General features: G+C 60.3%; 55 protein-coding genes and 1 tRNA gene (1 of these 56 only partly in view). 41 read left to right on the top strand and 15 right to left on the bottom strand.

Annotated features, from left to right (window positions below; all coding sequences use genetic code 11):
- Positions 1-603, top strand: the end of a protein-coding gene (locus G452_RS0107315; RefSeq protein ID WP_022661613.1) for a DEAD/DEAH box helicase. It extends 966 nt beyond the left edge of the window; the window shows 603 of its 1569 coding nt (coding positions 967-1569); the start codon falls outside the window, past its left edge; it ends in the stop codon at positions 601-603.
- Between the two features lie 86 nt (positions 604-689).
- Here G452_RS0107315 and G452_RS0107310 read toward each other — a convergent pair whose 3' ends face one another.
- The 6 genes from G452_RS0107310 to G452_RS0107285 all read right to left on the bottom strand — a co-directional run bounded on the left by G452_RS0107310 (position 690) and on the right by G452_RS0107285 (position 6357).
- Positions 690-1643 carry an isoaspartyl peptidase/L-asparaginase family protein gene (locus tag G452_RS0107310; RefSeq protein WP_022661612.1) on the bottom strand — a complete coding sequence of 318 codons (954 nt, stop codon included), beginning with the start codon at positions 1641-1643 and terminating at the stop codon, positions 690-692.
- Between the two features lie 83 nt (positions 1644-1726).
- On the bottom strand, positions 1727-3553 hold the full coding sequence (locus G452_RS0107305) for an amino acid ABC transporter permease (RefSeq protein WP_022661611.1): 1827 nt from the start codon (positions 3551-3553) through the stop codon (positions 1727-1729).
- A gap of 74 nt (positions 3554-3627) precedes the next feature.
- On the bottom strand, positions 3628-4455 hold the full coding sequence (locus G452_RS0107300) for an ABC transporter substrate-binding protein (RefSeq protein ID WP_022661610.1): 828 nt from the start codon (positions 4453-4455) through the stop codon (positions 3628-3630).
- Between the two features lie 87 nt (positions 4456-4542).
- On the bottom strand, positions 4543-5271 hold the full coding sequence (locus G452_RS0107295; protein WP_022661609.1) for an amino acid ABC transporter ATP-binding protein: 729 nt from the start codon (positions 5269-5271) through the stop codon (positions 4543-4545).
- A gap of 388 nt (positions 5272-5659) precedes the next feature.
- A complete protein-coding gene (locus G452_RS0107290) occupies positions 5660-6127 on the bottom strand; it encodes a hypothetical protein (RefSeq protein ID WP_022661608.1) in 468 nt (155 codons plus the stop codon).
- Positions 6124-6357, bottom strand: a complete 234-nt coding sequence (locus G452_RS0107285) for a hypothetical protein (RefSeq protein WP_022661607.1) — start codon at positions 6355-6357, stop codon at positions 6124-6126. Before G452_RS0107285 ends, G452_RS0107290 begins: the two co-directional genes overlap by 4 nt.
- Positions 6358-6531: 174 nt before the next feature.
- On the opposite strand from G452_RS0107285, the gene G452_RS18550 reads away from it, so the two are divergent.
- From G452_RS18550 to G452_RS0107270, 3 genes are read left to right on the top strand one after another with little or no spacing between them, the layout of a single operon-like run.
- Positions 6532-7209: a hypothetical protein gene (locus G452_RS18550; protein WP_162141290.1), complete on the top strand. Its 678-nt coding sequence runs from the start codon at positions 6532-6534 to the stop codon at positions 7207-7209.
- Positions 7199-9064: a UbiD family decarboxylase gene (locus tag G452_RS0107275; RefSeq protein ID WP_022661605.1), complete on the top strand. Its 1866-nt coding sequence runs from the start codon at positions 7199-7201 to the stop codon at positions 9062-9064. The genes G452_RS18550 and G452_RS0107275 overlap by 11 nt, the downstream gene beginning before the upstream one ends.
- A gap of 35 nt (positions 9065-9099) precedes the next feature.
- Positions 9100-9606 (top strand): hypothetical protein, encoded by a 507-nt coding sequence (locus G452_RS0107270; protein WP_022661604.1) that lies wholly within the window; start codon positions 9100-9102, stop codon positions 9604-9606.
- Positions 9607-9694: 88 nt separating this feature from the next.
- Here the strand turns inward: G452_RS0107270 and G452_RS18545 are convergent, their stop codons facing one another.
- Together G452_RS18545 and G452_RS0107260 are read right to left on the bottom strand one after the other, a co-directional pair.
- Complete coding sequence (locus G452_RS18545; protein WP_040368457.1) at positions 9695-10081, bottom strand: Hpt domain-containing protein; 387 nt, start codon at positions 10079-10081, stop codon at positions 9695-9697.
- A gap of 5 nt (positions 10082-10086) precedes the next feature.
- Complete coding sequence (locus G452_RS0107260; protein ID WP_022661602.1) at positions 10087-11016, bottom strand: chemotaxis protein; 930 nt, start codon at positions 11014-11016, stop codon at positions 10087-10089.
- 209 nt (positions 11017-11225) lie between these two features.
- Here G452_RS0107260 and G452_RS0107255 point away from each other — a divergent pair, with 209 nt between their 5' ends.
- The 7 genes from G452_RS0107255 to G452_RS0107225 all read left to right on the top strand — a co-directional run bounded on the left by G452_RS0107255 (position 11226) and on the right by G452_RS0107225 (position 19678).
- The gene (locus G452_RS0107255) at positions 11226-14171 is read left to right on the top strand and encodes an NAD-glutamate dehydrogenase domain-containing protein (RefSeq protein WP_022661601.1); all 2946 of its coding nucleotides are present in this window, start codon (positions 11226-11228) and stop codon (positions 14169-14171) included.
- Positions 14172-14366: 195 nt separating this feature from the next.
- Entirely contained in the window at positions 14367-15452 is a 1086-nt protein-coding gene (locus G452_RS0107250) for a hypothetical protein (RefSeq protein WP_022661600.1), read from the top strand.
- A gap of 143 nt (positions 15453-15595) precedes the next feature.
- The gene (locus G452_RS0107245; protein ID WP_022661599.1) at positions 15596-16534 is read left to right on the top strand and encodes an ABC transporter substrate-binding protein; all 939 of its coding nucleotides are present in this window, start codon (positions 15596-15598) and stop codon (positions 16532-16534) included.
- 28 nt (positions 16535-16562) lie between these two features.
- The gene (locus G452_RS0107240) at positions 16563-17318 is read left to right on the top strand and encodes an ABC transporter ATP-binding protein (protein WP_235619599.1); all 756 of its coding nucleotides are present in this window, start codon (positions 16563-16565) and stop codon (positions 17316-17318) included.
- On the top strand, positions 17312-18082 hold the full coding sequence (locus G452_RS0107235; RefSeq protein ID WP_022661597.1) for an ABC transporter permease: 771 nt from the start codon (positions 17312-17314) through the stop codon (positions 18080-18082). The genes G452_RS0107240 and G452_RS0107235 overlap by 7 nt, the downstream gene beginning before the upstream one ends.
- A gap of 10 nt (positions 18083-18092) precedes the next feature.
- A complete protein-coding gene (locus G452_RS18540; protein ID WP_051142012.1) occupies positions 18093-19118 on the top strand; it encodes a PhoH family protein in 1026 nt (341 codons plus the stop codon).
- Positions 19115-19678: an rRNA maturation RNAse YbeY gene (locus G452_RS0107225; protein WP_022661595.1), complete on the top strand. Its 564-nt coding sequence runs from the start codon at positions 19115-19117 to the stop codon at positions 19676-19678. Before G452_RS18540 ends, G452_RS0107225 begins: the two co-directional genes overlap by 4 nt.
- On the opposite strand, the gene G452_RS20525 is transcribed toward G452_RS0107225, so the two are convergent.
- Positions 19675-20361, bottom strand: a complete 687-nt coding sequence (locus G452_RS20525; RefSeq protein WP_022661594.1) for a PIG-L deacetylase family protein — start codon at positions 20359-20361, stop codon at positions 19675-19677. The genes G452_RS0107225 and G452_RS20525 overlap by 4 nt on opposite strands.
- Positions 20362-20557: 196 nt before the next feature.
- On the opposite strand from G452_RS20525, the gene argF reads away from it, so the two are divergent.
- Genes argF through G452_RS0107200 form a run of 4 tightly spaced genes read left to right on the top strand, consistent with a single transcriptional unit; the run spans position 20558 to position 24665 of the window.
- Positions 20558-21454, top strand: coding sequence for an ornithine carbamoyltransferase (gene argF / locus G452_RS0107215; RefSeq protein WP_022661593.1), 897 nt, complete (start codon positions 20558-20560; stop codon positions 21452-21454).
- A 37-nt stretch (positions 21455-21491) separates the two neighbouring features.
- Positions 21492-22715, top strand: a complete 1224-nt coding sequence (locus tag G452_RS0107210) for an argininosuccinate synthase (RefSeq protein ID WP_022661592.1) — start codon at positions 21492-21494, stop codon at positions 22713-22715.
- A gap of 13 nt (positions 22716-22728) precedes the next feature.
- The gene (argH, locus tag G452_RS0107205; protein WP_022661591.1) at positions 22729-24123 is read left to right on the top strand and encodes an argininosuccinate lyase; all 1395 of its coding nucleotides are present in this window, start codon (positions 22729-22731) and stop codon (positions 24121-24123) included.
- Positions 24123-24665 carry a hypothetical protein gene (locus tag G452_RS0107200; protein ID WP_022661590.1) on the top strand — a complete coding sequence of 181 codons (543 nt, stop codon included), beginning with the start codon at positions 24123-24125 and terminating at the stop codon, positions 24663-24665. Before argH ends, G452_RS0107200 begins: the two co-directional genes overlap by 1 nt.
- A 17-nt stretch (positions 24666-24682) precedes the next feature.
- On the opposite strand, the gene G452_RS0107195 is transcribed toward G452_RS0107200, so the two are convergent.
- Positions 24683-24776 (bottom strand) — tRNA-Sec (locus tag G452_RS0107195).
- A 167-nt stretch (positions 24777-24943) separates the two neighbouring features.
- Here G452_RS0107195 and ftsH point away from each other — a divergent pair.
- The 10 genes from ftsH (at position 24944) to G452_RS0107145 (ending at position 36783) form a co-directional block, all read left to right on the top strand.
- The gene (gene ftsH, locus G452_RS0107190; protein ID WP_022661589.1) at positions 24944-26968 is read left to right on the top strand and encodes an ATP-dependent zinc metalloprotease FtsH; all 2025 of its coding nucleotides are present in this window, start codon (positions 24944-24946) and stop codon (positions 26966-26968) included.
- 17 nt (positions 26969-26985) lie between these two features.
- A complete protein-coding gene (gene folP / locus G452_RS0107185; protein ID WP_022661588.1) occupies positions 26986-27858 on the top strand; it encodes a dihydropteroate synthase in 873 nt (290 codons plus the stop codon).
- A complete protein-coding gene (gene cdaA, locus G452_RS0107180) occupies positions 27859-28608 on the top strand; it encodes a diadenylate cyclase CdaA (protein ID WP_022661587.1) in 750 nt (249 codons plus the stop codon).
- Position 28609: 1 nt separating this feature from the next.
- On the top strand, positions 28610-29527 hold the full coding sequence (locus G452_RS0107175; protein ID WP_022661586.1) for a CdaR family protein: 918 nt from the start codon (positions 28610-28612) through the stop codon (positions 29525-29527).
- 27 nt (positions 29528-29554) lie between these two features.
- Positions 29555-30907 (top strand): phosphoglucosamine mutase, encoded by a 1353-nt coding sequence (gene glmM / locus G452_RS0107170; RefSeq protein WP_022661585.1) that lies wholly within the window; start codon positions 29555-29557, stop codon positions 30905-30907.
- A 30-nt stretch (positions 30908-30937) separates the two neighbouring features.
- On the top strand, positions 30938-31810 hold the full coding sequence (galU, locus tag G452_RS0107165; RefSeq protein WP_022661584.1) for a UTP--glucose-1-phosphate uridylyltransferase GalU: 873 nt from the start codon (positions 30938-30940) through the stop codon (positions 31808-31810).
- Positions 31811-31851: 41 nt separating this feature from the next.
- Complete coding sequence (gene priA, locus G452_RS0107160) at positions 31852-34203, top strand: replication restart helicase PriA (RefSeq protein WP_022661583.1); 2352 nt, start codon at positions 31852-31854, stop codon at positions 34201-34203.
- Positions 34204-34314: 111 nt separating this feature from the next.
- The gene (locus G452_RS0107155; RefSeq protein WP_022661582.1) at positions 34315-34857 is read left to right on the top strand and encodes an OmpH family outer membrane protein; all 543 of its coding nucleotides are present in this window, start codon (positions 34315-34317) and stop codon (positions 34855-34857) included.
- A 323-nt stretch (positions 34858-35180) separates the two neighbouring features.
- Complete coding sequence (locus tag G452_RS0107150) at positions 35181-36389, top strand: SH3 domain-containing protein (RefSeq protein ID WP_155887597.1); 1209 nt, start codon at positions 35181-35183, stop codon at positions 36387-36389.
- A gap of 106 nt (positions 36390-36495) precedes the next feature.
- Positions 36496-36783 carry a carboxymuconolactone decarboxylase family protein gene (locus G452_RS0107145; protein WP_169428209.1) on the top strand — a complete coding sequence of 96 codons (288 nt, stop codon included), beginning with the start codon at positions 36496-36498 and terminating at the stop codon, positions 36781-36783.
- Positions 36784-36816: 33 nt separating this feature from the next.
- Here the strand turns inward: G452_RS0107145 and G452_RS0107140 are convergent, their stop codons facing one another.
- On the bottom strand, positions 36817-37368 hold the full coding sequence (locus tag G452_RS0107140) for a tetratricopeptide repeat protein (RefSeq protein WP_022661579.1): 552 nt from the start codon (positions 37366-37368) through the stop codon (positions 36817-36819).
- Between the two features lie 190 nt (positions 37369-37558).
- Between G452_RS0107140 and ilvN the strand changes: the two genes are divergently transcribed.
- The 15 genes from ilvN to G452_RS0107065 all read left to right on the top strand — a co-directional run bounded on the left by ilvN (position 37559) and on the right by G452_RS0107065 (position 52080).
- Complete coding sequence (gene ilvN / locus G452_RS0107135; RefSeq protein ID WP_022661578.1) at positions 37559-38038, top strand: acetolactate synthase small subunit; 480 nt, start codon at positions 37559-37561, stop codon at positions 38036-38038.
- A gap of 12 nt (positions 38039-38050) precedes the next feature.
- Positions 38051-38992 (top strand): bifunctional enoyl-CoA hydratase/phosphate acetyltransferase, encoded by a 942-nt coding sequence (locus tag G452_RS0107130; RefSeq protein ID WP_027189095.1) that lies wholly within the window; start codon positions 38051-38053, stop codon positions 38990-38992.
- Positions 38989-40077: a butyrate kinase gene (gene buk, locus G452_RS0107125; RefSeq protein ID WP_022661576.1), complete on the top strand. Its 1089-nt coding sequence runs from the start codon at positions 38989-38991 to the stop codon at positions 40075-40077. Before G452_RS0107130 ends, buk begins: the two co-directional genes overlap by 4 nt.
- 166 nt (positions 40078-40243) lie before the next feature.
- Complete coding sequence (locus G452_RS0107120) at positions 40244-40777, top strand: GAK system XXXCH domain-containing protein (RefSeq protein WP_022661575.1); 534 nt, start codon at positions 40244-40246, stop codon at positions 40775-40777.
- Between the two features lie 61 nt (positions 40778-40838).
- The gene (locus G452_RS0107115) at positions 40839-41951 is read left to right on the top strand and encodes a hypothetical protein (protein ID WP_235619597.1); all 1113 of its coding nucleotides are present in this window, start codon (positions 40839-40841) and stop codon (positions 41949-41951) included.
- 24 nt (positions 41952-41975) lie between these two features.
- Complete coding sequence (locus G452_RS0107110; protein ID WP_022661573.1) at positions 41976-42248, top strand: amphi-Trp domain-containing protein; 273 nt, start codon at positions 41976-41978, stop codon at positions 42246-42248.
- A 3-nt stretch (positions 42249-42251) separates the two neighbouring features.
- Positions 42252-43907, top strand: coding sequence for a PhoU domain-containing protein (locus G452_RS0107105; RefSeq protein WP_022661572.1), 1656 nt, complete (start codon positions 42252-42254; stop codon positions 43905-43907).
- A gap of 20 nt (positions 43908-43927) precedes the next feature.
- On the top strand, positions 43928-44800 hold the full coding sequence (locus G452_RS0107100) for a GAK system ATP-grasp enzyme (protein ID WP_022661570.1): 873 nt from the start codon (positions 43928-43930) through the stop codon (positions 44798-44800).
- Positions 44797-45897, top strand: coding sequence for an HprK-related kinase B (locus tag G452_RS0107095; RefSeq protein ID WP_022661569.1), 1101 nt, complete (start codon positions 44797-44799; stop codon positions 45895-45897). Before G452_RS0107100 ends, G452_RS0107095 begins: the two co-directional genes overlap by 4 nt.
- Positions 45894-47105: a GAK system CofD-like protein gene (locus G452_RS0107090; protein ID WP_022661568.1), complete on the top strand. Its 1212-nt coding sequence runs from the start codon at positions 45894-45896 to the stop codon at positions 47103-47105. The genes G452_RS0107095 and G452_RS0107090 overlap by 4 nt, the downstream gene beginning before the upstream one ends.
- A gap of 39 nt (positions 47106-47144) precedes the next feature.
- Complete coding sequence (locus tag G452_RS20520; RefSeq protein ID WP_022661567.1) at positions 47145-47612, top strand: amphi-Trp domain-containing protein; 468 nt, start codon at positions 47145-47147, stop codon at positions 47610-47612.
- A 383-nt stretch (positions 47613-47995) separates the two neighbouring features.
- Complete coding sequence (locus tag G452_RS0107080) at positions 47996-49687, top strand: B12-binding domain-containing radical SAM protein (protein ID WP_022661566.1); 1692 nt, start codon at positions 47996-47998, stop codon at positions 49685-49687.
- 84 nt (positions 49688-49771) lie between these two features.
- Positions 49772-50803 (top strand): hypothetical protein, encoded by a 1032-nt coding sequence (locus G452_RS0107075; protein ID WP_235619596.1) that lies wholly within the window; start codon positions 49772-49774, stop codon positions 50801-50803.
- A gap of 257 nt (positions 50804-51060) precedes the next feature.
- Positions 51061-51549 (top strand): transcription elongation factor GreA, encoded by a 489-nt coding sequence (gene greA / locus G452_RS0107070; protein ID WP_022661564.1) that lies wholly within the window; start codon positions 51061-51063, stop codon positions 51547-51549.
- 39 nt (positions 51550-51588) lie between these two features.
- Positions 51589-52080: a YajQ family cyclic di-GMP-binding protein gene (locus G452_RS0107065; protein ID WP_022661563.1), complete on the top strand. Its 492-nt coding sequence runs from the start codon at positions 51589-51591 to the stop codon at positions 52078-52080.
- A gap of 73 nt (positions 52081-52153) precedes the next feature.
- Here the strand turns inward: G452_RS0107065 and G452_RS0107060 are convergent, their stop codons facing one another.
- From G452_RS0107060 to G452_RS21085, 4 genes are all read right to left on the bottom strand, one after another.
- Complete coding sequence (locus G452_RS0107060) at positions 52154-53005, bottom strand: hypothetical protein (protein WP_022661562.1); 852 nt, start codon at positions 53003-53005, stop codon at positions 52154-52156.
- 9 nt (positions 53006-53014) lie between these two features.
- Positions 53015-53347, bottom strand: coding sequence for a hypothetical protein (locus tag G452_RS0107055; protein ID WP_022661561.1), 333 nt, complete (start codon positions 53345-53347; stop codon positions 53015-53017).
- 401 nt (positions 53348-53748) lie between these two features.
- Entirely contained in the window at positions 53749-54801 is a 1053-nt protein-coding gene (locus G452_RS0107050) for a potassium channel family protein (RefSeq protein WP_235619595.1), read from the bottom strand.
- Positions 54802-55621: 820 nt separating this feature from the next.
- On the bottom strand, positions 55622-56317 hold the full coding sequence (locus G452_RS21085) for a recombinase family protein (protein WP_235619594.1): 696 nt from the start codon (positions 56315-56317) through the stop codon (positions 55622-55624).
- A 516-nt stretch (positions 56318-56833) separates the two neighbouring features.
- On the opposite strand from G452_RS21085, the gene G452_RS0107035 reads away from it, so the two are divergent.
- The coding region (locus G452_RS0107035) for an IS3 family transposase (RefSeq protein WP_027189137.1) at positions 56834-57099 on the top strand (266 nt) is incomplete at its 3' end.

The following is a 57099-nucleotide window of genomic DNA, read 5'->3' as shown; positions in this document are numbered from 1 at the left end:
GAAACCTACGTGCACCGCACCGGACGCACCGGACGCGCGGGCAAGAAGGGCGTGGCCGTCACGCTGATCGCCCCGAACGAGTTCCGCAAGCTCATCTACATCGGACAGGGCGCCAACGTGAAGTTGGAAAAACGTCCTCTGCCCACGGTGGACGACGTGCTCGCCGCCCGCCGCAAGCATATCCGCGAAGAGCTTGTCGCTCTGGAAGACGCCGCTCCGGCCAAGCCGTACTATGACCTGGCGCGCGAACTGCTCCAGGACAGCGATCCCGAGGATGCCCTCGCCGTATTGCTGGAAAAGACCTACGGCAAACAGCTTGATCGGGCTTCCTACCGCGAAATCCGCGACATGCGTCGTCCCGGGGCCGCCAGCGGCGGCCGGGTGCGCGTCAAGGCGGCCATCGGTCGTGTGCACGGCATGACTCCCCGAAAGTTCGTGGATTACGTCTGTCTGCACGCACGCATTCGTCCCTTCAAGGTCCAGAATGTGCAGATCGGCGGCAAGCAGACCACGTTCACGGTTCCCGTGGGCGACTGCGAAACCGTGCTGCGCTGCCTGAACAGCCGCGGCAACGGACTTCAGCCCATCGCATCCAGGGGCTGATTTTCGGAACGGCATCGTTCAAATGCGCAAAAAAGGCCTGCGGAATTGCTCCGCAGGCCTTTTTCGTTTTCGCATCGCGGATTGGATCAGTCGGTATTCTTGATTCCGGTCTTGAATTCGCCGTCTCCGGTGCAGACGGCATAGGCGATGTTGCGGCAGTTGTGGGCGACGCCGACTTGTCCGGTCGGGGAGAGCACGATCAGCCCGCCCTTGCCGCCGGTGCGTTCGCCCAGCCGGGCAATGGTGGCCTCCGCGGCCTGTTGCGCCGTGAGCGCCTTGCCTTCCTGGTCCATGAAGTCGCAGGCGGCCTTGCAGGCCACGATCTTCATGAAGGCTTCCCCCAGTCCGGTGGAAGAGGCCGCTCCGAGTTGATTGTCCGCATAGCAGCCGCAGCCGACCAGGGGCGAATCGCCCACCCGGCCCGGCAGTTTGTTGAAGGTGCCGCCCGTGGACGTGGCTCCCGCGATATTGCCGTGCAGGTCCAGCGCGACCGCGCCCACCGTGTCGGAAGGCATTTCAATCGGGTTGCCGAACTCATCGTACATGACCTTTTCCCCGGAACGCGCCTTTTCCCAGCGTTCGCGCTCGCGTCCGTGCAGCAGATCCTGCGTTCGGCAGGGCTTGATGCCCATCTTGTCCGCGAAGCGGAATGCGCCGTCCCCGGCGAGCATGCAGTGTCCGCTCTTTTCCATCACCAGCCTAGCCAGGCTGACGGGATTCTTGATGCGCTGCACCGCAGCGACCGAACCGAAATCCAGGGTCGCGCCGTTCATGATGATGGAGTCGAGTTCCACCTCGCCGTCGCAGTTCAGGAAGGAGCCGAACCCGGCATCGAAGGTGGGGTCGTCCTCCATCACGCGAACGGCCGCCTCCACGGCTTCAAGCGCCGTGCCTCCCTTTTCGAGAATGGCGTATCCGGCTTTGGCGGCGGCGCTGCATCCGGCAAGATGCGCGGGCTGGGCAGCCTCGGGAATATCGTACGCGCCGCCGTGCACCAGGATTACCGGAGCCTTTGTGGATGAGATCGGAGAATCGGCCATGACGTTGTCGCCTCTTGTCTTGCTGTTAAGAAAAAGGCCGCGCGAGGCGGCCTTGTGTTGTTTTCCGTAGGCCTTGCGGCTGGTTACATTTCCAGTCGCACTTTTTCAGGGCTCAGGCGCTGTTCAAGCCTGCGTGCCCAGAGGCTCAGGCTGTAGCACATGATGAAGTAGAGCACGGCCACGACCGTATAGATTTCGAAGATCAGGTCCGTGCGTCGGTTGATGATGATCTGGGCCGCGAGAGTCAGTTCCGTGGCGCCGATGATGTAGGCCAGGGAGGTGTCCTTGATCATGGCCACGGACTGGCCCACAATGGCCGGGAGCATTTGCTTCAGCGACTGGGGCAGGACGATCTTGCGCATGGTCTGCCAGTAGGAGAGGCCCGTGGAGAAAGCCGCCTCGAACTGTCCCTTGGGCAGGTTCTGGATACCGGAGCGCACGATTTCCGCGATGTAGGCCGCGTTGAAGATGGTCATGGCGATGGTCGCCGAGGTGATGGCGTCGAGGTAGTTGCCGCCGCGCACCACGCCGATGAAGAAGTAGGACCAGAAGATGACCATGATCAAGGGGTTGCCGCGAATCAGCTCAATGTAGATCAGGCTGGGCAGGCGGTAGAGCTGGTTGTCGGAGGTGCGGCCCAGGCCCACAAGCAGGCCGATGGGAAAGCTGACGGCCAGCACGATAACGGCCATGATCAGGGTCAGTATCAGGCCGCCCAGGCCGAAGTAGATCGCTTCGGAAGCCGGAGCGGGGAAACGGTAGAGCACGAGCACCCGGAGGTTTTCCGCCACGCCCGCCCAATTATAGCCCGCCACCGCGACGACGGTCTTGTAGCCGACGTAGAGCAGGCCGAGCACGAAGACGATCTTGAAGGCCAGGACGATCAGTGCCCAGGCCTTTTCCACATAAACCTGCCAGATGGGGATGAGCCCGACCTCGGCCTGGGCCCGGCGCTTCAGCTTGCGCTTGCGTTCGGCCCTGCGGAAGGTGCGGGTCACGTTCTCATAGCCCATTTCCAGCGGCGCGAGGCAGCAGTCCAGGCAGCGGTCCGCGAGGCTCGTCCGGGCGATTCCCGTGGAGGTCTGAAGCTTGCGGTTGATGGAGTTCATCACGCCGGAAGTGAAGAGGCACGTCAGCAGATAGAGCCCCGACGCGGCGCAGGCGGCCTCGAATCCTTTGAAGGTGAGGGCTTCCACGTCCTGCGAGGTCCAGGCCAGCTCGGCCACGCCGACCACCATGGCCAGGGAGGAGTTCTTGAGGTTGTTCAGGAACTCGCTGCCCAGAGGCGGAATGATGTTGCGGAAGGCGATGGGCAGGATGATTTTCGTGAGCACCTGGAAATAGCTCAGTCCGGAAGAGTAGGCCGCTTCCAGCAGGCCTTTGGGGATGGACTGGAGTCCCGCTCGGATGACTTCGGCCATGTAGGAACCCGTGTAGACGGCGAGGCCGACCGTGGCGCACCAGAATTCGAAGGCCACGTTCATGCCGAACCAGGTCATGTCGATGTCGAAATAGAGCCAGTCGCGCATGGCGTCGGGCAGGATTTGCGGGAACGCGTAGTACCAGAAGAAGAGCTGGATCAGCAGCGGAGTGTTGCGGAAGAATTCGACGTAGACCGTTGCCAGCCCATAGAGCGGCTTGAAGTGCGAAAGCCGGGCAAGGCCGAAGAACACTCCCAGCATCAGGGCGGCGACCGCGCTGATGAGGGAGATGATCACGGTCATCATCAAGCCGCGAAGCAGCTGCACCCCGAAATTTTTGTCGTACGTGGCGTTGTATTCGTACAGGACGTTCCATTGGAACTTGTAGGGAGATTCGAAGGCGTAGATCCAATAAAGGATGAGCGCTCCGAGGATGCCCGCAAGGAGAAGATATTGGACCCAGGTCTTGTCGAGCCAGTATTTGATCATTGCTCAGTCCGGTTTCAGTGACGAAAGGAAAAGGGTCCGGGCCAAAGGCCCGGACCCCCGAATGACGATCGGGCTTACGGCCAGATTTCGATCTTGCTGGTCAGCGGGAAGGCCCACTTGGAGTCAGGACCGTACCACTTGTCGTAGATGGTCTTGTAGGTGCCGTCGAGCCACATGTCCTGCAGCGCGAAGTTGACGGCGTCGCGCCAGGCGGAATCGTCCTGGGGCAGGCCGATGCCGTAAGGCTCGTCGGAGAAGAAGTCGCCGATGAGCTCGAACTGTCCCGGCTCCTCGGCGGCGTAGCCGATCAGCAGGGTGGAGTCCGTGGTCCAGGCGGCGACGCGGCCCATCTTCAGGGCCTGGAAGCACTCGGCTTCGTTCTGGTAGGAGATGACGTTCTTGTCGGCGTCGGGGTCGCCCAGCTTCTTGAGCAGCTCACGGGCGTTCAGCTCGGAAGTGGTGCCCTGCATGGAGGCGATCTTCTTGCCGACGAGATCCTTCCAGGAGGAGGCGGTGCCCTTCTTGACCAGGAACTTCTGGCCGTCGAAGAAGTAGGTGATGGAGAAGTCGATGGACTTGTCGCGCTCGCGCTTGTGGGTCATGTTCGCGAGGGACATGTCGATCTGGCCGGTCTGGACCATGGTGATGCGGGTCTTGTTGTTGACCTGCACCTTTTCGATCTCGACGCCGAGGCGCTTGCAGATCTCGGTGGCGATGTCGACGTCGAAGCCGATCCATTCGCCCTTTTCATTGATGAAACCGGCGGGCTTGGCGTTGGCCATCAGACCGACCTTGGCGACCTTGTCCTTCATGACCTTGTCATAGGTCGGTCCGGCAAAGGCCAGCGAAGTGACCATCATGGCCACGACGGCGGTGAGAGCGGCGATTTTCAGTGCTTTCATCACTCCACACTCCTTTTCGATTGGGGTTGAAAAACCGCGCAACTATAAGGCCCGGCCCGCGACCGTCGCAAGCCGGACCCGACATCCTTAGTGGGACAGGATTTTGCTCAGGAAGTCCTTTGTCCGCTCGTTCTGCGGATTGTGGAAGAACTGTTCCGGAGTGTTTTCCTCGATGAGCACGCCTTCGTCCATGAAGATGACGCGATCGGCGACCTCGCGGGCAAAGCCCATCTCGTGGGTGACGCAGATCATGGTCATGCCCTCGCGGGCCAGTTGTTTCATGACGTCGAGCACCTCGTTGATCATTTCCGGGTCGAGCGCCGAGGTGGGCTCGTCGAAAAGCATGATCTTCGGCTGCATGGCCAGTCCCCGCGCAATGGCGACGCGCTGCTGCTGGCCGCCCGAAAGCTGGCAGGGATACGCGTCCGCCTTGTCCGGGATGTCGACCTTTTCGAGCAGCCGCATGGCGATGTCCTCGGCCTCGGCCCTGGGCATCAACCGGACCATGCGCGGCGCAAGCATGATGTTGTCCAGAACGGTCATGTGCGGATAGAGATTGAATTGCTGAAACACGAATCCCACTTCGGCACGAAGCTGGGTCAGATTGGTGCGCGGGTCGTTGACGTCCATGCCGTCCACGACGATGCGCCCTTTCTGTATCGGTTCCAGACGGTTGATGCAGCGGATCAAGGTGCTTTTCCCTGAACCGGAAGGACCGCAGACAACGACCACTTCACCTTTTTTGATTTCCAGTTCAATATCCTGGAGTACGTGGTGTTCGCCGTACCATTTATGTACGTTTTTGAAAGAAATCACGAAATTCGCCCCTTTATCACAACGTCTTGATTGTTGTCGTAACAAGATCGACTACCAGAATAGGATGATTCGGGCAAGAGGGGGGATGGATTCGCGTTGGTGGATTTTTGTCTGCGTCAATGTCGAATTAAGAAATATCATGGTGCGAAATTGCGAAATTAGTAAAAAGATTGCCAGTACAGAATAAGACGAAAAAAACCGGTACAGCGCGGTACAGAAGGATGTCCGAAGCATTGAACAGGATTTGAGCCTGAGTTCGAATTCGAGCAAAGGAAGGAGGGGAAATTCAGAAAAAAACTCGGCTTGATGATCTCAAAACGAAGGAAGCATGACGGCAACAGCAGATGACCAGAATGATCTTCTGTTTTTGCGCTGTCAAACAGAACGATCAGGAGACGTGTTTCGTCTTGAAGCGATCGTTGATATCCAGTGCGGTCTGTTCGTCAATGAATCCGAGCGTCAAGCAGGTGCTGAGCAGGTCGAGCTTCAGCGTTTGCATGGTCGTGGTGGCCTTTTGGTGTTGTTCCAGCGAGATAAGACCATTGGTGAGAAGATAGGATGCGACATCGTTGCCCTCGGAATTCTTTTTGGGGCTTTTGCGCGAGGAAGCCGGAGGGCTGAAGGAATCCGAAGCATGAATGTTCTTCAGCTTGCTGATTTGTTTGGTCAGGTTGGCCGATTCGGCCATGAGCCCTGCTTTTTCAGCGCTGAGGGATTCATATTGAGCGCATAATTCCGCATGGCGGCGCTTGAGTTCACGGCGCTGGGCCTGGTGATCCCTGGTGATGGCGCTGCGGACATAGAAAAACCCCGCCAGGGACAGACCGAAGATGATCAGGGAAATGATCATGATCAAGAAGATCTCATGGATCCGATTTCAAATTGCTTGCTTTCGAGTTCCCGCTTCATGTCTTTTATGCTGACCTGAAGAGCCTCTATCTTTTTTTTGACCCGGTCGTTCTCCATGTCGAGAAAACTGCGCGTCTGGCGGGTCTGTTCCGACTGGGTCTGGAGGTGAATCAAAAGCAGCACGACTTCCGTGAAGAGGAGCAGCAGGAGCAGTATGAGATAGGTGGAGCTGTTCACAAGGTTGTTCCTTTCAGTGTGACATGCGAGGTAGTTATGTCCGAGCACCGTGTCTCTGTCAAATGGCTACGACTCCCTCGACAAAGGTTCCTGCTTGGATTATCTGCACAAAAGCCGCACGCCGCAGCGTCTTGAGACGTTTTCAGCGTGGCGCATTTTTTTGTTGGAGGGGTCATGCGTCGTAGTTCCAGAGGACTGTGCTTCCTGTTTTCCGCCATGCTCGTTTTGACTGCCGGCTGCGGCATCAAGGACGGCTCCGCGCCCGATGTCCTGCGGAAATACGGTTTGATGGACAGGCCCGAACCGTCCAGGTTTCAGATTTGCAAGCAGTTCGGTTGCCGCGGGACCGTCCAGGTCGAGATGGACCCGCTGGAATGGAACCGTGTGGTCGAGATATTTCTGCCACGCCCGGCCGACGCAGCCGAGGAGCGCGGGCGTATCGCCCGGGCTGTGGCATTGCTGGAGGTCATGGCGGGAGATCTGGCCGGCACCTCGGCGGACGTGACCATGAATTCGCAGGCCGGGCCGGGCCAGCTCGATTGCGTGGCCGAGTCCGTGAACACCAGCGTCTACCTGCTGATGCTTCAGGACAGGGGGCTGCTGACCTACCATTCCGTCGAGGCTCCCCAAAGGCGGGGGACGTTCATCTTTTATCCGCATAATACGGCCGTGGTTCGGGAAAAGGGTACGCCCCGGTTTTTCGCCGTGGATTCCTGGTTCGGCAACAACGGCGATTCCCCCGACATGGTGCCGCTGAACGAATGGATGCGCGGCTGGCATCCGGGAGACGACGCCGGGACGGCCAAGGAAGCAGAGCGGCCCGCAAGCACGGAGAGGGAACATGGGGTATAGAAATCTGGGCGAATGCCTGAACGATCTTGAACGCAACGGCATGCTCCTGCGCGTGGAGCAGGAGATCGATCCCTATCTGGAGGCGGGCGTGATCCAGCGTCGCGTGTTCCAGGCCGGCGGTCCGGCCCTGCTGTTCTCGCGGGTCAAGGGCACGGCGTTTCCCATGGCCTGCAACATCTTCGGCACGCTGGAGCGGACGCGTTGGATTTTCCGGGACACGCTTCGTCAGGTGGAGGCCATGCTCGCCCTGAAAGCCGATCCCATGCGTGGACTGCGCGAACTGCTCAAAAGTCCCTGGCGCGTGCCGGGCATGGTTCGGGCCGGTTTGCACATTCCCCCCAAAATGGTTTCCGGCGGTCCAGTCTTCGCCAATACGACCAGCGTTTCGCGGTTGCCGCATCTGGTCTCCTGGCCCATGGACGGCGGCGCCTACGTGACCCTGCCGCAGGTGTATTCGGAAAGCCTCTCGCGGCGCGGCTTCGGCGGTTCCAACCTGGGCATGTACCGGGTGCAGCTCACGGGCAATGCGTTTGAGCCGGACCGGGAGGTGGGGCTGCACTATCAGATCCATCGCGGCATCGGCCCGCATCACGGCGAGGCAATCGAGCGCGGCGAACCGTTGCGGGTGAATATCTTCGTGGGCGGCCCTCCGGCCATGACCCTCGCCGCGGTGATGCCCCTGCCCGAAGGACTGCCGGAACTGTTCTTCGCGGGAGCCATGGGGGGGCGGCGCATGCGCATGGCCGTCCCGCCGGGGGCGGGGCCTGAGGCGTTGCCCGTCCTGGCTGAGGCCGACTTCTGCATCAGCGGCGAAATCCTTCCGGGCATCCAGAAGCCCGAAGGGCCGTTCGGGGACCATCTGGGATATTACAGCCTGACCCACGATTTCCCGGTCATGCGCGTGGACAAGGTCTGGCACCGCGATGGCGCGATCTGGCCGTTCACGACCGTTGGCCGTCCGCCTCAGGAAGATACTGTTTTCGGCACGTTCATCCACGAATTGACCGAGCCGCTGGTGCCCACGGTTTTCAGCGGCGTGCACGAGGTCCACGCCGTGGACCAGGCCGGAGTGCATCCGCTGCTCCTGGCCGTGGGCAGCGAACGCTACGTGCCGTATGAGGCCGAGCGCCGTCCCCAGGAACTGATCACCAACGGACTGGCGCTGCTGGGCAACACCCAGACCTCCCTTTCCAAGTATGTGCTGCTCGGTGCGCGCGAGGACGATGCCGCGCTCACGGCGCACGACATCCCGGCGTTCTTCCGGCATGTGCTCGAACGGGTTGATCTGGCCCGCGACCTGCACTTCATCACCCGCACCACCATCGACACCCTCGACTATTCCGGCATCAGCCTGAACCAGGGCTCCAAGCTGCTCCTGACCGTGGCGGGGCCGCCGCGCCGCAAGCTGGCGACGAAGCTGCCCGGCGAGCTGCGGCTTCCGGCCGGGTTCGGCAGACCCCAGGTCTTTGCGCCGGGCATTCTCGTCGTCGAGGGGCCGGCGCATGACCGGGGCCGCGACGAGCACGACCCCTTGCTCTCGGCACTGGCCGCCAGCCTCGAGGGGCAACCGGGGCTGGAAGGCTTCCCCTTGCTGGTGGTGGCGGACGACGTACTTTTCGCCGCGGCGAGCTGGGACAATTTCCTTTGGGCCGCGTTCACGCGTTCGGACCCGGCCACCGACCTGTACGGTCCCGGCGCGTTCACGCATTGCAAGCACTGGGGCTGCGTCGAGCCCCTGGTCATGGACGCCCGGTTGAAGACCTATCATGCCCCGCCCCTGGCGGCCGATCCCGATGTGGAGCGTCGCGTGGACGAACTGGCCGCCCCCGGAGGCCCGCTTCACGGCATCATCTGACAACGAGCTTCGAGCTGAAGACCAGGAGACGAGAAATGGACAAGAACGTAGTGCAGACTCTCAAGACCGCCTTTGCCGCCGACATCTACGAAAGCGTGCGCGCCGCGCGCAAGCATCGGGACGAAACCGTGTTTCGCCACACGCTCTACGAGGGCGAAGACGGCATGATGGTCTTTTGCGGTTTCTTCCCCAAGGCGGACATCCAGCTTTTCCCGGGGCTGACGGACGACTTCACGGCCCAGCTCAAGACGTTCAACATGGTGGGCGTCATCACGGACGGCAGCAGCGCCATCGAGCTGTTCCATCTCGGCGGGCAGAATACGCCCTTCACGAGCGTGGAGAAGGCGGAAGACCTGATCAAGGTTTTGGATGAGGATCGGCTGATGGTCTTTCTCCAGGCCTATTTCGAAGTCCGCGGCATGGATCTCGACGTGGAAAACCTGGACTACGATGCCTTCATGGCCAAGATCGAGGCCCAGGTTTTTCAGTTCTCCACGCTGAAGGAAATGCAGATCGTGGACCAGCTCCTCAACGAAAATTGATTTCCGAAGGATACGAAAACAGGCCGGGGCCTCGCATACGGAAACGTTGCGTGGCCCCGGCCTGTTTTGCGGCGGCGCAAGGGCGAACCTAGTCCGGGTCCACCTCTGCGAGGTAGCAGAGCTGCTCGTGCAGGTCGCTGATGTCCCGCTCGTCGCTGACCAGAACATCTTCAAACAGCTCGTTGATGGTGTCCACGGCTTCCAGCAGGAGCGAGGCCACGATTTTGTCCGGAACGAGACGCCCCTCGCGGATCAGGTCGAGCACGTTCTCCAGCCCGTGCGCGAGGCGCTCGATGTTCACGAGGCCGAGCAGGTTGGCTCCGGCCTTGATGGAATGGGCGTCCCGGAAGACGCTGTGGATCAGTTCCTCATCGATTTCCTCGCCGTAGCTTTCCAGGGCGAGAACGCCCGACTCGATGTCCATGAGCCGGTCTTCGGATTCGGACAGATAGGTGGAGAGTACTTCAGGGTCCATGGAGTTCAAGAGTGTCGTCCTTCAATGAGATTGGTTGCGATTTCCGGAATGCGCTCCATCTCCGGCTTGGAAATCTGGGCGTCCGCACCGACGGACTCTCCCTTGTGGCGCAATTCCTTGGTGATGATCGACGAATAGAGAATCACGGGTAACCGCTGGAGGCTTTCATCCGTTTTGATGGTCTTGGTCAAGCTGAATCCGTCCATGAGCGGCATTTCGATGTCGGAAATGACGATGTCCGGGAGCTGGACCCCTTGCTCGGCTTCGTCGAGCATCTTCCGCAGCAGCCGGAGCGCATCCTTGCCGTTGTCGGCGATGATGGGGTGGAACCCCGCCGCCGTGAGGTTGTTCTTGAGCATGAGCCGGATGGTGGCGGAGTCGTCCGCCACGAGCGCGGTGTAGCGCGCATCGCCCACGGGCTTCGCTTCCCGGTTCTGGTCGATGGGGTTGACCTCGGAGAGAATCGTTTCCAGGTCGAGCAGCTGGATGAAGCGGTCGTTCATGTTGACCATGCCGATGATGGATCCTGCGCCCACGGTATTGAGATAATTGCCCGGAGGAATGACCTCCTCCCAGTTGACCCGGTGGATTTCCGTGACGCCGGAGACCAAAAAGCCCGTCACGGTCTGGCTGAATTCGGTGACGATGACGATGTCGGCGGCATCGGGAACGCGCTTGATGTCGAGCCAGACGGCAAGGTCGAGCACGGGCAGGATCAGGTCGCGCAGGGGGATGTTGCCGAGAAAGGAGGGGTGCGGAGCGGAATCCGGCGCTTCGAGATTGGGCGACTCGATGACCTGCATGACCTTGGCCACGTTGATGCCGAAATGGCTTGTCACCGGCTCCCTGTCATCCTCCTTTCTCTCGACGATGAAGAATTCCAGAATCTCCAGCTCATTGGTTCCTGTCTCAAGCAGGATTTCCTTGCGGCTCATGGCTTCCCCTTTCCCGTGACTGCGGATTTCACCTGCTTTGATATCTACATGGGGGAGGTATTGCTGTAAAGAGTCGGAATTTTTTTCTCCGCAAGTGCGAAAAGCGTTTGATTGTTGTCTGGGATTTGTTATTTGCGTAATCAGAGATTCAAAAAATGGCCATTTGGCCGAATTTTGATCGGCTTTTGCCGCAAATTCGTGGAGGAAAAATGCATTCTGGCGGTGACAATCCTATCGACGCAGTCCTCGACCGGCTCAAGGGCGACCTGCAAGGAGCAGCGGATTCGCTGGTGCCCTGGTTTTACGGGAACATGCCCGAGTACTACTTCCTGACCCACACCGAGGAGGAGCAGATCAGGCATCTGCATGCGATCCTGTCGGCGGAGGTCATGACCGAGCAGCAGGCCGTCGTGCTCAAGAGCCCCTGCGGGACGCGCATCACGCACATCATGCCCGGAAGCGACATGGCCTCCCTGGTCCACTCCGTGAGCCTGCTCGCAGGGGAGCGGATTCAGACCGGGCGGCTCTACACCAGCAAGGACAAGGCCCTGCGCCTGGACACCTTCCTGCTCGGCAAGCAGCCTCTCTGCGAAACCAAAGCCAAGCCTTTCCTGCGGGCGCTCGATCTGGCCGGGAAGACCGATCTGCCGTCCGAAGAGATGGGGGCCTTCAGCGAGTTCCTGGCCACGGCGTCCGAGGACTACGTGGACAAATTCGAGCCGAACCGGGCTGTTCGCCATTTCAGGATGTGCCGCTGCGTCGAGGGCACGGAGCGCGTGCACGTCAAGCTCGACTCGGACGAGGAGCTGGGTTTCGACCGGATCATGGTCGCCATGGAGAATCCGCCGCAAAAGGGTGTGCTGCTCCAGGCGCTCAAGGTGTTCGACCGAGAGGGCGTCGAGGTCGTCCGGGCCTACGGCGATGAATTCGAGCGGGGAGAGTCCGGCCGCATGGCCGTCATGTCGTTCTACCTCGACCGCACCAAGGGCGGACTGTCCGAGGACAGCGAGAAATACCGCCGCCTGGAGCGCCAGCTTCGGGCCATCAAGTGGTTCGCCTTCCACAGCCTCGAAACCCTGGCCGAGGAAAACGGCTGGGAGATCGGCAGGGTCATGCTCATGCAGGCCGCCTGCGAATTCGCCCACCAGTTCCTGATCCGCAAGAATATCTACGCCTATACCTCGGCGAAGATCGTGCGCACCGCGCTGAAAAACCGCGACCTGGTCGAGCGCATGGCCGCTTATTTCGAGGCCCGCTTCGATCCGGAAATCAAGGAGCGGCGCGAAGAACTGGTGGCCGAGATGCAGGAGGCCATTCATGCGGCCCTGCGCGACGTCAACGACGACATCTCGCGCAAGATCCTCGGTTATATCTTCCGTTTCTTCCGCCATGTCCTGCGCACCAACTACTACATGCCCAACCGCTTCGGCCTCAGCTTCCGCATGGACCCGAAGGTGCTGCCGCCTCTGCCCGATGAGGAAAGACCCTTCGCCTTCTACTGCTTCCACGGTCCGAGCTGCTTCGGATTCCACGTCCGCTATCGGGACATGGCTCGCGGCGGCGTGCGCGTGGTGCGCACCTGGACCCAGGAGCAGTTCGAGATCGAATCGAACCGGCTTTTCGACGAAGCCAATCAGCTCGCCCGCGCCCAGCAGTACAAGAACAAGGACATTCCCGAAGGCGGCTCCAAGGCCGTGATCCTGCTCGGCCCCACCGGAGAGATCGACCTGGCCGTCAAGAGCATGGTCGATTCCCTTCTGGACATCATCGTCACGGACGAGGAGGGCAGGCTGCCCAGCCAGATCGTGGATTACCTGAACCATGAGGAGATCATCTATCTGGGACCGGACGAGAACATCACCCCGGAGCACATCGCCTGGATCACGGCGCGCGCGGCCAAGCGCGGCTACAAGTGGCCCAACGCGTTCATGAGCTCCAAGGCCAGAACGGGCATCAACCACAAGCGCTACGGCGTGACCAGCGAAGGCGTGATCGTCTTTGCCGAGGAAGCCTTGCGCAGTCTGGGCATCGACCCGTGCAAGGATCCCTTCACGGTCAAGCTCACGGGCGGCCCGGCCGGCGACGTGGCTTCCAACGTGGTCAAGATTCTGCATCGCGAATACGGCGACAAGGCCCGCGTCGTGGCCATGTCCGACGGTCACGGAGCCATCTACGACCCGGACGGACTGGATTATCAGGAGCTTTTCCGGCTCATCGAAGGCAACCTGCGCACCGCGCATTTCGACGCCGCAAAGCTCACGGGGCGAGGCGCGTTCGTGGCGACCACCGAGACGCCGGAGGGCGTTCGCCAGCGCGACGATCTGCACAACCTCGCCGTGGCCGACATCTTCATCCCGGCCGGCGGCAGGCCCGACACCATGAACATGAAGAACTGGCAGCGGTTCATGCTCAAGGACGGCACGCCTTCCGCCAAGGCCGTGGTGGAGGGGGCGAACCTGTTCATCGCTCCGGACGCGCGCTCCCGGCTGGAAAAGCACGGCGTCCTCTGCGTTCCCGGCCCCTCGGCCAACAAGACGGGCGTGATCTGCTCTTCCTACGAGATTCTGGCGGGGCTTATTCTCACGGACGACGAGTTCATGGAGATCAAGGACGAATACGTGGAGCAGCTGCTGCACATCCTGCGCCTGCGCGCGCGGGAAGAGGCGCGTCTGCTGCTTCGCGAATACAAGTACGCGGCCGGACTGAAGACCGTGACGGACCTCTCCTTCGAGGTTTCCCGGGCCATCAACGGTCTGGGCGACACCATCGTGGAGACGCTCTCCAAGGACGTCGCCTCCCTGCCCAAGGACAAGGCGCTTTGCGACCTGCTGCTTTCCTACTGCCCGGCCGTGCTCGCTGAGCGCTACGCCGACAGGATCATCGAGGACATCCCGACCCGGCATCAGTTCGCCCTGCTCGCCGCCTACATCGCCTCGCGCATCCTCTACGCCGAGGGACTCGGCTGGATCAACAAGCTCACCAGGGTGCGCCCGGTGCGCGACGTGGTCTACGCCTACCTCGAGGAGGAAAAGCGCGTGGCCGCCCTGGCGCGCGAGCTGCGCGAAAGCTCCCTGCCGGACAAGGACGATCTGGCGGCGCTCATCGAGGCTTCCGGCCGCCAGCACCTGACAGCGCGGAGGCTGGACCTGGCTTGATGGGAAGATAAGCCACACGTTGGGGGGAGCTTGCGGGTTCCCCCCTTTTTTTCGTCTGAAATCCGGATCGATTTCCACCGGGATTGTTCAAATTCTCAGTATGACGTGGTAGTGCATTCAAAGAGTTTCGGCCAAGGGCCGGGGCGGGAGAAACGAAAACATACATATTCGCAGCGCGCACCGCGAGGAGGACGCATGAATCTACCGTTCCAGAATGATGACAAGGCGCTCCGCGAGGGAGTGGACAGGGTGATGAACGCGCGGAAGAAAGCCGGCCTCGAAGGTTTGGTCGGCGGACTTGAAGCCGTGGAAATCAATGTGCAGCCCGCGAATCTGCGTGTGGCCGCGGAAGAGTTTCTCGGCTGCACCGGCCACCAGTTCCACATGGCCTACGAGCATGAACACGCCCACCTCTGCGTCCTGCGCCAGGAAGGTTCCGCCGATTTCCTGTTCACGAGCCGCAAGGACGCCTGCTCCCCGTTCGCAGCCTTCAACATGGCCCCCAAGTCCAAGAACCTTCCGGAAACCCGGCTGGAAACCTTCATATTCAAGTGTCCGGACGTGGAACGCTTCGCCGCCTTGCAGATGGAGCGGGGCAACTGCTTTCTCACGGCCGAGCCGCTGCGCACGGACAAATATGTCTACATCCAGACGCCGCCTTCGCGGTACACGGGCAATTCCATCGGGTTCATCCAGTGGCTCGGGGCCGAAGGAGACTGGTTCCGCCGGGGCTGCGGGGAGCTGAACTGGAAGCTGGACAAGCCCGACAAGCCGCATCTGGCGAACGTGCATGAACTGGATCACGCGGCCACGCGGGTGCGCGCCGAAGAGCGCGACCGGGCCATTCTCGAATTCATGGAATGGACCAACTACTCCTTTGATTTCGCCGTCTACGTGGAGGCGCTGAACTCCATCACCAACGTGGCCAGGCTCTCGGCGGACGATTTCGCCATGGTCTTCACCTCCGGCATCTCGCCCTTCACCACCCTGGAGGAATCCGGACCCACGGAAAAGTATATCTACAACTACAACACGCGCGTGCATCACCTGGCCTTCAGCACGGTGAACATCGAGGAGACCTATGCCGCCTTCAAGCGGGACGGCATGGAATTCCTCGTGGAACTTGTGGGCGGACCGGACGAGGGGCTGCACCAGACCTTTACCAAGCCTTTTCCCACGACGCTGCTGGTCAACGAATATATTCAGCGTTACGGCGGGTTCGACGGCTTCTTCACCAAGAGCAACGTGACCATGCTCACGGCGGCCACGGACAACCAGTAGCCGCGTCGGACGCGGAGTTCTTCCAGGGGCCGTCCGAGGGCATCGGGCGGTCCCGCGTTGTTTCTTGCCGCCTCGCCGGGGTTGATGCGCGGGCCGTATCATTCTAAAGAGACCGGAGGACATTGTTGAAAAGGGAGAATGGAATGGCTCGTATCATCGCGGGGTTGGGGGTCTGTCTGCTCTGTCTTGCCTTGGCCGGCGCGGAAACCGCCCGGGCTGGGGAGCCGCTGCGTTTCGGCGTGCTCGGCGTGCTCGACACGCTGCCGCTTCAGGTCGCCGCCCACGACGGCCTGTTCGCGGCGCACGGCCTGGATGTGGAACTGGTTCCGTTCGCCAGCGCCATGGAGCGCGACGTGGCCATTCAGGCCGGGCGGCTCGACGGCTATTTCGGCGACCTCATCGCGGCCCTGATGCTTCTGGAACAGGGACGCCCCTTCCCGGTGAGCCTGGTTTCCTACCGCACCCTGCCCGGCCAGCCCATGTTCGGACTGGCCCTCGCTCCCGGACGCAGCGGCGCCGCTCTCGCCGACCTGCGCGGTGCGAGCGTGGGATATTCGCGCTCCACGATCATGGAGTTCCTGCTGGACAAGATTTCCGACGCCAACGGACTTCCAGAGGATTATTTCAACCGGCTCGAAATCAAGAAAATTCCCATTCGCCTGCAAATGCTCCTCTCCGGGCAGATCGATGCGGCTCTGCTGCCCGAACCGCTGCTCTCCCTGGCGCGGCTCAAGGGCGGCGACACGCTGCTCACCGCCGAGAATCTGGACATCCCCCTGACCGTGCTTTGCCTGCACGAACGCTACTATGAAAATGGGGCCGGGGAATTCCGCGCCTTTGTGGCGGCGTACCGGGACGCCCTGCAGCGGCTTCGGGAAAATCCGGAACGGTATCGGTCCCTCATGGCCGAGACCTGCCGCATTCCCGCGCCGCTCGTGCCGAATTTCCCCGTGTACGCCTACCCCGACCCGGCCTTGCCGAGCCCTGCCGAGGTGGACGAGGTGCAGGACTGGATGATCACCAAAAACATGCTTGGCGCTCGTCTCGCCTATACGAAAGTGGTCGCGTCTTCGGCTCCCTAGCTCTGGTCCCGGACAAGGCCGCATAAACATGAACCCGGAACCTGCGATGCTCCAAGCCGAGGCCCTGACCCTGGCCCATGGCCTGGATGGGCCGGTCATGGAGAACGTGAGCCTCCGCCTGGAGCAGGGGCAGACCCTGGCCGTGGTCGGTCCGTCCGGCTGCGGCAAGACCACGCTGCTCTACGCCCTGAGCGGGCTGACGCACCCCAGAGCGGGCAGGGTGCTGCTGCGCGGCCGACCCGTGGAACGCCCCTGCCGGGATATTTCCATCATCCTTCAGGATTTCGGGCTGCTTCCCTGGCGGACCGTGCTCCAGAACGTGGCCCTGGGCCTGAAGATCCAGGGCGTGGGCAAGCAGGAACGGGAAGAACGCGCCCGTGCGCAGCTGGCCGACCTGGGCATCGTGGGCCGGGACGAGGATTTCCCGGCGGCCCTCAGTGGCGGCGAGCAGCAGCGCGTGGCCATTGCCAGGGCCTTCGTGACCTCGCCCTCGGTGCTCTTGCTGGACGAGCCGTTTTCCTCCCTGGACGCGCTGACCCGCGAAAAGCTGCAACAGGCCCTGCTGGTGGCCTGGAGCGGTCGGCGCACGCCGTACCTGCTCGTCACCCACAGTCTGGAGGAGGCGGTCTTTCTTGGCGGCCGCATTCTCGTGCTGGCGGGCCGCCCTGCCAGGGCGGCGGCTTGGTTCGACAATCCCGGTTTCGGAACTCCCGGCCACCGGGACAGCGACGAGTATTTTCGCCTCCTGCGCGAACTTCGCCGCACCGTGGAGCGCTTATGGTGAAGCGTTCCCTGCTGCGGGCGGCCATGTCCTACGGGCTTGTGATCCTGGTTCTGGCACTGGCCTGGAAGCTCGCGGCGGTGGCCCTGGGCAACGCGCTCCTGCCCCATCCGGAGGAGGCCGCCGCCGCCTTTGCCCGCGCCCTGGGCCGGGCGTCCTTCTGGAAGCATTTCGGAGCCTCGTCCTTCCGGGCCGTGGCGGCCATGATCCTGGCCTTTGGACTGGGCTTTCCCCTCGGCGTGCTCATGGGCGGCTCGGACAGGGCGGACCGACTGCTTTCGCCGTTCGTCTTCCTGACCTATCCGATCCCCAAGATCGTCTTGCTGCCCGTGTTCCTGCTCCTGCTCGGCCTGGGCGACACGGCCAAGGTCGCCATGATCGGGCTGATCCTCTGGTATCAGATACTCGTGACCACGCGGGACGGAGTCCGGCTGATCAATCCGAAATATCTCGACAGCGTGCGGCTCTTGGGCGGCTCCAGGAAGGATCTGATCCTGGAGGTGCTTCTGCCCGCGGCCCTGCCGCACGGCTTCACCGCCTTGCGCCTGGGCACGGGCACCAGCGTGGCCGTGCTCTTTTTCGTGGAATCCTTCGCCACGTCCAGCGGCCTCGGCTATCTGATCATGGACGCCTGGGGCCGGATGAATTATCCTGAGATGTTCACGGGCATTTTCGGCATGAGCGCATTGGGCGCGGCATTGTATGAACTGGCGAACCTCCTGGAGCGGCGCGTCTGCCGCTGGAAGTCCGCTCAACGTCGGGAGTAGGGCGGATCGCATGCCCACACGGAAATTGGAATTCGACGACGGCAACCTGGCCTCGCGCCTTTTCGGGCCGCGCAGCGCCCACCTGGATCTCCTGGCCGAGAAGGCGGGCGTGCGCATCGACACGCGCGGCTCCCACGTTTCGGTCCAGGGGGAAAACGAGCATGACGTGGACCTCGCGGCCAACGTCCTGGGGCAGCTTTACGGCATGCTCCGAGCCGGGCGCGGCGTGCACCCGCAGGACGTGGACTGCGCCTGCCGCATCCTTGCCCGCGACCCCGCGGCCAGGGTCCGGGACGTGTTCGAGGACACGGTCTATGCGGTTTCGCCGCGCAAGACCATCGCCCCCAAGACCCTGACCCAGCGGGAATATCTGGACGCCATCCGAAAGAACGACCTGGTCTTCGCCATCGGTCCCGCGGGCACGGGCAAGACGTACATGGCCGTGGCCATGGCCGCCGCAGCCCTGGCCAAGCGCGAGGTCAAGCGCATCGTGCTGACCCGGCCGGCGGTGGAGGCCGGGGAAAAACTCGGATTTCTCCCCGGCGATCTCGTGGAAAAGGTCAATCCCTACCTGCGCCCGCTTTACGACGCCCTGCACGACATGATGGATTTCGAGCGCGTCCAGGAACTGCTCGCCACCGGAGTGATCGAGGTCGCGCCCCTGGCCTTCATGCGCGGCCGCACGCTGAACGATTCCTTCGTGATCCTGGACGAGGCCCAGAACACCACGCCGGAACAAATGAAGATGTTTCTGACCCGGCTCGGCTTCGGCTCCCGCGCGGTGGTCACGGGCGACGTGACCCAGATCGACCTGCCCAGCCGTCAGGTGTCCGGGCTGGTTCAGGCCGTGGACATCCTGGCCGAAGTGCAGGGCATCGGGATCGTGCGTTTCCACGAAGCGGACGTGATCCGGCACCCCCTGGTGGGGCGCATCGTCAACGCCTATGACCGGCACGAGGCCAAGGGCGGCGGCTCCCGCCGCAGCGACGGCAGTCTGGCCGAGGATCCTGAAAGCAACGGCAAGGACAAGGCATGATCCAGCTTCTTGTGGAAACCCGCTTGGACCCGGCGTTCCCGTTGAACCGTACCGAATTGATCCCGCTCATGGAGGATGTCCTCGGCGTGCTCGGACTGGAGCAGGCGTCGCTGACCCTGCGGCTCGTGGACGACGCGGAAATCGCCGACCTGAACAAAGCGTTTTTGGGCTGTTTCGGCCCCACGAACGTGCTCAGCTTCCCGGCCTGCGAGGCAGATGATGAGGAAGACGAGGAAGACGAGCAAGACGAGGAAGACGAGCAAGACGAAGAGGATGGCCGGGAGGATTTCGAAGCTGGGGCGAATTCGCAGCCGGACGAGGACCAGACCCTTGACGGCGAGGACGATGATCCTGAAGCTGCGGACGGGGAGCAGGGCCCATACCTGGGCGAAATCGTGCTTTCCGTGGACACCCTGGCCCGCGAGGTCCGGCTGTACGGACAGGAGCCGCGCGAGCATCAGGTCCGTCTGCTGGCACACGCAGCCCTGCACCTGGCCGGACTGGACCACGGGCCGGAGATGGAAGCCATGACCGAGGCCGTGCTGGACGCGCTGGCCTAATCCTTCCTTTCAGCTCCCGTGGCTTGGGGCGTGGTCCAGAAGCGTTCGACAGGACAGTTCAAGACCGGTTCCAGAAACGCGGCGGGCAGGACCGCTTCGGGCTGCTTCGGCGAAATCCGCTCCAACTGGCTCGCGTAGAGCGCCATGGCTTTGTGCTTCGTGTCCAGGTGATCGGCGATGTCCATCACGAAGTCGGGTTCGGGGAGCTTTCGATCAGGTTCCGGCCAGATCGTGTAGCAAATCCTCCTCGGGCAGATATTCATTCTCGACAGGGTGTTGTTGACGATGTAGTGGGCGGCCTGATGGTCCCGGTGCATGTCGTAGGCGGAGGGATAGACGATCTCTGCGATGTCTTTCCCGTCGAGCAGGGCCTGAAGGGCTTCCGAGGCCTGGGCGGTGGACTGCGCCAGGGCCGTGTCGGGAAAACCCAGGGCAGCGACCTTTTTCTGGTCCACTCCCAGAAGGGCGAGCACGCGGCGGAACTCCTCGGCCCGGATCTTCGCGAGGCGCTCCGGCGTGGGATCGTCCTCGATGCCGAAGCAGGCGGAATGGGATTTCGAGCCGTCCGTCAGGAGCACGACGCTGACGCTCCGGCCCTGGCGGATGCGCTCCATGATCATGCCCGCGCAGGCGATCGTTTCGTCGTCCGGGTGCGGGGCGATGACGAATGTTTCGGATTTCATGGTTCTGCTCCCTGCATGCGGCTGTCCGTTGCCGAACTTGAATCACGTTTGTCTTGCGGACGCAATGCCCGCGCCGAAGAGCGCCTCCCGCCGAGCCGCGATTCGCGCCGCTTCATAGCTTTACATTCATTTCCCGCTGGGGCATTATTCATCCCTTTTCAGTGACCGTTCCATACAGAGGATTTGGAGTCAGCACATGAGACACGTTCTGTCCATTCTGGACTTTTCCCGAAAGGACGCCGAAGCGATCCTGCGGCGCGCCCGGCAGATGAAGGTTGAGAAGCATCGCAGCAAATTGCTCGAGGGCAGGACCGTGGTCCTGATCTTCGAGAAGGCTTCCACGCGCACCCGCATTTCCTTCGAGGTCGGCATTCGCCAGCTCGGCGGGCAGAGCCTGCTGATGACTCCCGCAGAGTCGCAGCTCGGCCGCAACGAACCCCTCAAGGACACGGCCCGCGTGCTTTCGCGGTATGCGGATGCCCTGGTGGTGCGAACGTTCGGTCAGAATGTGCTCGAAACCCTCGTGGAGTACGGTTCCATCCCCGTAATCAACGCGCTCACGGACATGTACCATCCCTGTCAGGTCATGAGCGACATGCTGACCATGTACGAGCGCACGCCCGATTTCGAGCAGCTCAAGGTGGCCTGGATCGGCGACGGGAACAACATGGCCCACTCCTTCATTAATGCGGCCGCCCGGTTCCCCTTTACGCTGGCCCTGGCCTGCCCCAAGGGCTACCAGCCCGACCCCGCCATTCTGGCGAAAGCCGTGGAGCAGGGCGCGAAAATCGAGCTTTCCGACGATCCGAAGAAGGCCGCTTCCGGCGCGCATTACCTGAACACCGACGTCTGGGCCTCCATGGGTCAGGAAGAGGAGCAGAAGCTGCGCGAGGCCGCCTTCGAGGGGTATCAGGTGGACGGCGCGCTCATGGCGCTGGCCGCCCCGGACTGCAAGTTCCTGCACTGCCTGCCCGCCCACCGGGGCGAGGAGGTCAGCGAGGAGGTCTTCGAAGGCCCGGCGTCCGTTGTGTTCGATCAGGCGGAAAACCGTCTGCACATGCAGAAGGCGATCATGGAATGGGTCTTCGCGTAAGCCCCGCAACAATATATATTTGAGGAAACAGCAAGAAATGAGCAGCATCAAGAAGGTCGTTCTGGCCTATTCCGGCGGATTGGACACGTCCGTCATCCTGAAATGGATAAAGAAGCACTACAACTGCGAGGTCGTGACCCTCACGGCCGACCTGGGCCAGGGCGAGGAGCTCGACGGCATCGAGGACAAGGCCCTGCGCACGGGAGCGAGCAAGGCTTTTGTCGAAGACCTGCGCGAAGAGTTCGTGCGCGACTATATCTTTCCTGCCTTCCGGGCCAACGCCATCTACGAGGGACGCTACCTGCTCGGAACCTCCATCGCCCGGCCGCTGATCGCCAAGCGCATGGTCGAGATCGCCAACATGGAGGACGCCCAGGCAGTGGCCCACGGCGCCACGGGCAAGGGCAACGACCAGGTTCGCTTCGAGCTGGCCGCCATGGGACTCGACCCCCGGCTGAAGACCATCGCGCCCTGGCGCGAATGGGATCTCAAGTCCCGGTCCGACCTGATGGCCTTTGCCGAGGAAAACGGCATCCCCATCCCGGTCAGCCGCACCAAACCCTGGTCCATCGACGCCAACCTGCTGCACGTCAGCTTCGAGGGCGGCGAGCTGGAAGATCCCTGGAACGCGCCCGGACCGGACTGCTTCCGTCTCGTGCAGCCCATCGAGAAGACCCCGGACGAGCCGGAAATCATCACCATCGATTTCGAGGCGGGCGATCCCGTGGCCATCAACTCGGTCAAGCATTCTCCGGCCGCGCTGCTCCAGAAGCTCAACGACCTCGGCGGCAAGCACGGCATCGGCCGGGTGGACATGGTCGAAAACCGCTTCGTGGGCATGAAGTCCCGAGGCGTCTACGAGACTCCCGGCGGCACCATCCTGCATCTGGCCCACCGCGACCTGGAAGGGCTGACCCTGGACCGCGAGGTCATGCACCTGCGCGACAGCCTGATTCCGAAATACGCGGAGATGATCTACTACGGCTACTGGTTCTCGCCGGAACGGGAGGCTCTCCAGGCCATGATCGACAAGACCCAGGAACGGGTCACGGGCACGGTGCGGCTCAAGCTCTTCAAGGGCAACATCATTCCCATGGGGCGCAAATCTCCGTATTCCATGTACAACCCCGATCTGGCCACCTTCGAGGAAGACGTGATCTACGATCAGTCCGATGCCGACGGCTTCATCAAGCTCGTGGGCCTGCGGCTCAAGGGCCGCATGCAGCAGAGCAAATGGGGCGGACGGGACAGCGACGACTAACGCGGGCAGGGACATGGCTGATAAGAAACTTTGGGGAGGACGGTTCAAGGAAGGGACCAGCGCTTCCGTGGAAGCGTACACCGAATCCGTCTCCTTTGACTGGCGGCTCTATCGCGAGGACATCGCCGGTTCGCAGGCCCATGCGCGGATGTTGGCGCGGCAGGGGGTTCTGACCTCGGAAGAGGCGGAGTCCCTCTGCCGCGGCCTGGATCAGGTGCGCGACGAGATCGAGTCCGGCGCGTTCCAGTGGAAGGCCGAGCTGGAAGACGTGCATATGAACATCGAGGCCCGGTTGACCGGGATCGTCGGCCCGGTGGGCGGCAAGCTGCACACCGGACGCAGCCGCAACGATCAGGTCGGCGTCGATTTTCGACTGCACGTGGCCCGCAGGCTCGGTGAATGGAGCGAACTTCTGGCCGGGCTTGTGGCCGTGCTCGCGAATCGCGCCGCGGAAAACCAGGAGACGCTCCTGCCCGGCTGCACGCATTTGCAGCCAGCGCAGCCCGTGAGTCTCGCTCAGCACCTGCTGGCCTACGCCTGCATGTTCCGGCGCGACCATCAGCGCGTCGCGGATTGCCTGAAGCGCGTGCGCGTTTCTCCGCTGGGCGCTGCGGCCCTGTCCGGAACGACCTATCCGCTGGACCCGGCTTCGGCCGCCGCGGAACTGGGCTTCGACGCAGCCTTCGAGAACAGCATGGATGCGGTTTCCGACCGCGACTATGTGGTGGAATCCCTCTGCGCGGGCAGCCTGATCATGGCCCACCTGAGCCGATTCTGCGAGGAACTGATCCTCTGGGCCAACCCGCAGTTCGGATACATCCGCCTGCCCGACGCCTACTCCACGGGCTCGTCCATCATGCCGCAGAAGAAGAACCCGGACATCTGCGAGCTGATGCGCGGCAAGACCGGGCGCGTCTACGGCGCCCTCGTGGGCATCCTGACCCTGATCAAGGGGCTGCCCATGACCTACAATCGCGACATGCAGGAAGACAAGGAGCCGTTCTTCGACGCGGACGCCACAGTGCGGGCCTCCCTGGCGATCATGGCCGACATGCTTGCCGAGATCGTCTTCGTGCCGGAGGCCATGGAACGCGCCCTGGAAGCGGGATTCCTCAACGCGACGGAACTGGCCGACTACCTCGTGGGCAGGGGCATGCCCTTCCGGCAGGCGCACCACGCTTCCGGAGCCTGCGTCGCACTGGCCGAATCCCTCGGCTGCGGCCTGGCGGACCTCAGCCTGGAACAGATGTGCAAGGCCGGAGCCGATGTCGAGAACGACGTCTATGCGATTTTGTCCTACCGGGCTGCGGTGGAGCGCCGCGTATCTCCGGGAGGAACAGGTCCGGAATCGGTTCGCCGCCAGCTTGAAGCCCTTCGGCTCTGGATATCCGAACGCAAGGAAGCCTGATGATTCTTACCGAGCAGCATGTTCAGATTCTCAAGCACATCCATGCTTATACCAACGTCAAGCGGTACCACGGCATGCTGCCGGAACGCGAGGCGCTGGCTTACGATGACAAGGTTTTGGAATATTTGAAGGAATGCGGAGTCGTGGAAGAAGGCATAATCATCACTTCCTGCGGCTCCAACCCCAAGGGGTTCCGCCTTGCCGAAGGCGCTCGGCACGAGTTGGAGTCCCTGGGCATCGATTTCACGGACAAGGGCTGGGAAAAGGTTCGCAACGACGATTACGTGGCCCTGGACCAGCTGGACAAGGAACATATCGAGCTTCTGCGCGACATCTACCACCTTTCCAAGGTTTCGCGCTTTTGCGGCGTGGCCCCTTGCGAGATGCTGGAGGATTACGAGCGGACCCTGTTGCGGATGCTCTACGACATGGGCTATGTGTTCCACATCAAGCTCAAGGGCAAGAACGTGCGCCACGGCGACGGCTACGTGCTTTCGGACAAGGCCATGCGCCTGTTGCGCCAGAGCGGAATGGAAGGGTGATCGCGCCGGAAGGGGAATGGCGGAAGCGTACAGGAGTCGAACCTGCCCGTGACATTTCTGCCACGCATTGGTTTTGAAGACCAAGCGCCACACCGGTGACGATACGCTTCCAGACAGGGCAATACGCCTATCAGTTTTAATCGGGCTCGGCAAGACAGCAATCTTCCAACCTCCCTCTTGTCTTTTTCCGCAGGAGGGTTACATTACTCTCCACCGACCGAATCACGAGCGCGGGACCCCACCCGCCTTTGACACAGGACCGATCCGGAGGAACCAGCTTGAATAATTTCGGTAAGAATCTCCTTATTTGGGCGACCATATCAGTAATGATGGTCGTTCTCTTCAATCTCATGAATCAGACCCAGGTCAAGGACACCCGCATTCCCTACAGCGAGTTCCTGACCAAGGTCGAAGCCGGAGGCGTGGATTCCGTCCTGATTCAGGGCCGCGAAATCAGCGGCGTCACCGGGCAGGGAGAGAAATTCTCCACCTTCACCCCTGAAGATCCGAACCTGGTTGAAAAACTGGTCAAAAGCGGCGTGCGGATCATCGCCGAACCGCCCGAGGAAGCCCCCTGGTACATGACCGTGCTGGTTTCCTGGTTCCCCATGCTCCTGCTCATCGGCGTCTGGATTTTCTTCATGCGCCAAATGCAGGGCGGCGGTTCCGGCGGCAGGGGAGCCATGTCCTTCGGGAGGTCCAAGGCCCGGCTGATCAACGAGGAGATGACCAAGGTCACCTTCGAGGATGTGGCCGGCGTGGACGAAGCCAAGGAAGAGCTCTCCGAGGTCGTTGATTTTCTGCGCGAACCGCGCAAGTTCACGCGGCTCGGCGGGCGCATCCCCAAAGGCGTGCTCCTTGTCGGCTCTCCCGGTACGGGCAAGACGCTTCTTGCGCGGGCCGTTGCAGGCGAAGCCGGGGTGCCCTTCTTTTCCATCTCCGGATCGGATTTCGTGGAGATGTTCGTGGGCGTGGGCGCTTCCCGCGTGCGCGACCTCTTCAGCCAGGGCAAGAAGAATGCTCCCTGCCTGATCTTCATCGACGAAATCGACGCCGTGGGCCGTCAGCGCGGCGCCGGGCTCGGCGGCGGCCACGACGAGCGCGAGCAGACCTTGAACCAGCTGCTTGTCGAGATGGACGGCTTCGAGTCCAACGAGGGCGTCATTCTCGTCGCCGCGACCAACCGCCCGGACGTTCTCGACCCGGCGCTGCTCCGTCCGGGGCGCTTCGACCGCCAGGTCGTGGTTCCCACTCCGGACGTGCGCGGACGCGAGCGCATCCTTCGCGTGCACACCCGCCGCGTTCCCCTGGCTCCGGACGTGGACCTCGGCGCCATTGCGCGCGGAACGCCCGGCTTTTCCGGCGCGGACCTGGAAAACCTCGTCAACGAGGCAGCGCTCTACGCCGCCAAGGTCAACCAGGACAGCGTCGAAAACAAGGACTTCGAGGAAGCCAAGGACAAGGTTCTCATGGGCAAGGAGCGGCGCAGCGTCATCCTCAGCGAGAACGAAAAGCGCACCACCGCCTTCCATGAGGCGGGGCATGCCCTCGTGGCCAAGCTGCTGCCCGGAACCGATCCCGTGCACAAGGTTTCCATCATTCCGCGAGGCATGGCCCTGGGCGTGACCCAGCAACTCCCCGTGGATGATCGTCATAATTACTCCAAGGAATTCCTCGAAAATCAGCTGGCCATGCTGTTGGGCGGCCGCGTCGCCGAGGAAATCGCCCTGGCCCAGATGACCACCGGAGCATCCAACGACATCGAGCGGGCCACCAAAATGGCGCACAAGATGGTCTGCCAGTGGGGCATGAGCGAGAAGCTCGGCCCGCTTTCCTTCGGCGACAACCAGGAATCCGTGTTCCTCGGCAAGGAGCTGGTCCATAATCGCAACTACGGCGAGGAAACCGCCAGAACCATCGACGAGGAAGTGCGCCGGATCATCGACGAGGCCCACGAAATCGCCCGCAAGCTGATCAGCGAGAACCGCGAATCGCTGGACAAGATCGCCGAAGCCCTGCTCGAACGCGAGACCATCAGCGGCAAGGACATCGACCTGCTGATGGAGGGCAAGGATTTGCCTCCGCTGCCGCCCATGGACGTGCGCAAGAAGTCTTCGGACGGGAAGGGCGATGCCGGTTCCGGCGACGATGCCGGACCGGGGTATACTCCGGTGGAGGAATCTTCCAAGGACGAGACAAAGCCGAAGGACGAGGATGAGGAAGGGGAGGACGACGAGTTCACCCTGGAAGAGGACGACGGCCGGGGCGACAAGGGCTCCGGCGGCGGACGCAATCTGCAATAGTCAGGACTTCGGCTCAGATGAAATTGCAGCAATGGACTATCGCAAGGGGCAGGGTTCTCGGACCCGCCCCTTTTTTCGTTGCCGGAATCGTCAACGTTACTCCGGACTCGTTCTACGACGGAGGGAAGTGTTTCGATCCGGCGATGGCCGTGGCCCATGGCCGTTCGCTTGCCCTGGAGGGGGCAGACATCCTGGATGTGGGCGGCGAGAGCACACGCCCTTTTTCCGAGCTGGTCAGCCTGGATGAGGAGCTATCCCGCGTGGTCCCGGTCGTGGAGGCTCTCGCGGCGCATGACTGGAGCCAGTTGCCCCGAGTGGGGGGAGAGGCCCCGGTCGTGTCCGTGGATACGAACAAGGCCGAGGTCGCCCGACGCTGTCTGGATGCAGGCGCTTCCATCATCAACGATGTTTCCGCCTGCCGTTTTGACCCGTCCCTCCTGGACGTGCTGGTTGATCGGCAGCCCGGATACGTGCTCATGCACTCCCTGGGACTGCCGCGCGAGATGCAGATCGAGCCTCGATACGACGACGTAGTGTCTGAAATCCTGGCTTTTTTTGAGGAACGACTGCACTTCCTGACCAAGGCCGGGCTTTCGGAAAGCCGCATCGTTCTTGATCCGGGAATCGGCTTCGGCAAAACGCTGGAGCACAACATGAGCATCCTAAGAGATATTGACCGATTCGGGATGTTTGGGCTACCTGTATACATTGGGTTGTCCAATAAATCGCTTTTCGGGGGCCTGCTCGGACTCGAAGTGGGACAACGCGCCGGGGCCACCCAGGCAGCCACGGCTCTTCTCGGTTACCGGGGGGTCGCAGTGCATCGCGTTCACGAAGTCGCCGCCGCCCGCCATGCCCTCACACTCGCTCAAGCCATGACGCAGGCATGAATGATTGAATTTTTCGGACTCCAGATCGCCTGGCGCGACGTGATCGATATCGCGATCATCACGATCGTCTATTACCAGCTGATCCTGCTTGTGCGCGGCACCCGCGCGGTAGCGGTCATCTATGGCCTGATGCTGCTGCTCGTGGTCTATTGGGTTTCGGACGAACTGGGGCTGTTCACGCTCAACTGGCTTTTGACGAACTTCCTGGGGTCGTTCTTCCTGGTCATCATCATTCTCTTCCGCAGCGACATTCGCAAGGCCCTTGCCCAGATCGGCGTGGGGCGGTTTTGGCGGCGAACCCCCGTGGAGGAGCAGAGCCTCAACGAAATGGTGCTGGCCGTGCTAGCCATGGCCCGCAAGCGTTGCGGCGCGCTCATCGTCGTGGAACGCGGCGTGCCCCTGGGCGACATCGTCGAGCGCGGCATCGAGGTGGATGCGAGGATATCCAAGGAACTGCTGATGAGCATCTTCAAGACCGAAACTCCGCTGCATGACGGAGCCGTGGTCATCCGGGCCGGCCGTCTGGCCGCCGCGGCCTGCATTCTGCCGCTTTCCACAAAATTCAAGGGCCAGACCGTGTTCGGGACGCGCCACCGCGCCGCCTTGGGCATCAGCGAGGAGTCCGACGCCGTTTCTGTGGTCGTTTCCGAGGAGACGGGCGACGTCTCCATCGCCATGAACGGTCGGCTGACCACCAGCCTGGACGAGCTGCGCCTGCGGCGCGTGCTCAAGAACGTGATGGAGCGCTAGGATGACGATTCGTTGGCAGACCATGCTGGTGGCCTTCCTCCTGGCCGTTTCCACCTGGTATCTCGTGACGGGCCGTGAAAAGGTCGAGACCTGGATTCCCCTGCCCGTGGAGATGACCAACACTCCGGCCGGGCTGGTCATCCAAAAGGGACTCGTCAAGCACATCGAGGTGCGCGTGCGCGGTCCCAAGGGCATGATCGGCACGCTGGATTTCAAAAAGCTGGCCTATCCGCTCGACGTCAGCTCGCTCAAGGTCGGCGAGAATCTCATCGACCTGGACGCGGACAAGGTTCCGCTCTCCCGTGCCTATGAAATCGTCGAGCTCAAGCCGGATCGCCTGATCTTGACAGTGGACCGCGAGGCGGTCAAAACCGTGCCGGTCGTCGTCGACTGGACCGGGGCGGACAACCTGCATCACGATCTTCAGCTTGTCGAACTTCGGGCCACGCCCGCCTTCGTCGAGCTGCACGGACCCGCCAGCGAGCTGAAGAAGCTGGACGAGGCCCGCGTGCGCATGGACACGCAATTCGAGGAGGATTCGCCCCGCTCCTGGAGCGAGGATCTTCCCGTGCTGCTTCCTGAATCCGTCAAGGCCCAGCCCGGACTGGTGCGGGTGGATCTTGAGATCGGCCCCAAGACGCAGCGGATCACCGTGAAGATCCGCAGCATCGAGGCGGAGCCGCCCACCGGGCGCAAGGTCGAGATCGCCGACAACACGGTCACCCTGGAAATCGAAGGCCCGGTGGCGCTTTTCCGCAACGACAAATTTCGCAGCGAGATCGCCGCGTACCCCAAGATCGACCCGGACATCAAGCCGGGCAAGCACGAACTGGACTACTGGGTCAGCCTCCCTCAGGGATGCAGACTGGTATCCAAAACCCCCGAGAAGCTTTCGGCTGTCGTGCGCGAAGTGAAGTAGCCGCGCCGCCCGGAGCAGGAGCTGTGGATGAATCAACGCCTTTTCGGCACCGACGGCCTGCGCGGCCCGGTGAACATATTCCCCATGACCCCGGAAATCGCCCTTCGTCTCGGACTGGCCGCAGGACAGTATTTCCGCAACGGCAACAAGCGGCATAAGGTTCTCATCGGCAAGGACACGCGCCTTTCCGGCTATGTCTTCGAGACGGCGCTGACCTCCGGCTTTTGCGCCACGGGCATGGACGTGTATCTGGTCGGCCCGCTGCCGACCCCGGCCATATCCTTTCTGACGCGCAACATGCGTGCGGATCTCGGCGTGGTCATTTCGGCCTCGCACAATCCCTTCAGCGACAACGGCATCAAGTTCTTCGACCGTTCCGGGTTCAAGCTGCCGGACTCCGCGGAACAGGCCATCACGGACATGGTCCTTTCCGGCAAGTCCGACTGGGACTTCCCCGCGCCGGAGAGCGTGGGCCGGGCAAAGCGCATCGTCGACGCCAACGGGCGCTACATCGTCTATCTGAAAAACAGCTTTCCGCAGAATCTTACCCTGGACGGGCTCAAGGTTGTCCTGGATTGCGCCAACGGCGCGGCGTACAACGTCGCCCCCACCATCCTGCGCGAGCTTGGAGCCGAGGTCGTGACCCTGGCCTGCGAGCCGGACGGGCTGAACATCAACGAGAATTGCGGTTCGTTGCATCCCGAAGTGCTTGCGGCCGCCGTGGTCGAGGAGGGCGCGGACATCGGTCTGGCCCTGGACGGCGACGCGGACCGCCTCATCGTGGTGGATGAAAAGGGCAACGTGCTCGACGGCGACCAGATCATGGCGCTATGCGCGCAAGACCTGCTCGACCGAGGCGAGCTCAAGAGCAAGACCCTGGTAGCCACGGTCATGAGCAACATGGCCCTTGAAGTCTTCATGGAGGAACGCGACTGCCGTCTGCTGCGCACTCCGGTGGGCGACCGTCACGTGGTCGAGGCCATGCGCCGCGAAGGAGCGGTGCTCGGCGGCGAGCAGTCCGGCCATCTGATCTTCCTCAACCACACCACGACGGGAGACGGCCTGCTCGCGGCGCTCCAGCTCATCCGCATCATGGTCGAGAAGCAGCGCCCGCTTTCCGAACTGTCGCATCTGTTGACGCTGTTTCCGCAGCGGCTCAAGAATGTTCGCGTGGAACGTAAGATTCCTTTTGATACCGTACCTTCCGTGGCCGAGGCGGTATGCCAGGCGGAGAAGGAGCTCGAAGGCAAGGGACGCGTGCTGTTGCGTTATTCCGGAACGGAATCCCTTGCGCGCGTCATGGTGGAAGGAGAGGACGAGGCCAAGGTCGAGAACCTTACGGACAGGCTTTGCGAAGTGCTTCGGGAGTGCTTGCGATAGCCGATCACCCGGCAAAAGGAGAGGAGAGTGATGCAGGTCAGAAAAGTGGTCATTCCCGTGGCTGGTTGGGGCACGCGTTCGCTGCCCGCCACCAAGAGCATCCCCAAGGAGATGCTGCCGGTCTACCGCAAGCCCGTGGTTCAGTATATCGTCGAGGAAGGCATCGAAGCCGGTCTGAAGGACGTCGTCTTCGTCACCAACCAGAACAAGAAGATCATCGAGGATCATTTCGACCGCAGCTTCCTGCTGGAGAATCTTCTCGAACGCAGCGGCAAGACAGAGCTTCTGGCAGAAGTGCGCGCCGTTGCGGACATGGTCAACGTCATCGCCGTGCGCCAGAAGGAGCAGCTCGGACTCGGCCACGCCGTGCTTTGCGCGCGGGAGGTCTGCAAGAACGAGCCGTTCGCCGTCATGCTCGGCGACGACATGGTCTTCGGCAAGGGCGCTGGAATCTGCCAGCTCATCGAAGCGGCCGAGGCGGAAAACGCAGCCGTGGTGGGCGTTATCGAAGTCCCGGATGAAAAGGTCCACAAGTACGGAATCATCCAGGGCGAAGAGTTCGCCCCAGGCATGTACCGGGTGAACCAGCTCGTGGAAAAGCCCAAGCTTGCGGAGGCTCCCTCGCGCATGGCCATCATCGGGCGCTACGTTCTGTTGCCGGAAATCTTCGATATTCTTGAGAATCAGACGCCTGGCGTGGGCGGCGAGATTCAGCTGACGGACGCGCTTCAGGGCCTTGCCGATCGCGGCAAGCTCATCGCGGTCAAGCTCAAGGGGCGTCGTTTCGATGCGGGCGATTGGGTCGAATATCTGACGGCCAACATCTACTTCGCGCTCCAGGACGATGCCCTGCACGAGGACATCTCGGCCCGGCTGCGCGAATTGCTCCCCCCCCTGAAATAGGATTTTCCAGCGGCGGCCCGGATACGGGCCGCCGCGACATCATGCTTGAATATTGGCAGGTTCTGCTCCCCACACCGCCCCATTCCGTGCTCACCTACGAGCGCCCGGAGTGGTTCCCTCCCCTTGCTCCCGGTTGCCGGGTGCTCGTTCCCGTGCGTCGTTCGCTGCGAGTCGGGGTGCTCACCCAAACCTGCGACAAGCCGGAGTTCGCCACAAGGCAGATTCTCTGGCCCTTGGACCGCGAACCGCTTCTGGACGAAGACTACATGGAACTGGTGCGCAACCTCGCCAGTCGCCAGATGACGGATCCCGGCGCCATTCTTCACCTCCTTTTGCCTTCGGGATTGCGCACCTCGGAGCTGACCTTCGCCCTGAGCCAGGGGCCTTTTCCCTCGCGCCTGACGCCCCATGCCCTTGGAAAGCTGAGTCTCGACGAAAAACGCGAACTGGTCGCCCTCTGGCTGGACGGCGGCATGCGCGTCCATCTCAATCCGGCACGCGAGGCTGAAGAAACCGTTGTCAGCCTTGCGGCGGACCCGCCATGGCCAGTGCGGCCCAACGCGGTTTCCCAGCTTGGAGTGCTGGAGTATCTTTTGGAAAACGGCCAGACCACCCGCCGTCGGCTGACCGAGGAAGTCGGCGGCAATGTTGGGTCCGTCCTGCGACGGCTTGCGGATGCGGGCTTGATTCGCGTCGGCCGGGAGGAAGCCGGGCTGGAGGAACTCGCACCCGCATGCGAAATCGCCGAGGATGTGCTGACCAACTCCCAGGAGCAGGACGCGGCACTGCAAAAACTCATGCAGGCCATGGATTCGCCCCAGGGAGAAACCGTGCTGCTGCACGGCATCACCGGAAGCGGCAAGACGCATGTTTATCTGGAGCTGGCGGAGAAATGCCTTGCTTCGGGCCGCTCCGCGCTATTGCTCGCTCCGGAGGTGGCGCTGGCCTGCGGGCTTTACCGCGCGGTGCGTGAGCGCTTCGCAGAGGCTAGGTGCGTGTTTTACCACGGCTATCAGACACCGGGACGCCGCCGCGACGCTTTCGCGGCCCTGGCCGACGGGCACCCCTCGCTGGTGGTGGGAACCCGTTCCGCTCTTTTTCTCCCGATCCGCCGACCCGGTCTGATCATCCTGGACGAGGAGCACGACGAGAGCTTCAAGCAGGAGGAGCGGCTCGCCTATCAGGCCAAGGAAATCGCGTGGTTCCGCACCCGCCAGTCCGGAGGCCTGCTCGTGCTCGGCTCGGCAACGCCGGACGTGAAGTCCTACCATGCCGCTCGCCAGGGACGTCTTCCGTTGGTCAGCCTGACCAAGCGGGTCGGGGAAGGGACGCTTCCCGATATCCGCCTCGTGGACATTTCCGGACAGAAGGATCCGGAAAAGCCGCTGGCCGCGGAAACTCTGGACGCTCTGACGCGCACGGTGGAGCAGGGCGGTCAGGCCATTTTGATGCTCAACCGCCGCGGCTACGCGCCGTTGATGTATTGCCTCGATTGCGGCGACGTGGTCCGCTGCCCGCACTGCCATGTGGCCATGACCTTTCACAAGAGCCGGGAACGTTTGATTTGCCACTATTGCGGCACATCCTATTCCTATCCGCTGCTTTGCGGGAAATGCGGCGGCGGCAATCACCTGCCCATGGGCGAGGGGACGGAACGGCTCGAAGAGACGCTGCGAAAGGCGCTCCCCGAAGGCACGGGCGTGTTGCGCATGGACCGTGACACCACCCGCCGCCAGGAAAGGCTGGAGGAAATCCTGGATGATTTCGCCAAGGGGAGGGCGCAGGTTCTCGTGGGAACGCAGATGCTCTCCAAGGGGCACCATTTCCCCAATGTCACCCTGGTCGTTGTGGCGGACGGAGATCTGGGACTGAACCTGCCGGACTACCGTTCGGCGGAACGGACGTATCAGCTGCTGCTTCAGGTGGCGGGCCGGGCGGGGCGCGGCGCATTGCCCGGCACGGTCCTAGTCCAGACGCGCAACCCTGGCCATCCGTTTTGGGATCATGTGCTGCGAGCCGATTATGAGACTTTTTTCGAACGTGAGATCGCCCAGCGGGAAAAATTTCGTTATCCTCCGTTCGTTCGGCTCGGCCTGATCCGCATGAGCGTTCCTGTCGAGGGGGAAGGCCCTGAAAGCGTCAGCGACGACGTGCGGCTCCTGTCCGATGCGGCGGCCGCCTTGCAGCGCGCGGCCAGGGCTCCGGGCGTGACGGTGCTTGGTCCGGCCCCTGCGCCGTTGGCCGTGCTGCGCGGACGCAAGCGGTACAATTGCCTGATCAAGGCCGAGGACTGGCGTGATGTGCGCGATGTATTCGGTCGTTTTTCCGCTTGGAATCCGGATCCGAATCGCATTCGCCTTCGTCTTGATCTCGATCCCGTGAACATGCTTTGAAATCGGTTGAACAGGTCTCGGCCTGCTCGCCTCGACAGCCGACTGAAATGTGGATACACTCTATGAGTGAATTTTAATGCAATAAAAACAAATGGTAAACAGAGGGTGTCCATGAAGCGCAATCCGTGTTCGCGCTGCGGTTCGTTCCCGTTCGTCCTGGCCGCCTTGTGGCTGACGCTGCTGCTCGTGCTTGCCGGGCCGACCGCGGCGCTTGCCGAGCAGAAAGTGGGGTTCGTGAACCCGCAACGTCTCATCGACGAATCCGAGATCGGTAAAACCGCACAGCAGGATCTTGCCAAGCTCGGCAAGGAAAAGGATCGCCAGATTCGAGAGAGTGCGAAGGATATCAACGAACTGAAGGCGCGTCTTGCCGATACGACCCTTTCCGAATCCGAGCAGCGCACTCTGGAAAGCAAGCTGCAAATCCTTTATGAACAGCACGACAGACTGATCCAGAAAAGCAACGAGGACATCCAGATCGAGGAAGCCCGGCTGATCCAGTTCATCATGAAGCGCGCCGACGGCAGCCTGAAGGACATCGCCCGGCAGAAGGGCTTTTCCCTGGTCATCACGGATCCGGACATCATCGGCTACATTGATGATTCCGCCGATCTGACCGACCTGGTCATCCAGGATCTCAACAAACGGTACTAGTTCATATTATGTTCAAGAGGATCGTATTTTTCATTGTTCTGCTTGTGTCGCTTCTCGGCGCGAGCGCGTCCGCCGCGGATTGGGGCAGATTGATGACCCCGAAGACGCCATTGAACGTTCGACAGCAGAGAACGCTTTCCTCCCCCCGGGTGACCACCATCATGCCCGGCGAAGAGGTGCGAGCCGATTTCCTGGAAGAAGGCTGGTACGCTGTTTTCCGGCCCGGCGATAAAGATCGGAACGTGGCCAAGGCCCTGGGTTTCGTCAATGCCGGATATCTCGTGCCTGTGGGCGAGTGGGGCGAGCTGCGTTCCCCGCGCGGAATGCTCAACGTCCGCAGCAAGCGGGACGCGGGTTCCGAGCACGTCAGAACGCTGGGACCGGACGATGTGGTCAAGGTCGATTTTGAAAAAGACGGCTGGGTGGCTATCTTCGCACCGGACGAAAAGGTCCGCTCCCTGAAGAACGCCATCGGCTTTTCCAACGACAGATATCTCTATCCCGCCACTGCGGAACAGATCGAAGGCGTTCTCGGTCGGCAATCAGCGGAATCCGAGAATGCGGCCCCACCAAAGAGTGTTGCCGTTGCCACGGATTCGCCTGAACCACAGGGCACGGCTCCTGATCCGGCCCCATCGGCTACCGCTCAGAGCGCCTCCGCCGGACAATCCTCTTCGTCGCATTGGGGGCGGCTGGTCAAGGTCTCCAGGCGTGTGAATCTGCGCGCCGAGCGCACTGCGGCATCCAAGCTGGTGAAGACGCTGGAACCCGGACAAGCCGTACGCGTTGATTTCTTGCGCAAGGGCTGGTTTGCGGCGTTCAATGTCGGCGAAACCCGACGGGATGAGAAGCACGCCCTGGGGTATGTCTACGCGGCGCTTATCGAGGACGACCTCGGAGCGCTCCCCGACCTGCCTACGATGCGGCGTCAGCCGCTTCCGCCGGATATGCAGGACCGCGCCGGCGCTCCGGACGCCGAGGGAGAGGACGCCCCGCTGTATCAGGTGCGCGGCAAGGTCAGCGACGAACCCCCCGTGGAATTCCAGGAGGAAATCAGCCCGCGGTCCGCTCAAGCTGAGGGTTCGTCCGAGCAGGGTGGGGCCTCGACCCCGCCTCAGCTGAAGCCCTTGAAAATCGAAAAGAATGGCGACAGTCCGGAACGTGTGGTCGTCGATCCGGCCAAGGCTCCGGAGCCGTTCAAGGGGCCGGTGCCGGTCGCCGATCAGACGCGGCACGGTTTCCGGTATGCGGTCATGGAGCGCCAGGAAGGCAGAGAGGGTCGGTATCCTCTCGATATTTTGAGAATATATCTCGACGTGAACGTTGTCCCGGAATCCGCCGCCTTGAGCGATTTCTGCTCCACGCTTTGGAAGGAAGAGTGGAGACAGGGAACGCTGCTTCGGGTCGACGTATATCTTCCCGGCATGGATACGAAAGATTTGTCTTATGCCGAGGGCTTGTTTGATGGAAAGGGGTTGCGCCAGTTCTGGACGCGGGAAGCCGTGCTCTACGGCACCCGCTTCAAGCGCTGACCCCGATGCCGAAGGCGTATCGCATCGATACATCTTGAAACCTATTCAACGTGAGGGCACAGACATGCAGGAACCTGCGGAAAAAGCGACAGAACTGTTTCGGTTGATGAACAAGAACCGTCGCAATGTTTTCAAGGCGTACCAGGATTTCACTGCCACCATCAAGAAAGGCAGCTCCATCGACAGCAAGAATCAGAGCCTGATCCTGATCGCCTGTTCCATCCTTTCGCAGTGCGACATGTGCATCTCCCTGCATGTTCAGAACGCCGCGAGCAACGGTGCGACCAAGGATGAAATCATCGACGCGGCGCTCCTGGCCGTGGCCATGGGTGGTTCTCCCAAGATGATGCACATGAAATATGTCTACGAAGAGATCGACAAGCTCTACGATTAGCTGAGAAAGCCCCCTTGCGGGGCCTTAACTTTTTTAGAGACGCTCCAGGAGCCAGAAGCTTTTCCCTTCACGGAAATCGGCCTTGTCCTGCTTGAGAAGTCCCTGCTCCACCTCGGCGCAAGCGCTTTTGAGTTCGATTTGCCCGTTTTCAAGACCGATCTTCTGCTCCATGATGATTTTGTTCAGCACGGCCTGCCCGGCCTGCACCCCCTGGAACAGATTCCAGTAGCGCAAGGCGTTTTCCGCATCGCCGAGTTGGCCGAAAGCGAGCCCGGCCCAGGAATACGCCTGAAAAAGAGTCTCCTGGCGCTCAAGGGCCTGCGCCAGCAGTCGCGAGGCGGTTTCCGGGTCGCCGTCGCGGAGGATGGCGATGCCTGCCGCTGCGAGGCGCGGCGGGAACGTGCGCTTCCCCTTGGCGAGATCGGCCTCGAGCATTTCCCGAAATGCCTGGGCCGCCTTGGCGTTGTATTGGCGGGCCATTTTCATGTCGTTGTTCATGCTCGCCCGCCAGGCCCGCTCGAGATTGCGCTTGCCGACCTGAAAGGGCGGAGGCGTGGTGATTTTCTTCAAGAGATTCCCAAACATTGAAAGATCCTTTTTTTTCTGGGATAGCCGTCAACAAGGAACGGGTCAACAGGCCCGAATATCCGCTGCGGAAGCGTTCGTTCGCATTTTTCGCAAGGTTGCGCCGTTGTCGCGTCTCGGTGTCGTCCGCCTTGAGCGAAGCGGCCGCCTCGGATATATTGATGCTGGAACGCAATCCACGGGAGGAATCTTGAAACATACCATTTCCGCACTGGTGCGCAACGAGCCCGGCGTACTCGCAGCCATGGCCCGCCATTTCGGCGAGGCAAAGCTGAACATCAAATCCATTGCCTGCGGCGAGACCGAAAATCCGGATATTTCACGCATGGTCATCCGGCTGGAAGCAGGCGATGCGCAGGTCAGCGACATCACCGAACAAATGGCAGCCCTTGATTTCGTGATCCAGGTGGACGACCTGTCGCGCAAAGAGTTCGTGGACCGCGAACTCGCCTTGATCAAGGTCGGCCTCAAGCCGGAAGACACCGCGCAGATCATGCAGGTCTTCGAAGTTTTCCGGGCCGACGTGGTCGGCATGGGCCAGAGCAGCATCACGGTCGAGCTGACCGGGGACGAAGCCCGCGTGGATGGTTTGATCAAGATGCTCAAGCCTTACGGAATATTGAGCATGTGCCGAACCGGAACCATCGCGCTCAAACGCGGCGACGAGTAGGCGGCAGGAGAGATGCCCCTAACCTCTCTTGCGGAATTAGTGGAGGCGGTACTGCGCAGCGGACGGCGTCCCCGCGTGGCCATAGCTCCCTGCGCCGATGAATTCATACTTCGCGGCGGAATCGAGGCCCACTCGCAGGGACTCGCCGACCCTGTGCTCATAGGAGACATGCAGCGTGCCGCGCAGGTGGCGGACGAACATGGACTGGACATTTCCGGGTTTGAGTCGGTTCACGAGCCGGATGCAGCCGCCGCGGTGAACAGGGCGGTGCGCATGTACCGCGAAGGCGCTGTCTCCATCATCATGAAGGGACTCATCAGCACTGCGGTCGTGCTCAAGGCCGTGCTGAACAAGGAGACCGGCGTGCCGCCCGTCAGCGGCATCCTCAGCCATGTCACGGTGTTCGATGCTCCGACCGGGGGGCGCCTGATGCTGCTCACGGACGCGGGCGTGAACATTCGTCCCAATCTGCAACGCAAAGCCGACATCCTGCGCAACGCGCTGAACGTGGCCCGCCGTCTGGGCATGGACTGTCCGCGTGCCGCCATGCTCGCGGCTACGGAAAAAGTCAATTATCCTGCAATGCCTGCAACGCTCGACGCGGACGTGATCAGCAAGATGGCGGCTCAGGGCCAGTTCGGCCGATGTCTCGTCCACGGTCCCCTGGCGCTGGATCTGGCTATTTCACCTCAGGCCGCGGTCACGAAAGGGGTGAATCATCCTGTTGCCGGTCATGCCGACATCCTCTGCACCCCGGACATCGAAAGCGGCAACATGCTCTACAAGGCGCTGGGCATCCTGCACGGATCGACGCTGGCCAGCGTTGTCGTGGGCAGCCGCGTTCCCGTGGTCGTCCCATCCAGAAGCGATTCCGCCGAATCCAAATTCCATTCCATTGCCCTGGCCGCCTTTCTCGCCGCGGATTCCAGCGCCGATGTCGGAGATAAGCAGTGATCCATCATGTCCTGACGGTCAATCCCGGCTCCACTTCCACCAAGGTGGCCCTTTTTCGCAACGAGGAAAGCGTTCTTGAGGTGGAGGTCCGGCATTCCAAGGAGGACGTCGAGGCGCATCCGACCGTGCTGGGGCAGCTTGCCATGCGCAGAGATACCGTGCGCGCCGCCCTGCGCAAGGGCTTTCCGGACGGCGTGGTGCCGCGGCTTGACGCCGTGGTCGGACGGGGCGGACTGTTGAAGCCGATCCCCGGCGGAGTTTACGCCGTGAACGAGGCCATGCTCGATGATCTGCGTTCGGCCCGGTACGGCGAGCACGCCAGCAACCTCGGCGCCCTGCTTGCCGTCGAATACGCCGCGCGGGACAATGCCTCGGCCTTGGTCGTCGATCCTGTGGTAACTGACGAAATGCGCGATCTGGCGAGACTGACGGGATTGCCGGACGTGCAGCGGCGGAGCGTTTTTCATGCGCTCAGCCAGCGCGGCGCGGCGCGGCGCGTGGCCGGGCAAATGGGCATTTCGTATGAACAGGGAAGATTCCTCGTGGCCCACATGGGCGGTGGCATCTCCATCGGCGCGCACGACCAGGGCAGAGTGGTGGACGTCATCAACGCCCTGGACGGCGAAGGGCCGTTCAGTCCGGAGCGGGTCGGCAGTCTGCCGTTGATAACGGCGCTGGGGCTTGTCCTGCGGGAGAAGCACAGCGTCCAGGAGTTGCAGCGTCTCGCCTTGACGCGGGGAGGGCTTTTCGCCCACCTCGGAACAAACGATCTTCGCCAGGTCCAGAAGATGGCCGACAATGGCGACGAGCGCGCGGCGCTTGTTTTCGACGCCCTGGCTTACAACATTTCCAAGCAGATTTCATCGCTCGCTCCGGCGCTTCTTTATGAACCCGGCGCGCGCGTCGACGCCGTGGTGCTCACGGGTGGACTTTCGCGCAGCGTACGGCTCGTGGAAGCCGTATCCGGCAGGCTTGCCCATTTGGGGCCATGTTTCGCCCTGGAGACGGACGAAATGCGCGTCATGGCCGACGGAGCCTGGCGGGTGCTGCGGGGAGAACTCGTTCCGCTCGCGTATTCTTCCTGATTATTCCGCTTTTCTTCTCTTCCTTCATCGGCTTGTAACGCAGTGGTCACTTCCGTGACACTCTGCCGAGTCCGTTTGTTGCTACTTTCCCTGCCATGAATCCGGACCGGACGGGCGCGAATGCGTTGGTCCCGTCTCACACTTTGTCACGGCAACTGAGGCAGGCATGGGCAACAGCATCAAGATGGAATCGTATCTCTCCGCGGACAAGCTCCCGGACATGTTCCGGCGACTCGCCGATGTGATGGAGAAGGGAGCGGTGGAATCCGGTCTGGAGGCTCTTCAGGGAGTCGAGGATTTCAGCAAGATAGGGATTTCCGTGAAAAAGGAATTCGGCAGGCTGCTCTTCAAGATCAAGATCAAGTGCAAGAGCGAGGAATGCGCCGTCTCCGAGACTGGTGATGCGGAAGAACCTTTGAAATACAAATCCCTTAAAAAGAGAATGAAAAACAGCTTCAAGCTGATTTTCACATCGCTTGGCGAAGGCGTCATGCCTCCGGACGAGGCGGTCCGGTCCTTTGTCCGGGACTCCGAACTGATGATCGGTTTTCCCGGCTTCGGCGACGCCCACTACGAAGAGTATGCGGCGGCGACGCAATCCTTTGCGGACGCGTACGAATCCGGTGATCTCGCCGCGACGCAGACGGCCTGCAACGAACTCGATCGAATCAAGAGCCATTGCCACAATCGTTTCAAATGAATCGGAGTCGATGTTCATGAAGCTCGTGAAACCGGGATCTCGCGATTGTCCGGAATTCGATATGGAAGCCGTTGATCCGGAAATAACGGATGCTGACCGCGTCAGATTCTCCCAGGTGGTCTCCGTGGAAATGGCTCCCTGGCAGGTGGAGCAGGTTCTTGAGCCGGCGCAGCAGCCTCGCCAGGAGGCCGTGCTCGGCGTGCATTGGCACCCCGAATTCGTGCCCCTGGATTTGATCCGCAAACGCATCGACAAGATGTTCCCGAACAAATCCGAGGAGCTCTTGATTCCAACCCAGCACAACGAGCTGATGAGCTTCGGGGGATATGCAGGGGTGGAAGTGGACTGCTACGCCAGCGGATTCAACCAGAAGGTGCAGCTTCTTCTGCATTTCGAGGCGGACCGCGTGCAGGATGCCCCGGTGCTGCGCTCCATGCTTGCGCACACCTACAAATATCGATCCTCTCAGCTGTTCGAGTTCATGGATACGATCATCGGTCCGGACCGGGATCGCATCGGCGCAGCCATGCGCGCCACCGGAGCGGAAACCGATCTCGTGGAGTTCGTTCAGGCCCATGTCCGCAAGATTGCGAAGTTGCTGGACGAGCAATGGCCCGACCTGCCGCGGATTTCCATCAAAAACAAGATGCTCCGCAACTACTTCGACTCGATGCGCCCGGAGCTGGGCGAAGCCCCGGTGAACAGGATCCAGGCCTTTCTCAAAGCGGTGAAGCAACTGGTCAAGCAAGGATTTTCCCTGAAGTTCTTCTATCGCGCCACGGAGATCATCGAGGAGGCGCGCGGTCTGGGCGGGGGAATCGTCATCCCGCACCCCGAGCAGTTCTGGCCCATCCTCCTGGCCGATTACGACGTGGACGGGTACGAGGTCTGGAATCCCCAATCGCAGCGCTATACGGAATTCCTCATCTCCGTGGTCAACGACAAGAACGCCAGGCGGGGCGCATCCCGCAAACCCATTCTCGTGCTCATGGGCGACGATTGCCACATGGGAGAAAAAACGAAGCTGCCGGAGCAGCAGGATGCGGACAAGGCCGGGCGGGAAATCGGCATACAGCCCGCCTGGGACGATCTCGCCATCCGCAAGCAGCTCATCATGACTGGAATCAGCAGGCGATCCGCCATCGCAGACTACAAAGCAAGGCTCGCTGGCTAGGCGAGCGGCAAAGGGGCAATGCACATGGCCAGCGACAAGAAATTCATGTTTGAATCCATTCAGGACAACAATTCCATCCGCAATTTTCTGGACGCCCTGGTGGACGGATTTGAAAAGGGGCGCATCGTCCTTTCCACGGATGCGGACGAAATCGTCATGACCCCCTGCGGACTTTTGAACTTCGAGGTCAAAGCCAAGAAAAAGGGCGGCGAGAGCAAGATCAGCATCAAGGTGGGCTGGAAGGAATACGGCCTGGACAGCGGTCCGTCCGTCAAAGACATCAAGGTCGAATCCTAAGCCATGATCGCCTTTGAAGGACTGGACGAGAATTTCAGGTTCATCGTTCTGGAAGTGGAGAAGCAGGTGCGCGCCACCGCGGACTTTGTATCGGCTCCGGGGAGGCAGCTCTACAATCGCATCGTCTCCCGTGACGACTATGTCGACAATCTCAAGACCATCATCGAAAACAAGTGCTACTCCCGGATTCATTCCGACAAGCAGCTCGACTCGCGCCAGGTGAACAAAATTCGGTCCATGCAGGTCATGTGCGTCAATCTGGAGCGCATCGCGGACTACTGCGTGAACATCGTCCGGCAGGTGGGGTATCTCCAGGACACCCGCCAACTGGATGAGTATCCGAGCGAAGAACTCTATGCCCTGATCAGCGCCAGCCTTGCCGGGATTCTGGACGCCTTCCGCAAGGAGGACATGTCCGCGGCCCTGGCTATCTGCAAAGCCGAGTACGAGCTGGACCGGATGTACAAGGAGAACTTCGACAGGCTGCTGGTGGATCTCGGTTCAGGCCGAAACGTTCAGAGCCTGGTCACGGTGCTCTTCATCTTCCGCTATCTGGAGCGCATCGGCGACAGTCTCCTGAACATCGGGGAAGCCCTGATCTTTTCCATTCTCGGAGAGCGCATCAAGATCGAGCAGTTCGACTCCCTGCAACAGACCCTTTCCAAGTCCGGATTTTCCGAATCCTTCAGCGACATCGACTTCCAGTCCATCTGGGGAACGAGGTCGGGTTGCCGCATCGGACGGGTGGAGCGCAGGGAGCATGGCGGCGACACCGACGGGATGGATGTGCACGGCGGAATCTACAAGGAAGGCGGCTTGGAGAAGATCCGCAAGGAACGCGATAACATAGAGCGCTGGAAGGCGATCTTCCCCGGCCTTGTGGCGGACGTCTACGGATACCATGAGGACGGAAGCCGGGCTTCCTTGCTGGTCGAGTTTCTGCCGGGCTGCACGCTCGACGAGGTCGTGCTGGGGTCGGACGAGGATTTCCTCTCCAACGCGGTATTCGTTTTCGAGCAGACCGTCCGAAATGTCTGGGAAACGACCATGCGCCGCGAACCCGTTAAGGTCGATTTCATCCGGCAGCTCAATTCCCGCCTGGAGGACGTGCTGCAGGTCCATCCGGAATTTCGTCGCGAATCAAGGCGGCTCGGCGATTCGCGCATTTCCGGCTCGAACGAGCTGCTTTCGCGTTGCGCCGAGCTGGAAGCCGAACTGGAAGCGCCGTTCACGGTGTTCATTCACGGAGACTTCAACGTCAACAACGTGGTCTACGACCATGCGGGCCAGCAGATCCATTTCATCGATCTCTACCGCTCGCGCGATTACGACTACGTCCAGGATGTTTCCGTGTTTCTTGTTTCCAATTTCCGGATGCCGATATTCCAGGACGCCATGCGCGCGCGATTGAACGGAATCATCGGCGAATTCCACCGATTCGCAAAGGAATTCAGCCAGTCGCAGGGTGACGAGACGTTTGAGGCCCGCATGGCCTTTGCCTTGGCGCGTTCCTTTTACACATCCACGCGGTTCGAGCTGAACCATCGATTCGCCAGGGAAATGTTCAACCGGGCCTTGTTCCTGCTGGAACGCATCAGCAATTTCGCAGGCAACGACTGGCGGAGTTTCAAGTTTCCGGCACAGGTTCTCTACTACTAGCCATAAACGGAGTTCGCGTCGTGAAAATCGGAGTAGTTGGTACGAAAGGTGGCTGGTCCACGGAGCGTCTTGCCGACACGGTTGGAGAAATCGCTGGCGAGCGTCTGCTTATTGCCATCGATGAAGTGCGCCTGGACCTGCCGTCCGGTCGGGCTCTCTGCAACGGCGTAAATCTCATGGATCTCGACGCATTGATAATCAAGAAAATAGGATCCAGGTATTCGCCGGACCTTCTTGATCGCTTGGAAATCCTCCGCTATGTGGCCGAAAGGGGCGTGCCGGTCTTTTCCTCGCCGTTGAGCATCCTCAGGGTTCTGGACCGCCTTTCCTGCACGATCACGTTGCAGCTTGCGGGAATCCCGATGCCGCCCACGACGATTACAGAAAGCATTGACCACGCTTTGGACGCGGTGCGCGAATATGGCGAGGCCGTATTCAAGCCGCTCTACACCTCCAAGGCGCGCGGCATGTTCGTGCTTCGCGACGGTCCGGAAGCCCGCAAGGCCGTTGAGGAATACAAGGCCGAGAATCCGATCATGTACATCCAGAAAACCATCGACCTCCAGGACAGCGATCTGGGGCTGGCTTTCCTGGGCGGTGAATACCTGACGACCTATGCGCGCTGCAAGACCAACGGCGCCTGGAACACCACCACGGAATCCGGAGGGAAATACGCGCCGTTCGACCCGCCTGCGGAAGTCATCGAACTGGCGCGCAAAGCCCAGTCCCTTTTTGATCTCGATTTCACCTGCGTGGACGTGGCGCTCACGGACGAAGGGCCGTTTGTCTTCGAGGTGTCGGCGTTCGGCGGATTTCGCGGGCTGCTGGAGGCCAGAAACATTGACGCGGCACGACTCTATGCGGAATATGTGCTCAAGAAGGTGGACAAATGAACAAAACTCCCACGTGCAAGGCTCTTGCAGAGCATTTTCAGAGCGAATTTCCGACGACGCACTCTCTTTGGCTTCGATTCGGAGAGGACGTCATTGAAGTCCGCTCCAACCTGAAGGCTCTCCATGATTCGCTCTGTGGTTATTTCAAGGAATTCCTGACGGAAAGCCAAAGGCCGCAGATCGTCGTCACGACGCACGATACCTCGGCCCCCGATCTCGGATTGACCTATGCGATCAAGGATCCCGATCCGGGCAAGAGCAAAGTCAAGGAAGAGTATGTTGATCTCGTTGATGGGCGGGTGGTCCGCAAGCGCCTCACGGGCATGGTCTTCATCTTCGGCGACGGGCACCACCTCGCCGTGGGCCCTTGCCTGGAAAACGACAATCAGGTCGTCAACTTCATCAACAATCGCTTCATAGAGCGCAAACTGAACCAGGGATGTCTTCTTGGCCACGCCGCGGGCGTCTGCCTGAATGGCCGGGGGCTGGCCCTGGCTGGCTTTTCCGGCATGGGCAAGTCCACGCTCGCGCTGCATCTCATGAGCCGGGGAACCACGTTCGTGAGCAACGACAGGGTGATGATATCTTCGGGAGAGGACGGTCCCATGATGTTCGGCGTGGCCAAGCAGCCCCGCATCAATCCCGGCACCGCGCTGCACAACCCCGATCTCGCCCGCATCGTTTCCGACGAAGACAGGGTGAGGTTCATGGCCCTGCCTGCGGACGAACTCTGGAACCTGGAACGCAAATACGACGGACTGATCGACGTATGCTATGGTCCTGGACGCTTTGTCCTCGAAGCTCCGCTCCACGGACTGGTCATCCTCAACTGGAAGCGCGACCGCGGAGCCGTAGTAGTCAGGCGCGTTGACCCCGGTGAAAGGGTCGATCTCCTGGCGGCGTTCATGAAGCCCACGGGCTTGTTTTATCTCCCGGCGGACTTGGCCGCGCAAGCGGATCCCGGCGTTGAGCAATACGTGGAGCTGTTGTCTCGTTGTCCCCTCTTCGAGATTTCCGGCGGCGTGGATTTCGACGTTGCGGCGGACGCCTGCATCGATTTCCTGAAAGGCGGCATGATTGGGGAGGAGGGCGCGTGAGCGCACGTTCGGAACCGCTGCGCATACGCGTCTCGCGTGAAGTCCGGGTGCCGGACAGGCTCAAGCTGGAGCGCTACAGGCACACCCCGGCGCTTGGTCCCCGTGTTCTTTTTTTCAGCGGAGGAACGGCCCTTCGGGACTGCTGCTCCGAATTGGTGCGGTACACGCACAATTCCGTGCACGTGATCACGCCGTTCGATTCCGGCGGCAGCTCGGCCGTTTTGCGAAAGGCATTCGCAATGCCCGCCGTGGGAGACATCCGCAACAGGCTCATGGCCCTGGCCGACACCAGCCTGCAAGGCAACCCGGAAATATTCAATCTCTTCGCGCACCGACTTTCCAAGACGGATACGCGGGAGCAACTGATCGCGGAGCTCGAGTCGTTGGCGCGCGGCAGGCATCGGCTGATCGCCTGCGTGCATGACCCCATGCGCAAGATCATCCGGAACCATTTCCGCGAATTCATCGAACGCATGCCCGACGATTTTGATCTGCGCGGAGCCAGCCTCGGCAATCTGGTGCTCACGGCGGGCTTCCTGGCCAACCGACGGCATATTGATCCGGTGATATTCATCTTTTCCAAGCTGGTGCGGGTACTCGGCATGGTTCGCCCCGTGGTCAACAAGGATCTGCACCTTGCCGTTCGCCTCGCAGACGGCAAGGAAATCGTGGGCCAACACATGATCACGGGCAAGGAATCCGCGCCGTTGCAGAAAAGCATCGCGGACATCTGGACCGTGCAGAGCCTCGACGATCCCACGCCAGTGCAGGCCACGGTCAGGCGCAAAATGAAACGCCTGATCGGCGAGGCTGACCTGATCTGTTTCCCCATTGGTAGTTTTTACACAAGCGTGCTTGCCAACCTGCTCGTCGCGGGGGTTGGGTCGGCTGTGGCCGCCAATGCCTGTCCCAAGGTCTATGTCCCGAACACTCTGCCTGATCCCGAATGCGTGGGCTTGAGCGTTGCCGACCTCGTGGAGAGGCTGCTGGCGCTGTTGCGGCGCGATGCGGGAGCGGACGCACCCGTGGGGTCATTGCTTAACGCGGTGCTGGTCGATTCACGCAATGCGAACTACCCCGGCGGGCTGAAAAAAAAGCGGATTTTGGCTCTTGGCGTGGAGGTCATCGACTTACCGTTGGTCCAGGGGGACGGATCAGCCGGAATCGACCCGGAAAAACTTGTCCCGGCGTTGATGTCTTTGACATGACATTTTCATTTGGATTCCACCTTTTACTTTGGAGGACTCATGGATAAGAACAAAATCGAAGTCAAACAGGTGATGGCTTACGAAGATGCCCTTGGTTATCTTGAAGCCCTGGTGAAAGGCTTTCGGGAGGGGCGCATCGTTGTCCGCAGAGGGGAGGAGTTCCTTACGCTGACTCCGCCGGAAAATGTTGAAATCGAGGTTTCCGCCAAGCAAAAGAAAAACAAGGAAAAATTCTCGCTGGAATTGTCCTGGCTGGCGTACGAGGACGAAGGCGAGCCCCTGGTCATTTCGGACAAGGAACCCGAACCCAAGAAGGCCGAGGGTTGCGACAGTACCCCCGTTGCCGTTGGCTCCGTTCCTGCTGCGGAAACCTCCGTGGCCAAGGAGAAGCCTGCCGCTGTTGCCGGAGAAAAGAGCACGCCTGCGAAGGACAAACCCGCTCAGACCAATGACGCGGCTTCAAAAGGGGCTGCCAAGCCTGCTCCCAAACCCGCAGGCGGAAAATAGGCAAAGCGTGGCTCATTCCCGAACGAATTACGCCTTTGCAAGGAGACGAGAGTCAATCATGTCCGATAAATCGTCCAGAAATCGTTTCACTTGGAGCGAATTGGTTTCGAATTTCGGCATTGTCAATGCCGACGAACTGACGGAACGCGAGAAATCCTATCTCCTCACGAACACCAACGCATGGGTCTGTCAGTTCGGGAAACAGTACGTAACGGAAAAACGGTCACTATTTTTGTCGAGCATTTGCGGTCCTGACTCCCATATCAAGACGCAATAGCTGTTCCGAAGGCCCCGCCCAGCGGGGCCTTCGGCGTTTACGCCGTCCTGGCCCGGCATTCCCGTCGGCTTGGCCCAGGAGGGCTTTTGTGACATGTTCCAAAGCCATGAAGATACTGCTGGTCTATCCCTACTTCCTGCATGATCGGACCGAGGCGGAAAACGTAGCCGCCATGCCCATCGGGCTGTATTACCTCGCTGCCGCGCTCATCGAGTCGGGGCACGACGTCGTTGTTGCGAATTGGCATTCCCTACGCGGCAAACCCGACATCATGGAAGCGGAACTCTGCGAGATCGCCCCGGACGTTCTCGCCGTCTCCGTGTTCGCGGCCAACCGTTGGGGCGCGCTGGATGCGGCCAAGGCTGCCAAACGGATTCTGCCTGACGTCCGAGTCGTATTCGGTGGAATCGGCGCGACTTTTCTTTCTAGATTTTTTCTAGAAAATTTCGAATATGTTGATTTCATTATACGTGGAGAAGGAGAACGGGCATTCCCGGCATTTCTGGATGCTTTGGAGTGCGGCGCGCCTCTTTCTACTGTTTCCGGCCTTTCCTGGCGTGAAGGGGAGGGCGTGCGGGAAAATGATTGCGCCGCGCTGATTGAAAATCTGGACGAACTTCCTGATCCTTCCAAATATTTCACGTTCCAGCATGTGATTCTGTCGCGCGGTTGTCCCGGCAAATGCACCTTTTGCGGTTCTCCCAGGTTCTGGGGGGCGAAGGTGCGGTTCCATTCCCCCGAATACCTGGCGCGGCAGGTGCAAAGGCTTGCGGCGCGAGGAGTCGGGTTTTTCTACGTTTCGGACGATACGTTCACCCTTCGGCGCGAGTATGTGCTCGAATTCTGTCGACTTCTGCGGGAACGGGTTCCAGGGGCGGCATGGCAGGCCATTTCCCGCGTGGACCGGGTCGATGAGGAAATTCTCGAGGCCATGCGGTCCGCAGGGTGCGTCCAGATCAGTTACGGCGTGGAGAGCGGTTCGCCTGCCGTTCGCGAAAGGCTGCGCAAGAAAACCGACAATGCGCAGATTCGGCGGGCCTTCGACTTGACCACCCGATACGGGATGGTGGCGCGAGCGTATATCATTTACGGGAATCCCGGCGAAACCGCCGAATCGATACGGGAAAGCGCACAATTGCTGACTGAAATACGACCGCTCGTGACGCTGTTTCATGTGCTCACCGTCCTGCCGGGGACGGAGCTGTACGAGCAGGCTCGCCAGCGCTTCGGAATCTCGGATGAAGTCTGGATGAATCGCGAAGAGGATCTGCTTTGGCTCGACATGGATCCGGAACTGGAGTTCGAACAGGTCCATGCCTGGGGAAAATCGCTCAAACAAGGCTATCACGACGCGCTTCCGGGGTTTGTCGACACGCTGGAAACAGCAGACGCACCGCACCTCTCTGCGGAATTCGCGGATTTCTTCGCAAGACTCGGCATGACATTCGATCAGGGCGATTATGCTTCCCAATATGCCCCTGAGCAGCGGGATCCAGTGGCCGAAAAACTGTATCGGCGCGCCTTGGCCCATGCGCCGGACAACAAGGCTTTTCTCGGCCTGGGGATGCTGCTCAACCGAAACGCCCGAACAGAGGAGGCCGTTCAGATGCTCTCGCGTGGGCTGAGCGCGTTTCCGGATGATCCCAACCTTCGGCTCTGTCTCGGAATCGGGCTCATGAATCTCGGCAGGGTGCGCGAAGCGCTTCCCCAACTGGAATGCGTGGCCGAATATCCGCAGGCCCAGCCCTATTTGTCCGAGTGCCGGAAAATCCTTGAAGCCCAGGATCGAAGACGCTGACCACGGCAGCTCGAAGCTGGCTACGTTTTGGTTTGCATTGCCTTCGTTTTTGTATGCTGCTGCAAGAATGTAGTCTCCGCAGTCTTGAAAATTCATTGGAATACAGCGTGTTATGCCTTGGTATCCGCCTTGCTGGTATCGTCGGTAAACGAAGGAGATGCCCGAATGCAGATGCTGCATACGCGTTATGGTCCGATTCCTGTTCAGGGTGATCCGGAGTGTTACCCTGACGGCAGTCCGCGCAGCTGCGTTCCTGCCGCTCCCGTGTCGCTGGCCACATCCCTGGGAAGCTTCATTCCGCAACACACCACGGACGATCTGCGCAGAAAGGAAGTGCAGCCCTTGTGCTTCCATCAGAACGGCATGCTGCAATACCTCCCATTGGAGCAAGGAACTCCGTTGAATACGCCTGCGGGCGTCGTCACGGCGGAACTGCTGACGTTCCATGAACAGGGCTGCATCAACCGCGTCTTCCCGCTCAATGGAAGGCTTTCCGGCTATTGGTCCCAGGAGGATGAACTGGGGCTGGCGGAGTGGGTTGAATTGGAATTGCCCTGGGGACGCTCGCGCATCAGGCCGCTCAGTCTCTGTTTCGATGCGCAGGGGCGCTGGCGCAGCCTGACGCTCTGGCCGGGCGATACCGTGGAGGTTCCGACTCCGCTCGGTCCCTTGGCCGCACGCATCGGCGTTTCCTTCTGGGAAAACGGTGCGGTCCGCAGCCTGGAACCGGCAAGCCCGTATCCCGTGCAGACCCCCGTAGGCGAAGTTTGGGCGTACGATTCCGACGCAGTCGGCATCAGCGGCGATCTCAACTCGCTCCAATTCGACAAAAAAGGGCGTATCGTCCGGTTGCGCACCACACAATCCGTGCTCGGCGTCGATTTTGCCGACGGCACGAGCATGGGCTTGACTCCTGAAGAGCGCGAAAGCCTTTGCGGGGACGGAGAGCGGGAAATCGTGCCCATGGAATTGGAATTTCTCGAACAAGACGTGATCGTGCGACAAAATGCCGGGGCGGCAGGTCAGCGCATTCCCTATGCCGGGAGCGTATTCAGGGTTCACCGCTCGGTTCCACGGTTGAATCTTTTTGAATTGCGCACAGGCTGTTCGATATGATTTCAGACAGAACGTGAATCGTATTTATTTATGACCTGGCGGAGTACCGGGCCAGGGGGACTCAAGCCGCGTTATCCTGCGCCGTTGCTCGCGATTTAACTCCCCCTGAGCCGTTTCAGGGCATTCTGGTCTTGACCCAAACCGTTCTATGTTCTACCCAGACAGTTCAGCCGACGCGGCCTTCGGCCCCAACCAACACTCGTAGAAATCCACGCGGGCCAAGGCGCAATCAAGTTAAGACAAGGAACCAAGAGACAATGGAAAGCATCCCTATTTCTGTTGAAGGCTATGAACTGGTCAAACGCGAACTGGCGAGCCTCAAGGCGGAACGCCCGGCCATCATCCAGGCCATCAAGGAAGCCCGCGAAGAAGGCGACCTGAGCGAAAACGCCGGCTACGACGCCGCGCGCGAGCGCCAGGGAATGCTGGAAGCGAAGATCACCTACATCGAATCCCGCGTCCCCAAGTTCAACGTCATCGACATGACCACCCTCGGCGGCGAGAAGGTCGCTTTCGGCGCCACCGTGGAAATCCAGGACACGGACACGGACGAGATCAAGCGCTACCTTCTGCTCGGACCGGACGAAACCTCCTACTGCAAGGGCAGCATCTCGATCCTTTCTCCTGTGGGGCGCGCCCTGCTCGGCAAAGAGGTCGGAGATGAAGCCGTTGTGGATGCCCCTCGCGGCAAAATCTACTACGAAGTCCTGTCCATCGAATTTTTCGGTCCTGCCATCACTCTTTAGCGCGCTCGCTGCAAGAGCGCGATCATAGAGGACGAACTCATGCCGTCTTTCGACATCGTGAACCAGATAGACCTGCAGGAAGTGGACAACGCCGTGAACAACGTGAAGAAGGAGCTGGCCACCCGCTTCGATTTTCGCAATGTGCCCACGGAATTGGACCTGAACAAGAAAGACAAGAAAATCGACCTCGTCACGGGCGACGACATGAAGGTCCAGGCCATTCGTGACCTGTTGATCAGCCATTTCACGCGGCGCAAGGTCGATCATCGCGTCATGGAGTTCGGCGATACCGAGCCGACCTCCAAAGGCCAGCTCAAGCAGTCCATCAAGCTCGTGGAAGGCATCGACAAGGATACCGCCAAGATGATCGTGAAGATGATCAAGGACAGCAAGCTCAAGGTCCAGGCGTCCATTCAGGACGATCAGGTCCGGGTCAACGGAAAGAAGATCGATGATCTTCAGGCCGTGATCCAGCTGCTGCGCGACGCCAAGCTCGAACTTCCGCTGCAATACGTGAACATGAAGAGCTAGCGCCTTTTTCAAGGAAAAGATCAAAGGGGACCGTCCTTGGACGGTCCCCTTTTGTCGTTTCCGGGAAGGGCTGTCATTGTTTGGAGTCAAACTGGGCGGCGAGCCTTCGCTCACGCAGATCGTCCGGAACGTCCGCGCCCGGAGTGTAGTAGTAATTGATGTAGAACCTGCCGCGAGTGGAGCAGGGCTTGAACCTGGTTGCGAAGGCGTGCACGCGCCAGCCCGCGTAGTCGAGCACCTCCTGCCGGACCGCCGCGTCGTTTTGGCTGCTGCGGTTGGAAGAGCGCTTTGAGGAGACGATCACGTCCACGTCCGCATCGGGCGGCAACTTGCTCATCACGAAGCTGATGACGTACCAGACCCGTGTTTCCGGTTCCTGGTCCTTTTTGTAGGAATTTTCGGCCGCGAATTCGTAGAGCGAGGTCCAGCTGTTGAAAACGCCCGCATCCCGCGCCGCTCCTTCCACAAGCTCGGCCGGGACGAGATAGACCTGGACCGGGAGCTTGGGCGGGGACACCGTAACCGCCGCGCTGGAATTGATCATGATGTCGCGCCACATGACCTTGTAGTCGGCCGTGAAACGCAAGGCCGCAAATCTGCCGTAGTCGTCGCTGAGGTTGAACAGGCCGAGAACCTTGGCGTTATACGCTTTCCCGGCCGCATCGTTCTCATAGTGCAGGAAAAAGATGTTGCCGTTCCGGAAGCCCGCAAATCCGCCGGAAGTGCCGCCTTCCAAAGCCTGCTCCCCTTTGGCGTTGAAATGCACGTTGCCGGATCCGTCGTACTGGCCGATCATGCGTTGATACAGCGTCGCGGCCACATCGCGCGCATCCTGCGGCCATTGACCGTCCTGCCCTGCCGCGACGCCCACAAGGAGGAAAAGACTCACGAGCGGCACAAGAATGATGCTGGTTTTGCTGCGCATGCGATCCTCCTACCAAAGCCCGTGTTCGTGCAGATTTTGTTCGGCCCCGCCGCCACCCGTGGTCGATCCGAGCTTGGCGTAGTCGCTGTATCCCTGGTTGGTGTCCACGTTCATGTTGGAATTGACCACCGTGGCCGCGGCCTTGCCGTAGTCTTTTTTCGCCTTGTCCAGCTTGGCTTTGACCGCCTTGGCCAAGGACACCGCGCTGTTGATTTTGCTGCCGACGTCCACGGCCAGGCCGAGGCCCGGATGCGCAAGCTTGATGGCGGCGATCAGACGGTTGATCAGGATCGCCTTTGTCAGCGCGTTCACCGCGCTGCTGGTCTTGGAACTCGAAGTCATATCCGAGGGAACGCTGCCTCCAACGTTGGTCCTCGACCCGGTTCCGCTCCCCCATCCGAAGTCTTCGGGCATGACCGGTACGTTCTCTATGCCCTTCATGGGTTCGACATCGACGCTGCCCCCGGTCCCCCCGATGGCCGCGCCTCCGGCGCCCCCACCACCGCCTCCGCCGCCTCCGCCGCCGCCCCCGTAGCCCAGGGCCGATCCGGCGCACAGCAGCAGGCCGAATAGCAGAAGAGGAATCGCAACATATGCGCGAATGGAAAATGCGAACGGCGCCGGTTGCGGGAATGCTCTGAGTTGCCGATGCATACGACCTCCTGCGCGATAGCCGTGGTTAGCCGCCTGATAAAGACTCAACCTTCGCATACTAAAAAATGCGAGCGCATTTGAGAAGCATGTTAGAACACGCCTTCCTTGATTTTGAAGAGACATTCCAGCTCCGCCACCTTGAGCCCGGACGTGATCAGCAGAATATAATCTCCCACTTCCACAAGCATGTCGTCGTCGGGCAGCTTGTGCAGAACCCGTGTTTCGCCCGCCGGCTTGCTCAGGCCGATGGGAACGACGTTGAAGCGGCGTTTCAGATCCTCGAAGACCTGGGAATAGGGCATCCCCGCATAAGAGCAATCCGGAAGCACCCTGTATTGCTGCACGTCGAAATCCTCCCTGCCCGAAGCGGAGGCCAGCAGATCCTCGTTGAACCGGGCAACGTCCGGCTCAAAGATATAGCTTGCGAGCATCTTGGAGGAGACATCGTTTTTCGAGATGGTGTAGTTTACGCCCGCATTCTCGAATGTTTCCTGAAGGTCGTAATTGTCGAGCGTCATCACGATCTGAAGATGCGGGTGCTTTTTGCGCACGTTGATGACGTAGACGAGATTGCGGGCGTCGTCCTTGAGGTTGGGGAAGAGCACCTTGGCCTCGGATATGTTGACCTTGTCCAGCACGTCCTGATTGTGCAGCTCCGCGTAGAGAACGAAAACCCAATCGCGCGGAAACTGCTCGTAGATCAGGTCGACGTTTTCCTTGTGCTCCGTGATGACGCAGACCCGGTTGTGCGCGGTGACGAGTTGCGCCGTTACTTTCTCCGCGAAACGGTCCCAGCCGACCACGATGATATGATTGCTGAACTTGGTGCCGCCGTAGCCCATATGTCTGCTCTCCCTCATGGTGATGAAATTGTCGGTCAGGGTTCCTATGAGCACGCTGAGAACCCCAAGACTGCCGAGAACGAGGAGCAGCCCCGCAATGCGTCCGGGGAGCGTGACAGGGTAGAAATCACCGTAGCCTACGGTCGTCAACGTGACGATGGAATACCATACGGCGTCGCTGATGCTGTGAATGTTTCCGCTGTCCGCATCGGATTCGGCCATATAGAGCATGGTGACCGCGACCAGATAAAAGGCCATTGCCGTCGCGGCAAGCTGCATGTTTCTGCGTTTGCTCGGCACGAAACCTCCGATGCTGCGGACGTTGCTGTTGTAAATCTATAGTCGTTGGCGTTTAGTACTACATTTATCGATTCTGTTCCAGAGCATCGTGAGCAAATCAGGTGGACATGCCGCAATGCGCGCCATTTTGAAAACATACCGAATTCGCTTGCTATCCAGATGGCCAGCACAGTGTTCGAAGAAAAAGCATGCAGCGAGAGTGCAACTGAAGCGGTACGAAGATTGTCTCGGCAATGGAGGCTCGATGCGTGCGGAAGTGCAGGATTTTGTGAACAGGGGAAAAGGGCAGGCTTTCATGAAAATGAAAAAGGGGTTTCAAGCCTTGGCTTGAAACCCCTTATGGAATGCGTGGCGGAGAGGGTGGGAGTATGTTTTTACGTCTCACCTAACCGCTTGATTCTATGTGGCATTCTTCATGTAAGTCGTGGGTGAACACTCTCTTACTGTGTACCCGCTTGGTGACACATCAGTCAAGCACGGGTCGTCCTTGGATAGACGCGTGAAAAAAAGCGAAAAGCTAGCTGCGTCGCCCTAAGCCCGGAGCTCCACAGGTTACCCAGGTTTCATTGTTCTCAGGATAATGAGCATGGGGATTTGAATTCATTATCTGGCGAGCGTAGCTTTCTCTGATACTTGTGTTGTGTTCGAGTTGGTAGTGCTGAGTGACCGATTCAACGCTCGCAACAACTTTGGATTCACAAAGCGGACAATGACAATAATATTCCTTTTTTAGAGACGGGATTCTAGGCATTTGACTCTCCCTGTTGCAAATAGCCTGAGTGTATTTGTATATCCCGTTATCATAGGTTGCTGTTTCTTGCTATAGAATATGCGATGACAGGTCGAGTTCAAGACGCTTCATCAAGCGTTGAACACTGGCCGCATACCATTGGCCTCCACGAGGAGTTCTGATGCTGTTTCTATTCAGTTCAGTCGCAATCCCATTGGCGCTTGTGATCCCTTGTTCGAGCAGCTTGGTAATCTGACCACGAAGCCTTTCCGCTCGATGATTAGCATTGTCCTTGATCCTTTTGACAGCTGGATCATTTCCAAGACCTCGGAGATGTTTAACTCCCTTTGGGTTGCCTAGCTTTACGCCACGTGCCTTTGCTGCTGCTAGAGCGGCCTTTGTTCGCTCTGAAATTCGTTTGCGCTCTTCCTGCGCCATTAACGCCATAATGCCCACGGTGAGTTCATTTGCTTCAGGCATATCGGCACATACGAAGCGGACGCCAGAACGTTGAAGACCGAGCAAAAAGTATGCGTCACGAGACAGGCGGTCGAGCTTTGCAATGAGGAGGGTTGCTCCAGTCAGATCACAATGCTCAAGAGCTTGCTTCAGTTCAGGACGGTCATTATTCTTTCCGCTTTCAACTTCGACGTACTCTTCAAGAAGTTCCCACTGACCACCATTCAAATAGTCTTCAACTGCCTTACGCTGGGCTTCAATGCCAAGACCACTTCTTCCTTGTCTTTCTGTGCTGACACGTAGGTAGGATACGAACTTGCCTTCCACGATTCACTCCTTTTCAATTTGCATAACGTTCGTTTGGCAATTTGATAAACAAAAAATAATGCCACATGTCAAGAGTTTCGAAGTGAGATTGATAAGAGGAGGCATTCAGAAAAGCAGCAGGTTGAGATGTCTTGGAACCGTATAGAAGCGAAGGCGGGGTATGGGGGGAAACGCGCTAATTGATATATCGTGAAGGCGCTCAGATTTTTGTGGCAAAATATGCTGGGGATGGAAAACGAGGGGGAGGACACAACGGCCCTCGCCCCTCTTTGGGTTTAGTTGTTGGTTGAGATAGTAGACAGCTTGCTGCCGTCGATCAGCGCGATCTCGCCTTTGTTAATCAACGTATCGACCTCTTCGACAGAGATGTTCAGCTCATTGGCTACATTACCAAGTGAGTAGAAGACATTGCCTTTGGAATCGTGATGGGTAGGCTGAATTCCAGGGAACAGAAGTGGGTTCAGGAAACTGGACCAGTAGCTAAGGTGGACGTAAGAAGCCTGAAGGAGGCTTTTGATGTCCAAGCAGAGAAGAAAGTTCACCGCCGAATTCAAGACCCGAGTCGCCCTGGATGCCTTGTCCGGGGAACACACCCTGTCCGAACTCGCCAGCAAGTACGGCGTGCACCCCAATCAGGTTTCCCAGTGGAAGCAGCAGGCCAAGGAGCAGATCGCGGCTGGCTTTGCGGGCAAGGCCCAGAAAACCCAACAAAGCGATGAGGCGCGGATCAAGGAACTGCACGCCAAGATCGGCCAGCTTACGGTGGAGAAGGATTTTTTGCA

Source organism: Paucidesulfovibrio longus DSM 6739 (assembly GCF_000420485.1).
GTDB lineage: Bacteria > Desulfobacterota > Desulfovibrionia > Desulfovibrionales > Desulfovibrionaceae > Paucidesulfovibrio > Paucidesulfovibrio longus.
The sequence above is the reverse complement of the archived record's forward strand: the minus strand, read 5'-3'. Positions and strand labels throughout refer to the sequence as shown.

Bases quoted from the DNA above. Each gene is read 5' to 3' on its own strand.
- glmM (WP_022661585.1), top strand. From the start codon at position 29,555: ATGAATCAACGCCTTTTCGGCACCGACGGCCTGCGCGGCCCGGTGAAC.
- G452_RS0107240 (WP_235619599.1), top strand. From the start codon at position 16,563: ATGAACCCGGAACCTGCGATGCTCCAAGCCGAGGCCCTGACCCTGGCC.
- G452_RS0107250 (WP_022661600.1), top strand. From the start codon at position 14,367: ATGAATCTACCGTTCCAGAATGATGACAAGGCGCTCCGCGAGGGAGTG.
- G452_RS18540 (WP_051142012.1), top strand. From the start codon at position 18,093: ATGCCCACACGGAAATTGGAATTCGACGACGGCAACCTGGCCTCGCGC.
- argF (WP_022661593.1), top strand. From the start codon at position 20,558: ATGAGACACGTTCTGTCCATTCTGGACTTTTCCCGAAAGGACGCCGAA.
- G452_RS0107115 (WP_235619597.1), top strand. From the start codon at position 40,839: ATGGAAGCCGTTGATCCGGAAATAACGGATGCTGACCGCGTCAGATTC.
- G452_RS0107065 (WP_022661563.1), top strand. From the start codon at position 51,589: ATGCCGTCTTTCGACATCGTGAACCAGATAGACCTGCAGGAAGTGGAC.
- G452_RS0107060 (WP_022661562.1), bottom strand. From the start codon at position 53,005: ATGCGCAGCAAAACCAGCATCATTCTTGTGCCGCTCGTGAGTCTTTTC.
- G452_RS0107310 (WP_022661612.1), bottom strand. From the start codon at position 1,643: ATGGCCGATTCTCCGATCTCATCCACAAAGGCTCCGGTAATCCTGGTG.
- G452_RS0107155 (WP_022661582.1), top strand. From the start codon at position 34,315: ATGAAGCGCAATCCGTGTTCGCGCTGCGGTTCGTTCCCGTTCGTCCTG.
- G452_RS0107245 (WP_022661599.1), top strand. From the start codon at position 15,596: ATGGCTCGTATCATCGCGGGGTTGGGGGTCTGTCTGCTCTGTCTTGCC.
- G452_RS0107145 (WP_169428209.1), top strand. From the start codon at position 36,496: ATGAACAAGAACCGTCGCAATGTTTTCAAGGCGTACCAGGATTTCACT.
- argH (WP_022661591.1), top strand. From the start codon at position 22,729: ATGGCTGATAAGAAACTTTGGGGAGGACGGTTCAAGGAAGGGACCAGC.
- G452_RS0107110 (WP_022661573.1), top strand. From the start codon at position 41,976: ATGGCCAGCGACAAGAAATTCATGTTTGAATCCATTCAGGACAACAAT.
- G452_RS0107105 (WP_022661572.1), top strand. From the start codon at position 42,252: ATGATCGCCTTTGAAGGACTGGACGAGAATTTCAGGTTCATCGTTCTG.
- G452_RS0107200 (WP_022661590.1), top strand. From the start codon at position 24,123: ATGATTCTTACCGAGCAGCATGTTCAGATTCTCAAGCACATCCATGCT.
- cdaA (WP_022661587.1), top strand. From the start codon at position 27,859: ATGATTGAATTTTTCGGACTCCAGATCGCCTGGCGCGACGTGATCGAT.
- G452_RS0107260 (WP_022661602.1), bottom strand. From the start codon at position 11,016: ATGAGCCGCAAGGAAATCCTGCTTGAGACAGGAACCAATGAGCTGGAG.
- G452_RS0107305 (WP_022661611.1), bottom strand. From the start codon at position 3,553: ATGATCAAATACTGGCTCGACAAGACCTGGGTCCAATATCTTCTCCTT.
- G452_RS0107095 (WP_022661569.1), top strand. From the start codon at position 44,797: ATGAACAAAACTCCCACGTGCAAGGCTCTTGCAGAGCATTTTCAGAGC.
- G452_RS0107255 (WP_022661601.1), top strand. From the start codon at position 11,226: ATGCATTCTGGCGGTGACAATCCTATCGACGCAGTCCTCGACCGGCTC.
- G452_RS0107270 (WP_022661604.1), top strand. From the start codon at position 9,100: ATGGACAAGAACGTAGTGCAGACTCTCAAGACCGCCTTTGCCGCCGAC.
- G452_RS18545 (WP_040368457.1), bottom strand. From the start codon at position 10,081: ATGGACCCTGAAGTACTCTCCACCTATCTGTCCGAATCCGAAGACCGG.
- G452_RS20520 (WP_022661567.1), top strand. From the start codon at position 47,145: ATGGATAAGAACAAAATCGAAGTCAAACAGGTGATGGCTTACGAAGAT.
- G452_RS0107235 (WP_022661597.1), top strand. From the start codon at position 17,312: ATGGTGAAGCGTTCCCTGCTGCGGGCGGCCATGTCCTACGGGCTTGTG.
- galU (WP_022661584.1), top strand. From the start codon at position 30,938: ATGCAGGTCAGAAAAGTGGTCATTCCCGTGGCTGGTTGGGGCACGCGT.
- G452_RS0107175 (WP_022661586.1), top strand. From the start codon at position 28,610: ATGACGATTCGTTGGCAGACCATGCTGGTGGCCTTCCTCCTGGCCGTT.
- G452_RS0107210 (WP_022661592.1), top strand. From the start codon at position 21,492: ATGAGCAGCATCAAGAAGGTCGTTCTGGCCTATTCCGGCGGATTGGAC.
- G452_RS0107055 (WP_022661561.1), bottom strand. From the start codon at position 53,347: ATGACTTCGAGTTCCAAGACCAGCAGCGCGGTGAACGCGCTGACAAAG.
- G452_RS0107150 (WP_155887597.1), top strand. From the start codon at position 35,181: ATGCTCAACGTCCGCAGCAAGCGGGACGCGGGTTCCGAGCACGTCAGA.
- greA (WP_022661564.1), top strand. From the start codon at position 51,061: ATGGAAAGCATCCCTATTTCTGTTGAAGGCTATGAACTGGTCAAACGC.
- G452_RS18550 (WP_162141290.1), top strand. From the start codon at position 6,532: ATGCGTCGTAGTTCCAGAGGACTGTGCTTCCTGTTTTCCGCCATGCTC.
- G452_RS0107225 (WP_022661595.1), top strand. From the start codon at position 19,115: ATGATCCAGCTTCTTGTGGAAACCCGCTTGGACCCGGCGTTCCCGTTG.
- G452_RS0107275 (WP_022661605.1), top strand. From the start codon at position 7,199: ATGGGGTATAGAAATCTGGGCGAATGCCTGAACGATCTTGAACGCAAC.
- G452_RS0107120 (WP_022661575.1), top strand. From the start codon at position 40,244: ATGGGCAACAGCATCAAGATGGAATCGTATCTCTCCGCGGACAAGCTC.
- G452_RS0107080 (WP_022661566.1), top strand. From the start codon at position 47,996: ATGAAGATACTGCTGGTCTATCCCTACTTCCTGCATGATCGGACCGAG.
- G452_RS0107140 (WP_022661579.1), bottom strand. From the start codon at position 37,368: ATGTTTGGGAATCTCTTGAAGAAAATCACCACGCCTCCGCCCTTTCAG.
- folP (WP_022661588.1), top strand. From the start codon at position 26,986: ATGAAATTGCAGCAATGGACTATCGCAAGGGGCAGGGTTCTCGGACCC.
- priA (WP_022661583.1), top strand. From the start codon at position 31,852: ATGCTTGAATATTGGCAGGTTCTGCTCCCCACACCGCCCCATTCCGTG.
- G452_RS0107300 (WP_022661610.1), bottom strand. From the start codon at position 4,455: ATGAAAGCACTGAAAATCGCCGCTCTCACCGCCGTCGTGGCCATGATG.
- G452_RS0107130 (WP_027189095.1), top strand. From the start codon at position 38,051: ATGCCCCTAACCTCTCTTGCGGAATTAGTGGAGGCGGTACTGCGCAGC.
- G452_RS20525 (WP_022661594.1), bottom strand. From the start codon at position 20,361: ATGAAATCCGAAACATTCGTCATCGCCCCGCACCCGGACGACGAAACG.